The organism is Micromonospora rubida (assembly GCF_009908295.1).
Taxonomy (GTDB): domain Bacteria; phylum Actinomycetota; class Actinomycetes; order Mycobacteriales; family Micromonosporaceae; genus Micromonospora; species Micromonospora rubida.
Window position 1 is genome coordinate 1 of record NZ_JAAALO010000001.1, and the last position, 56,596, is coordinate 56,596.

At 72.2% G+C, this 56,596-nt stretch carries 54 protein-coding genes and 2 riboswitches (1 of these 56 cut by a window edge); of the genes, 26 read left to right on the forward strand and 28 right to left on the reverse strand.

Annotation, left to right across the window (positions count from 1 at the left end; all coding sequences use genetic code 11):
- Positions 1-10: 10 nt before the first annotated feature.
- Together GVV04_RS00005 and GVV04_RS00010 are read right to left on the reverse strand one after the other, a co-directional pair.
- Complete coding sequence (locus tag GVV04_RS00005) at positions 11-757, reverse strand: metallophosphoesterase (RefSeq protein WP_161683650.1); 747 nt, start codon at positions 755-757, stop codon at positions 11-13.
- Positions 758-853: 96 nt separating this feature from the next.
- The gene (locus GVV04_RS00010; protein ID WP_161683651.1) at positions 854-1,711 is read right to left on the reverse strand and encodes a TIGR04222 domain-containing membrane protein; all 858 of its coding nucleotides are present in this window, start codon (positions 1,709-1,711) and stop codon (positions 854-856) included.
- Between the two features lie 132 nt (positions 1,712-1,843).
- Here GVV04_RS00010 and GVV04_RS00015 point away from each other — a divergent pair, with 132 nt between their 5' ends.
- Positions 1,844-2,845: a tyrosine-type recombinase/integrase gene (locus GVV04_RS00015; RefSeq protein WP_161683652.1), complete on the forward strand. Its 1,002-nt coding sequence runs from the start codon at positions 1,844-1,846 to the stop codon at positions 2,843-2,845.
- 95 nt (positions 2,846-2,940) lie between these two features.
- Here GVV04_RS00015 and GVV04_RS00020 read toward each other — a convergent pair whose 3' ends face one another.
- Positions 2,941-6,312, reverse strand: coding sequence for an AfsR/SARP family transcriptional regulator (locus tag GVV04_RS00020; RefSeq protein ID WP_161683653.1), 3,372 nt, complete (start codon positions 6,310-6,312; stop codon positions 2,941-2,943).
- Between the two features lie 168 nt (positions 6,313-6,480).
- On the opposite strand from GVV04_RS00020, the gene GVV04_RS00025 reads away from it, so the two are divergent.
- Positions 6,481-7,359: an alpha/beta fold hydrolase gene (locus GVV04_RS00025; RefSeq protein WP_161683654.1), complete on the forward strand. Its 879-nt coding sequence runs from the start codon at positions 6,481-6,483 to the stop codon at positions 7,357-7,359.
- Positions 7,360-7,362: 3 nt separating this feature from the next.
- Here GVV04_RS00025 and GVV04_RS00030 read toward each other — a convergent pair whose 3' ends face one another.
- Complete coding sequence (locus GVV04_RS00030) at positions 7,363-9,069, reverse strand: acyl-CoA dehydrogenase family protein (RefSeq protein ID WP_161683655.1); 1,707 nt, start codon at positions 9,067-9,069, stop codon at positions 7,363-7,365.
- 149 nt (positions 9,070-9,218) lie between these two features.
- On the opposite strand from GVV04_RS00030, the gene GVV04_RS00035 reads away from it, so the two are divergent.
- Positions 9,219-9,677, forward strand: a complete 459-nt coding sequence (locus tag GVV04_RS00035) for an Rv0361 family membrane protein (protein WP_161684540.1) — start codon at positions 9,219-9,221, stop codon at positions 9,675-9,677.
- Positions 9,678-9,695: 18 nt separating this feature from the next.
- On the opposite strand, the gene GVV04_RS00040 is transcribed toward GVV04_RS00035, so the two are convergent.
- From GVV04_RS00040 to GVV04_RS00050, 3 genes are all read right to left on the reverse strand, one after another.
- On the reverse strand, positions 9,696-10,406 hold the full coding sequence (locus GVV04_RS00040; RefSeq protein ID WP_161683656.1) for a thymidine kinase: 711 nt from the start codon (positions 10,404-10,406) through the stop codon (positions 9,696-9,698).
- An 87-nt stretch (positions 10,407-10,493) separates the two neighbouring features.
- Entirely contained in the window at positions 10,494-11,885 is a 1,392-nt protein-coding gene (locus GVV04_RS00045; protein WP_161683657.1) for an MFS transporter, read from the reverse strand.
- A 22-nt stretch (positions 11,886-11,907) separates the two neighbouring features.
- A complete protein-coding gene (locus GVV04_RS00050) occupies positions 11,908-12,675 on the reverse strand; it encodes a glycerophosphodiester phosphodiesterase (protein ID WP_328822130.1) in 768 nt (255 codons plus the stop codon).
- Between the two features lie 304 nt (positions 12,676-12,979).
- On the opposite strand from GVV04_RS00050, the gene GVV04_RS00055 reads away from it, so the two are divergent.
- Positions 12,980-13,393 (forward strand): nitroreductase/quinone reductase family protein, encoded by a 414-nt coding sequence (locus GVV04_RS00055; RefSeq protein ID WP_161683659.1) that lies wholly within the window; start codon positions 12,980-12,982, stop codon positions 13,391-13,393.
- 67 nt (positions 13,394-13,460) lie between these two features.
- On the opposite strand, the gene GVV04_RS00060 is transcribed toward GVV04_RS00055, so the two are convergent.
- Positions 13,461-14,237 carry a lysophospholipid acyltransferase family protein gene (locus GVV04_RS00060; protein ID WP_161683660.1) on the reverse strand — a complete coding sequence of 259 codons (777 nt, stop codon included), beginning with the start codon at positions 14,235-14,237 and terminating at the stop codon, positions 13,461-13,463.
- A gap of 188 nt (positions 14,238-14,425) precedes the next feature.
- Between GVV04_RS00060 and GVV04_RS00065 the strand changes: the two genes are divergently transcribed.
- From GVV04_RS00065 to GVV04_RS00075, 3 genes are all read left to right on the forward strand, one after another.
- Positions 14,426-15,841, forward strand: coding sequence for a cytochrome ubiquinol oxidase subunit I (locus GVV04_RS00065; protein WP_161683661.1), 1,416 nt, complete (start codon positions 14,426-14,428; stop codon positions 15,839-15,841).
- A 13-nt stretch (positions 15,842-15,854) separates the two neighbouring features.
- Positions 15,855-16,853 (forward strand): cytochrome d ubiquinol oxidase subunit II, encoded by a 999-nt coding sequence (gene cydB / locus GVV04_RS00070; protein WP_161683662.1) that lies wholly within the window; start codon positions 15,855-15,857, stop codon positions 16,851-16,853.
- A gap of 119 nt (positions 16,854-16,972) precedes the next feature.
- A complete protein-coding gene (locus tag GVV04_RS00075) occupies positions 16,973-18,148 on the forward strand; it encodes a GNAT family N-acetyltransferase (protein ID WP_161684542.1) in 1,176 nt (391 codons plus the stop codon).
- Between the two features lie 69 nt (positions 18,149-18,217).
- On the opposite strand, the gene GVV04_RS00080 is transcribed toward GVV04_RS00075, so the two are convergent.
- Both GVV04_RS00080 and GVV04_RS00085 read right to left on the reverse strand, forming a co-directional pair.
- Positions 18,218-18,910, reverse strand: coding sequence for a hypothetical protein (locus GVV04_RS00080; RefSeq protein ID WP_161683663.1), 693 nt, complete (start codon positions 18,908-18,910; stop codon positions 18,218-18,220).
- Positions 18,911-18,981: 71 nt separating this feature from the next.
- Positions 18,982-19,443: a peroxiredoxin gene (locus tag GVV04_RS00085; RefSeq protein ID WP_407938738.1), complete on the reverse strand. Its 462-nt coding sequence runs from the start codon at positions 19,441-19,443 to the stop codon at positions 18,982-18,984.
- Between the two features lie 89 nt (positions 19,444-19,532).
- On the opposite strand from GVV04_RS00085, the gene GVV04_RS00090 reads away from it, so the two are divergent.
- The 9 genes from GVV04_RS00090 to GVV04_RS33785 all read left to right on the forward strand — a co-directional run bounded on the left by GVV04_RS00090 (position 19,533) and on the right by GVV04_RS33785 (position 30,000).
- Complete coding sequence (locus tag GVV04_RS00090; RefSeq protein ID WP_161683664.1) at positions 19,533-20,120, forward strand: helix-turn-helix domain-containing protein; 588 nt, start codon at positions 19,533-19,535, stop codon at positions 20,118-20,120.
- Positions 20,120-20,485 (forward strand): hypothetical protein, encoded by a 366-nt coding sequence (locus GVV04_RS00095; protein ID WP_161683665.1) that lies wholly within the window; start codon positions 20,120-20,122, stop codon positions 20,483-20,485. The genes GVV04_RS00090 and GVV04_RS00095 overlap by 1 nt, the downstream gene beginning before the upstream one ends.
- A gap of 79 nt (positions 20,486-20,564) precedes the next feature.
- Positions 20,565-21,293 (forward strand): SDR family oxidoreductase, encoded by a 729-nt coding sequence (locus GVV04_RS00100; RefSeq protein WP_161683666.1) that lies wholly within the window; start codon positions 20,565-20,567, stop codon positions 21,291-21,293.
- 376 nt (positions 21,294-21,669) lie between these two features.
- Positions 21,670-24,051, forward strand: coding sequence for an ATP-binding cassette domain-containing protein (locus tag GVV04_RS00110; protein ID WP_161683667.1), 2,382 nt, complete (start codon positions 21,670-21,672; stop codon positions 24,049-24,051).
- A 682-nt stretch (positions 24,052-24,733) separates the two neighbouring features.
- On the forward strand, positions 24,734-25,744 hold the full coding sequence (locus GVV04_RS00115; RefSeq protein WP_161683669.1) for a tyrosine-type recombinase/integrase: 1,011 nt from the start codon (positions 24,734-24,736) through the stop codon (positions 25,742-25,744).
- Between the two features lie 28 nt (positions 25,745-25,772).
- A riboswitch (ZMP/ZTP riboswitch) is annotated at positions 25,773-25,856 on the forward strand.
- A 14-nt stretch (positions 25,857-25,870) separates the two neighbouring features.
- Positions 25,871-26,773, forward strand: coding sequence for a bifunctional 5,10-methylenetetrahydrofolate dehydrogenase/5,10-methenyltetrahydrofolate cyclohydrolase (locus GVV04_RS00120; RefSeq protein WP_161683671.1), 903 nt, complete (start codon positions 25,871-25,873; stop codon positions 26,771-26,773).
- Between the two features lie 165 nt (positions 26,774-26,938).
- The gene (locus tag GVV04_RS32570) at positions 26,939-28,621 is read left to right on the forward strand and encodes a DUF4158 domain-containing protein (protein ID WP_235965573.1); all 1,683 of its coding nucleotides are present in this window, start codon (positions 26,939-26,941) and stop codon (positions 28,619-28,621) included.
- Positions 28,587-29,621 (forward strand): Tn3 family transposase, encoded by a 1,035-nt coding sequence (locus GVV04_RS00130; protein WP_161683674.1) that lies wholly within the window; start codon positions 28,587-28,589, stop codon positions 29,619-29,621. Before GVV04_RS32570 ends, GVV04_RS00130 begins: the two co-directional genes overlap by 35 nt.
- Positions 29,622-29,634: 13 nt before the next feature.
- Positions 29,635-30,000, forward strand: coding sequence for a Tn3 family transposase (locus GVV04_RS33785; protein WP_328822197.1), 366 nt, complete (start codon positions 29,635-29,637; stop codon positions 29,998-30,000).
- Between the two features lie 195 nt (positions 30,001-30,195).
- On the opposite strand, the gene GVV04_RS00140 is transcribed toward GVV04_RS33785, so the two are convergent.
- Positions 30,196-31,761 carry a DHA2 family efflux MFS transporter permease subunit gene (locus GVV04_RS00140; protein ID WP_161683675.1) on the reverse strand — a complete coding sequence of 522 codons (1,566 nt, stop codon included), beginning with the start codon at positions 31,759-31,761 and terminating at the stop codon, positions 30,196-30,198.
- Positions 31,762-31,841: 80 nt separating this feature from the next.
- Between GVV04_RS00140 and GVV04_RS00145 the strand changes: the two genes are divergently transcribed.
- The 4 genes from GVV04_RS00145 (at position 31,842) to GVV04_RS00160 (ending at position 35,153) form a co-directional block, all read left to right on the forward strand.
- Positions 31,842-32,390, forward strand: a complete 549-nt coding sequence (locus GVV04_RS00145; RefSeq protein WP_161683676.1) for a MarR family winged helix-turn-helix transcriptional regulator — start codon at positions 31,842-31,844, stop codon at positions 32,388-32,390.
- On the forward strand, positions 32,380-32,964 hold the full coding sequence (locus GVV04_RS00150; protein ID WP_161683677.1) for an NADPH-dependent FMN reductase: 585 nt from the start codon (positions 32,380-32,382) through the stop codon (positions 32,962-32,964). The genes GVV04_RS00145 and GVV04_RS00150 overlap by 11 nt, the downstream gene beginning before the upstream one ends.
- A gap of 25 nt (positions 32,965-32,989) precedes the next feature.
- Positions 32,990-33,901, forward strand: a complete 912-nt coding sequence (locus tag GVV04_RS00155) for an NADP-dependent oxidoreductase (protein ID WP_161683679.1) — start codon at positions 32,990-32,992, stop codon at positions 33,899-33,901.
- Positions 33,902-34,286: 385 nt separating this feature from the next.
- Positions 34,287-35,153 carry a tyrosine-type recombinase/integrase gene (locus GVV04_RS00160; RefSeq protein ID WP_161683680.1) on the forward strand — a complete coding sequence of 289 codons (867 nt, stop codon included), beginning with the start codon at positions 34,287-34,289 and terminating at the stop codon, positions 35,151-35,153.
- A 108-nt stretch (positions 35,154-35,261) separates the two neighbouring features.
- Here GVV04_RS00160 and GVV04_RS00165 read toward each other — a convergent pair whose 3' ends face one another.
- Together GVV04_RS00165 and GVV04_RS00170 are read right to left on the reverse strand one after the other, a co-directional pair.
- Complete coding sequence (locus tag GVV04_RS00165) at positions 35,262-36,434, reverse strand: hypothetical protein (protein ID WP_161683682.1); 1,173 nt, start codon at positions 36,432-36,434, stop codon at positions 35,262-35,264.
- Between the two features lie 497 nt (positions 36,435-36,931).
- On the reverse strand, positions 36,932-37,711 hold the full coding sequence (locus GVV04_RS00170) for an endonuclease/exonuclease/phosphatase family protein (protein ID WP_161683684.1): 780 nt from the start codon (positions 37,709-37,711) through the stop codon (positions 36,932-36,934).
- Positions 37,712-37,907: 196 nt separating this feature from the next.
- Between GVV04_RS00170 and GVV04_RS00175 the strand changes: the two genes are divergently transcribed.
- The gene (locus tag GVV04_RS00175; protein ID WP_328822132.1) at positions 37,908-38,681 is read left to right on the forward strand and encodes a sulfite exporter TauE/SafE family protein; all 774 of its coding nucleotides are present in this window, start codon (positions 37,908-37,910) and stop codon (positions 38,679-38,681) included.
- A 43-nt stretch (positions 38,682-38,724) separates the two neighbouring features.
- Here the strand turns inward: GVV04_RS00175 and GVV04_RS00180 are convergent, their stop codons facing one another.
- Positions 38,725-39,339: a malonic semialdehyde reductase gene (locus GVV04_RS00180; RefSeq protein ID WP_161683685.1), complete on the reverse strand. Its 615-nt coding sequence runs from the start codon at positions 39,337-39,339 to the stop codon at positions 38,725-38,727.
- Positions 39,340-39,440: 101 nt separating this feature from the next.
- Between GVV04_RS00180 and GVV04_RS00185 the strand changes: the two genes are divergently transcribed.
- Genes GVV04_RS00185 through GVV04_RS00195 form a run of 3 tightly spaced genes read left to right on the forward strand, consistent with a single transcriptional unit; the run spans position 39,441 to position 41,696 of the window.
- A complete protein-coding gene (locus GVV04_RS00185) occupies positions 39,441-39,797 on the forward strand; it encodes a winged helix-turn-helix transcriptional regulator (RefSeq protein WP_161683686.1) in 357 nt (118 codons plus the stop codon).
- Between the two features lie 37 nt (positions 39,798-39,834).
- The gene (locus GVV04_RS00190; RefSeq protein ID WP_161683687.1) at positions 39,835-40,617 is read left to right on the forward strand and encodes a GNAT family N-acetyltransferase; all 783 of its coding nucleotides are present in this window, start codon (positions 39,835-39,837) and stop codon (positions 40,615-40,617) included.
- Positions 40,599-41,696 carry a lysylphosphatidylglycerol synthase transmembrane domain-containing protein gene (locus GVV04_RS00195; protein WP_328822133.1) on the forward strand — a complete coding sequence of 366 codons (1,098 nt, stop codon included), beginning with the start codon at positions 40,599-40,601 and terminating at the stop codon, positions 41,694-41,696. Before GVV04_RS00190 ends, GVV04_RS00195 begins: the two co-directional genes overlap by 19 nt.
- 72 nt (positions 41,697-41,768) lie before the next feature.
- Here GVV04_RS00195 and def read toward each other — a convergent pair whose 3' ends face one another.
- Positions 41,769-42,278, reverse strand: coding sequence for a peptide deformylase (def, locus tag GVV04_RS00200; protein WP_161683688.1), 510 nt, complete (start codon positions 42,276-42,278; stop codon positions 41,769-41,771).
- Positions 42,275-43,459: a chorismate-binding protein gene (locus GVV04_RS00205; protein WP_201752828.1), complete on the reverse strand. Its 1,185-nt coding sequence runs from the start codon at positions 43,457-43,459 to the stop codon at positions 42,275-42,277. Before GVV04_RS00205 ends, def begins: the two co-directional genes overlap by 4 nt.
- A gap of 162 nt (positions 43,460-43,621) precedes the next feature.
- Between GVV04_RS00205 and GVV04_RS00210 the strand changes: the two genes are divergently transcribed.
- Positions 43,622-43,822 (forward strand): DUF5999 family protein, encoded by a 201-nt coding sequence (locus tag GVV04_RS00210; RefSeq protein ID WP_036371784.1) that lies wholly within the window; start codon positions 43,622-43,624, stop codon positions 43,820-43,822.
- A gap of 127 nt (positions 43,823-43,949) precedes the next feature.
- Here the strand turns inward: GVV04_RS00210 and gcvP are convergent, their stop codons facing one another.
- Both gcvP and GVV04_RS00220 read right to left on the reverse strand, forming a co-directional pair.
- Complete coding sequence (gcvP, locus tag GVV04_RS00215; protein ID WP_161683690.1) at positions 43,950-46,772, reverse strand: aminomethyl-transferring glycine dehydrogenase; 2,823 nt, start codon at positions 46,770-46,772, stop codon at positions 43,950-43,952.
- A gap of 79 nt (positions 46,773-46,851) precedes the next feature.
- Positions 46,852-46,952: riboswitch (glycine riboswitch) on the reverse strand.
- A 78-nt stretch (positions 46,953-47,030) separates the two neighbouring features.
- Positions 47,031-47,921 carry an NAD-dependent protein deacetylase gene (locus tag GVV04_RS00220; protein WP_161683691.1) on the reverse strand — a complete coding sequence of 297 codons (891 nt, stop codon included), beginning with the start codon at positions 47,919-47,921 and terminating at the stop codon, positions 47,031-47,033.
- Positions 47,922-48,017: 96 nt separating this feature from the next.
- Here GVV04_RS00220 and GVV04_RS00225 point away from each other — a divergent pair, with 96 nt between their 5' ends.
- Positions 48,018-48,677, forward strand: coding sequence for an NAD(P)H-binding protein (locus GVV04_RS00225; RefSeq protein ID WP_161683692.1), 660 nt, complete (start codon positions 48,018-48,020; stop codon positions 48,675-48,677).
- 84 nt (positions 48,678-48,761) lie between these two features.
- Here GVV04_RS00225 and GVV04_RS00230 read toward each other — a convergent pair whose 3' ends face one another.
- The 10 genes from GVV04_RS00230 to GVV04_RS00275 form a co-directional block, all read right to left on the reverse strand.
- Positions 48,762-49,391, reverse strand: coding sequence for a DivIVA domain-containing protein (locus GVV04_RS00230; protein ID WP_235965521.1), 630 nt, complete (start codon positions 49,389-49,391; stop codon positions 48,762-48,764).
- Positions 49,388-50,605, reverse strand: a complete 1,218-nt coding sequence (locus GVV04_RS00235; RefSeq protein ID WP_161683693.1) for a globin domain-containing protein — start codon at positions 50,603-50,605, stop codon at positions 49,388-49,390. Before GVV04_RS00235 ends, GVV04_RS00230 begins: the two co-directional genes overlap by 4 nt.
- Positions 50,606-50,608: 3 nt before the next feature.
- Positions 50,609-51,751 carry a nitric oxide synthase oxygenase gene (locus GVV04_RS00240; protein WP_201752830.1) on the reverse strand — a complete coding sequence of 381 codons (1,143 nt, stop codon included), beginning with the start codon at positions 51,749-51,751 and terminating at the stop codon, positions 50,609-50,611.
- A 483-nt stretch (positions 51,752-52,234) separates the two neighbouring features.
- Positions 52,235-52,819, reverse strand: a complete 585-nt coding sequence (locus GVV04_RS00245) for a MerR family transcriptional regulator (RefSeq protein WP_161683694.1) — start codon at positions 52,817-52,819, stop codon at positions 52,235-52,237.
- A 207-nt stretch (positions 52,820-53,026) separates the two neighbouring features.
- On the reverse strand, positions 53,027-53,491 hold the full coding sequence (locus tag GVV04_RS00250) for a bifunctional nuclease family protein (RefSeq protein WP_161683695.1): 465 nt from the start codon (positions 53,489-53,491) through the stop codon (positions 53,027-53,029).
- 224 nt (positions 53,492-53,715) lie between these two features.
- Complete coding sequence (gene ftsR / locus GVV04_RS00255) at positions 53,716-54,420, reverse strand: transcriptional regulator FtsR (RefSeq protein ID WP_201752765.1); 705 nt, start codon at positions 54,418-54,420, stop codon at positions 53,716-53,718.
- A 50-nt stretch (positions 54,421-54,470) separates the two neighbouring features.
- Positions 54,471-54,923 carry an oxoglutarate dehydrogenase inhibitor Odhl gene (gene odhI / locus GVV04_RS00260; RefSeq protein ID WP_007071101.1) on the reverse strand — a complete coding sequence of 151 codons (453 nt, stop codon included), beginning with the start codon at positions 54,921-54,923 and terminating at the stop codon, positions 54,471-54,473.
- A gap of 214 nt (positions 54,924-55,137) precedes the next feature.
- Complete coding sequence (gene gcvH / locus GVV04_RS00265) at positions 55,138-55,518, reverse strand: glycine cleavage system protein GcvH (protein ID WP_161683697.1); 381 nt, start codon at positions 55,516-55,518, stop codon at positions 55,138-55,140.
- A 62-nt stretch (positions 55,519-55,580) separates the two neighbouring features.
- Complete coding sequence (locus GVV04_RS00270; protein ID WP_201752766.1) at positions 55,581-56,501, reverse strand: DUF881 domain-containing protein; 921 nt, start codon at positions 56,499-56,501, stop codon at positions 55,581-55,583.
- Between the two features lie 10 nt (positions 56,502-56,511).
- Positions 56,512-56,596 carry the 3' portion of a small basic family protein gene (locus GVV04_RS00275; protein WP_161683699.1) on the reverse strand. Its footprint extends 248 nt past the window's final position, so 85 of the gene's 333 nt are visible here — the last part of the coding sequence; its start codon lies beyond the right edge, outside the window — the gene reads right to left on this strand; the stop codon is at positions 56,512-56,514.

Sequence of the window (56,596 nt, forward strand, 5' to 3'; positions counted from 1 at the left end):
CCCTGCATCCTCAGACCACCACCCGGTAGTGGGTGGTCAGCAGCCCCGCATCGTCGTAGACGTGGAACGCCACCCCGGGCGGCTGCCGCAGGTCGACCAGCGGCCCGTCACCCTCCCAGGGCAGCCGGAGCGTGGAGACGACGCCGGGCGCGATCCGCAGTGGCCGACCGGCGAAGGTGCTCGCGGCGGCGGTGTGGAAGTGCCCGGTGAGTACCGCGACGACCTGCGGATGAGCGGTCAGCAGTTTGGCCAGCGGCTCGGCGGGGAGCAGTCGGATCGAATCGATGACGGGGTGATGAAGCTCCACCGGCGGGTGATGGAAGGAGACGAAGACCGGTGCCCCGGCGGGCACCGAGGCGAGCTGGTCGGCGAGCCAGTCCATGGTCTCCGCGTCGAGGTGCCCGTCGTCCTCGCCCGGAACCGACGAGTCGGCGAGCAGGAAGACCGCGCCGGCGACGTCGTGCCGGGTGTTGATCGGGCCGTCGCCGCCGACCTCGTCGCCGAGCAGACCCCTGCGGTACGCGTCGCGGACGTCGTGGTTGCCGGGACAGAGCATGACAGGCAGCGGGGACGCGAAGAGCTTCGCGGCGGTCCGGTACTCGGCCACCTCGCCGTGGTCGGCGATGTCCCCGCTGATCAGGATCGCGTCAACCGGTCGCGGCAGGGCGTGCAGGTAGTCCATCACCCGGGCGGTCCGTTCAGCCGACCGGGGATGGCTGTCGAGGTGCGTGTCACTGAGATGCGCGATGACGAGCAAGACGTCCCCTAATGGTTGTTCGTACCCTGAGCCGCCGAACCCGGGCCGACTCCTCGGCATGCCACCTGATCCGGTGCCGGTCGATGGGGCCCCGGATCACCTTCGTTGAGAACCCACACCGCCGACGCCGCGCCGCTCGTGCCGCGCGGCCTGCCGTGGCGTCGGCGGTCGGGGCTGTTCGTCGGGAACCCCGACCAGGTCGGCGAAGCGCGGGTCGGCGGCGAGCAACGGGCGCGCCCCGAACAGTGCCATCGCCGTCAGCAGCTCGTCGGTGCCGCGTTCGCTCCACGCCGGCCGTCGCTGCGGGTCCAGGTCGGCGTGCGCGCGCCGGGCCCGGCGCAGCAGCCGGCGGGCGGCGGCCCCGATCTCGGGCACCTCGCACAGCCACCATCCGCCGAGCAGGGTCACCCCGCAGCCCAGCAGCAGACCGACCACGGAGGCGGGGCCGCCGGCGTCGCGGGACTGCACCGCGCTCTCCACCAGGCGCAGGATTCCGACGGCGGCGACGGCGAACAGCGGCACCGCGCCGAGAGCGATGCGCCGGCGCTGCCACCTGGTCAGCAGCCACCCGTCGCGCAGCAGGCCGGCGACCAGCCGGCGTAGCGCCCGGTTGACCCCGGGGTCGGCGAGGACGGCCGCCCAGGTCTGCGGCCGCCGCACCGCAGCGTGCACCGCCCGGACCAGGGGCGCCGCCCGGGCCGGAGGCGGGGCGACGGCGACCATGGTGGCCAGTTCCGCCGGCTGGACGGCGTCCGCGCGGCGCAGCGAGGCCGCGGCGACCTGGCAGGCCAGCGCCGCCCGGTCGGTCAGGTACGCCAGCTCGATCAGCCCCGGCTCGCCGCCCCGGGTGCGCCGGCCGGTCAACCGGCGCACCACCAGCGCAACGGCGAGCGCGGCGACGACCGCCACCGCGTAGTCCAACAGAAAGCGCGGACCATCGACACCCCAGAGCACGTGATCAAGTATGCGGGTGGAGCCGTTGGCGGGGTGTCCCGCCTTCCCACAAGCAGTCCACCGGGCCGGGGCGGGAAACCGGCCGGGCGCGCCTCACCGCCGATCCGACCGAGGGCTGAGAGTCTTTCTCGCATGTCGCGTCCCGAGCTTCCGGTGCCCTCGCGTGGTGCGGCCCGCCCGGCCCTGCGAGGGGCCGGGCCGGGTGACTTCACCGAGGCGTGGCTGCGTAACCGGCGGCTGTCCGAGCACACCCGCGACGCGTACCGGCGGGACGTGGCCGGCTGGTTGGCCTGGTGCGCCGTGCGCGAGCTGGACCCGCTGCGGGCGAACTTCCTCGACGTCAACACCTACGGCCGGGAGTTGGAGAGCGCCCCGGCGGCGCGCACGGGCCGGCCGCTGACCCCGGCCACGGTGGCCCGCAAACTGTCGGCCCTGTCCAGCTGGTACGACTTCCTGGTCAAGCTGCGCGCCGTAGAGGCGAACCCGGTCTCCGGTGCCGACCGGCCCCGCGTCGACCGGGACCACTCGGCGACGGTGGGTCTCACCCCCGAGGAGGTGGACGCGCTGCTGGCCGCCGCGGAGGCCGAGGCCGGGCCGACCGCGGCGCGTACCCGGGCGGCCGTGGCGCTGCTGGCTGACCTGGGGCTGCGGGTGGGGGAGTTGGTCTCGCTGGACCTGGCCGATCTGGGCGCGGAGCGGGGGCACCGCAGCGTCCGGTTCGTCGGCAAGGGAGGCAAGCCGCGCCGGCGGGCGCTGACCCCGTCGACCACGTACGCGGTCGACGCCTATCTGGCCGAGCGGGCGGCGGAGGCCCGGGTGACGGTGCCCGAGTTGACCGGGCCGCTGCTGGTGACCGCGACCGGTGGCCGGCTGGACCGGCACTCGGTGTTCCGCTTGGTCCGCCGGTTGGCCCGGACGGCCGGCATCCCGGCGTGGGCGAAGCTGTCCCCCCACTCGCTGCGGCACGCGTTCGCCACCACCGCCCGCGCCGAGGGGGTGCCGCTGGAGGACGTGCAGGACGCCATGGGACACGCCGACCCGCGCACCACCCGCCGCTACGACCGGGACCGGCACAACCTCGACCGCGACCCGGCGTACGTGATCTGGGCGGCGCGGGCCCGGCGCCGGGGCTGAAACCCGCTGCGGAGTGGCTTTCGCTCCGCGACGGTGCCCTGCCAGCATGCCCGCCGTCTGACCTCAAGCTGGTGGTTCCCCCGCGTGCTCGGCGCTCAGCCCTCGCCGGGGCGGCCCAGCGCCGCATCGAGGTCGGCGAGGTGGCCGGCCACGGGGCCGAGGGTGAGCACCCCGCTGCCCGCGCCAGCCAGCTCACCGGCGGCGGGCAGCAACTCGGCGTGGACGCGTCGCATGGTGGCCCGGTCGCCCAGGGCCAGCGCCGCGCGGCCGGCGAGGCAGAGCCGGGCCTCCCACAGCAGGTCGTGGGGCGAGTCGGGCAGGGCCCGCAGCGCGGTGGCAGCTTCGTCGCGGTGGCCGGCGGACAGCAGGAGCAGGGGGCGCACCCAGGGCTCGTACGGGCCCCAGTCCCAGTCGTCCCACCCGTCCGACAGGTCCGCGACGCCCGTGCCGGGGTGCCGCGCCAGGCGCAGCGACAGCAGAGCCAGGGGAAGCATGCCCCGCTCCATGCCGGGCATGCCGCTGCCGGCGAGGCGAGCGTGCGCGACCCGGTACGCGGCCTCCGCGTCGGCCAGCCGCCCGGCTATTGCCAGGCGCAGGGCGGCGTACCAGCGGGTGAAGACGCCGACCAGCGGCAGGTCGTACCAGTCGGCGAGGTGTTCGGCGGCGCGGGCGTCGACGTCGGCGGCGTCGAGGTCGGCGAGCGCGCAGTGGGCCTGCAGCAGGACGAGGTGGCCGAGGACCTCGAAGGTCACCAGGTCGTGCCGGGCGGCTACGTCGACCAACTCGGCGCCGATGCGGGCCCGCTGCGGGGCCCGCCCGGGCCGGTCGAAGGCGTGCATGAAGCGGGCGTTGAGGGCGAACGCCAGCAGGGCCGGGTTGTCCGCCGCCCGGGCGATCGCCTCCGCTTCGCCGGACGCCCGACGGCCCCGGTCCGTGGTGGTGCCGCGTAGTTCCAGGGCGAGGGTGCTCAGCAGCCGGCTGCGCTGCGTGTCGCCGCCGCCGGGGGCGGCCAGCGCCCGTTCGGCGGCCCCGACGATGCGGCGGGACAGCGGCTCGTCGTCGTTGCGGGTCCAGACGGCGGGCACCTCGAACGCGGTCAGCACGGCCACGGTCAGGTCGGGGTCGTCGATCCGCCGCGCCGTGTCGATCGCCTCGGCCCGGTGCCGGCGGGCCTGCTCCAGGTGGCCGGTCACGGCAAGGGCGCGGCCCAGCCCGAGCAGCACGGCGAGCCGCTCCCGGGTGTCCCCGTGGCCGGCCCGGTCGTGGGCGGCGACGGCCTGCTGCCACAGGCGGGCCGCCTCGTGCGGGTGGCAGCGGCGTTCGGCCTGTTCCGCCGCGGTGCGGGCGTACCGGGCGGCACGGCCGGCGGCGGCGGGTCCAGGGGCGAGGGCGAGGTGGTGGGCGAGCGTGGCGGCGTCGTGCGGGCGCAGCCGTTCGACCGCGTCGCCTGCGGCGGCGTGCCAGCGGGCCCGGCGCAGCGCCGACAGGTCGCTGTACAGGGTGTCGCGCACCAGGATGTGGGTGAACCGTAGCCGCCGGTGCGGGCCGTGCTCGGTGAGGAAGCCTGCCTGCACGGCGCGGTCCAGGGCGTCGAGGGTGACCACGTCGTCGCCGGTGAGCGCGGTCAGCACGTCCGGGTCGATCTCGCGGCCGAGCACCGCCGCCCGCCGCAGCACGGACTGCGCCGGGTCGGGGAGCTGCGCCAGGCGGTGCCGGATGACGTCGCGCACCCCGGTCGGGACGGTGTCCAGCGCGGCGTCGCCCTCCTCGGCGAGCAGCCGGGCCAGTTCCCGGACGAAGAACGGGTTGCCGCCGGTGCGCCGGTGGATCAGCCGCGCGGTGGCGGCGTCGAGGTCCCGCCGCGCGACGGCGCGGGCGAGTTCACCGGTCGCCGGCTCGGGCAGGCCACCCAGGTAGACCCGCAGCGGTTCGAGGCGGGCACAGCGGGCCAGCGCCGCGGTCAGCTCGGGGCTGATCTCGGTGGCGCGGAACGTGCCGACGACCAGCACCGGGCCAACGACCGGCTGCGCAGGGGTGAGCAGCGCGGTCAGCAGGTCCAGGGTGTCGCCGTCGGCGCGGTGCAGGTCGTCGAGGACCAGCAGCACCGGGCCCCGGCGGGCCGCCGCCGTGACCAGCGCCGTTACGGCGCGGTGCAGGCGGAACCGGGCCACGGCGGGGTCCTCCGCCCCGCCGGCCGTGTCCCCACCACCGACCGCACCGGCCAGCTTGCCGCCGTCGGCCGCACCGGCGATGTCCCCACCCGCGCCGGCCACCGTCCGGCTGTCGGGTGCGCCGAAGGTGTCCCAGTCGTCCGGCTCGGGAGCGATGTCGGGCGAGGCCGCCGCCAGGCCGTCCGGGCTGGCCCGGGTCAGCGCGTCGGTGATCTGCGTCCACGGCCAGGCCACCGGGGCCCCGTCGTACTCGGGGCTGCGGCCCCACGCCACCGTCCAGCCATCCCCGGTCAGCCGCCGGGTCAGGGCACCCACCAGCGCCGTCTTGCCCGCACCCGGGTCACCGGAGACCAGGGCCATCGCCGGCCGGCCCCGCCGGGCGACGTCCCCGGCCGCAGCCAGCAGCCGGGCCTGCTCCTCGCCGCGCCCGACGAACGACGTGCCCGCCTCCGGCGGCGGGGCGGGGCGCACGACGACGGGCGCGCGCGGGAGGTCCGAGATGCCGGCCAGGCTCAGGTGCGGGGCCTGGGCGAGCACGTCGGCCTCCATCTGCCGCAGGCCGGGGCCGGGGTCGACGCCGAGTTCGGCCGCCAGTGTCGCCCGGGCGCGGCGCAGTGCGGCGAGGGCGTCGCCCTGGCGGCCCGCCCGGTACAGGGCCAGCGCGAACAGCCGCCAGGCGTCCTCGCGTAGCGGGTGGCCGTCGGCGTGAGCCCGCAGGTCGGTGGCGGCCTCAGCGGCCCGGCCGAGCGCCAGCAGCGCCTCGGCCCGCCGCTGCACGGCCAGCAGCTGCAGCTCGTCCAGCCGGTCGATCTCCGCCCGGGCCCACCCGTCGGTAGCGTGTTCGGCGTACGCGGGGCCGCGCCACAGGGCCAGCGCGTCCCGCAGGCACGCAAAAGCCCGGTTGGCCTGACCGGCCGCCAGCAGCCGCCCCGCCTCGTCGACCACCGCCTCGAACCGCCACGCGTCGACCGCGTCCGGCTCGGGGTGCAGCGCGTAGCCGGGCGCCGCGGTCACCAGCAGCCGGGCCGGCTGGCGGGGCGGCCGGTCGGGCTCCAGAGCGCGGCGCAGGTCCGCGACGAACGTGCGGATCGCCGCCACCGGGGCGTGCGGGGGTGTCGCCCAAAGGTCGTCGGCGAGCCGGTCGACCGGCACGACCCGACCCCGGGCGACCAGCAGCCGGGCCAGCACCGCGCGGTGGCGGGGGCCCCTGAGCGCGACCGGACCGAGGTGGTTGCCGGCGACCACCGGGCCGAGCACCCCGAAGGTCACCGCCGGTGCCGTGGTCCGCCCGTTCATCATCCCCACTGTAGGCAGGCCACCGGCCGTGACGTCGGCCGGTTCGGCGTGCTCATCCGATGCTGATCGGCCGCTGATCGGCACCGGGCAGGCTCGGTAACGCACACCACCGGTGCCGGGCACGGCCCGCGTACCGGTTCCCCGTCACCCGTACTGGAAGGCTCACCCGTGGAACCAAGGATCAGTGGATTCGACTACCAGCGCGTCACCGTCGCCGACGGCGTGGCCCTGCACACGGCCGTCGGCGGTTCCGGCAGCCCGGTCGTGCTGCTGCACGGCTTCCCTCAGACTCACCTGATGTGGCGGCACGTCGCTGCGGACCTCGCCGCCGACCACACGGTCATCTGCCCGGACCTGCGCGGCTACGGCGACAGCGACAAGCCCGCCGATGTCGACGGCGCCCGCTACGCCAAGCGGACCATGGCCGCCGACGTGGTGGCCCTGGCCCGGGCGCTCGGCCACGAGCGGTTCGCCCTGGCCGGACACGACCGGGGCGCCCTGGTCGCGGTCCGCGCGGGCCTGGACCACCCCCGCGCGGTCACCCACCTGGCCGTGCTGGACGTGCTGCCGACCCTGGACATGTGGGACGTGCTGCACGGCGTCGACGCCGCCGTCGCGTTCCACCTGTATCTGATGGCGCAGCCGCCGGGCCTGCCGGAGCGGCTGATCGGCGCCGCGCCGGACGCGTTCTTCGGTCACTTCCTCGACGCCTGGGGCGGCGACCCGCAGGCCCAGCCGGCCGACGTGCGGGCCGCGTACCTGCGGGCGTCCCGGGAGGCGGTCACCTCGATCGTCGCCGACTACCGGGCGTCGGCCGGCGTCGACGTCACCGACGACGCGGCCGACCGGGCGGCCGGCAACCGGCTGGCCATGCCGGTTGCCGTGCTCCAGCAGGACTGGGGCGCAGCCCTCGGCTACGACGCGGCCGGCCTGTGGGGGGCGTGGGCGGCCGACCTGGAGCACCGCACCGTGACATCTGGGCACTTCATGGCCGAGGAGGCGCCCGCCGAGGTGGTCGCGGCGCTGCGGGCGCTGCTGGCCCGCTAGCGTTCAGCAGAGCAGGTCGAGGTGCTGGTGGGCGTCGCCGGAGATGTCCTCGTGGCGCAGCCGCCGCCGGGCCCACAGCCGGGCGGCCACCTCGGCCTGCTCGTCGCCCCACGCGGCGTGCTCGACGAGCAGGGCGCAGGCCAGCGCCGCCGCGAGGCGCAACGCCAGCCCGCGCGACCCGGCGACCACGTCGGCGGCCCCCGGGTCGGCGGTGACGTCGGCGAGGGCGCCGGTCAGCTCGCCGGTGACCGCGGCGAGGGTGTCGGCCAGGGCGGGGGAGAGCGGCCGGGCCAGGTCCACGGCGGCGGCCAGCCGACGCAGCAGGGGCACGCCGGCGTCCTCCCGGGTGACGGCGCGCAGCACGTCCAGGGCGAGCACGTTGGTGGTGCCCTCCCAGATCGGCAGGACCTGCGCGTCGCGCAGCAGCCGGGGCACGCCGGTGTCCTCGACGTACCCGGCGCCGCCGAAGCACTCCACGTACTCGCTGGCGGAGCCGACGGCGAGCCGGCCGGTGGCGAGTTTGGCCAGCGGGGCGACCACCCGCAGCTCGGCGGCGGCGTCCGGGTCGGCGCCCACCTCCACCCGGCCGAGCAGCGCGAACGCGTGCCCGGCCAGCGCGAACGCGGCGGCGGCGTCGACGGCGAGGGCACCGAGGGTGGCCCGGTGCAGCGGGTTGTCGGCCAGCCGCCCGCCCGCCGCGGTGCGGGCGTCGGCGTACGCGCGGGCGTAGGCCAGGCCGCGGCGCATCCCGCCGGCCGCGGCGCAGGCGTTGTGCACCCGGGTCACCACCACCAGGGTCATCGCCCGGACCAGGCCGGGCACGGCCGGGTCGCCCAGGGGCAGCGCGTACGCGTCGCGCAGCCCGATCTCGGCCGTCGGCAGCGCCCGGGTGCCCAGCTTGTCCTTGAGTCGGTGCACGGTCACCCCGGGCGCCGGCGCGTCGGCGGCGGCGGTGGCGCCGGCCAGCGGCGAGTCGGCGGCGTAGCGGGGCACCAGGAACGGGGCGAGGACCCGGCTGCCCCGGCCGGCGCCCTCGGGCCGGGCGAGCGCCACCGCGATCGGCGCGTCGACGGCGGAGCAGAACCACTTCTCCCCGGTAAGCCGCCACGACCCGTCGGCGGCGGGCCGCCCGGTGGTGGTGGAGCGGGACAGGTCGGAGCCGCCCTGCGACTCGGTCATCCACTGCCCGCTGACGATCGCCGTGTCCGGGTCGGTGGAAGTCAGCCGGGGCAGCCACGCGTCGCGGACGCCCGCGTCGACCTCGGGGAGGCTGAGCAGCGCCGCAGCGCCGTCGGCCATCGCCACCGGGCAGGAGAAGGTGGCCGACTCCGGCCCGTACAGGTGCAGCAGGGCGTGCTGGACGACGCGGGTGGCCGCGCCCCACGTGCCGCGCGCCGACTCCAGGTAGGGCAGGGCGGCCACGGCGTGCCGGGCGGCGGCGGCGCGTTGGGCCTGCCAGCCGGCGGAGGTGTCGACGCGGTCGACGCGGCCGCCCCACGGGTCGTAGCGGACCAGGGTCGGCGGGTGGGCCTCGGCGTCGGCGTGCGCGGCGCGCAGCGGCCCGGTCACGTCGGCGGCCAGGTCGGTCAGCCGGCCCTGCGCGGCGGCGTGTCCGTCCGGGCCGAGCTGCCGTCGCAGCCAGGACCGCAGCAGGCGGTCCCCGGTGTACGGGTCCTCGGGGGTGGGCACCGGCTGCACGTAACGGGTCATCGTCTCGCCTCCGGGGGCGCTCGCGTTCGGGTGTGCGCTGACGTTAGACGATGCGTGCCCCGGAGGCGACCGGGGGCGAGTTGCTGCCCCGGGAGGCGACCGGGGCGAGTTGCTGCGGGCCGGCGGCCGGCCGCCTACGGTCGGAGGTGATGGGCGGTGAGCGGTCGTGGAGCCGGCCGGCCCGGCGGCGCCGGCCGGTGCGCATCGGGCTGCTGGGCGCCGGCGCGGGGCTGGGGTTGTGCCTGGTCGGGGTGGCCGGTCTGGGTGCGTGGAACGTGCAGGTGGTGACCGGGTCCAGCGGCCCGGTGCGGGAGACCGCCGACGGGTTCCTGCGGGAGGTGGCCGCCGGCGACGCCGACCGGGCGTACGGACGGTTGTGCGCCGACGCGCGCAGCCGGTGGAGCGCGGCGGGCTTCGCCGCGTGGCTGCGGACCCCGCCGCAGGTCACCGGGTACGAGATCACCGATGTGGCGGTCGCCACCCTCGGTGGTCGTCCCCGGGGCACGGTGGCGGTGCGGCTGACCCGCGACGGCGGCGGCAGCGAGCAGCGGGAGCTGCCGGTGGTGCGGGAGGCCGACGGCTGGCGGGTGTGCGGGGACCCGTACTGACCCGCCGGAGAGGGGCTGTTACCGGCCGCCGAGGTCCCCGGCGCGGTAGTGCCGCCGGCACAGCACCTGGTAGCGCACCTGCGCGGTGTCCACGGTGTCGCCGATGACGACCTGTTCGCCCTCGCGGACGACCCGACCGCCGACGACGCGGGCGTTGAGCAGCCCCTCCCGGCCGCACCAGCACAGCACTTCCACCTGGATCCGGGCGACGGAGTCGGCCAGCTCGAACAGCCGCCGGGCGGCGGGGAACAGGCAGGACCGGAAGTCGGTGGCCAGGCCGAAGGCGTACACGTCGACGTCGTAGTTGTCGACCAGCTCGGCCATCTGCTCGATGTGTTCGAGGTCGTAGAACGACGCCTCGTCGCAGATGAGGTAGTCCACCCGGACGCCCTCGGCCCAGGCGTCGCGGACCAGGTCCCGCAGGTCGAGACCGTCGGTGACCTCGATCGCGGAGTGGGCCAGGCCGATGCGGGTGGTGACCTGCGGGCCCAGCGACCGGTCGATGCGGGTGGTGACCAGGCCACGGCGGCCCTGCCGGGCGTGGTTGTAGTTCATCTGCAGCGCCATCGTGGACTTGCCGCAGTCCATCGGCCCCCAGAAGAACTTCAGCGCGGCGGCGTGCAGCGGCCGGCCGTTGACGCCCCGGGCTGCGGCGCAGCCCGCGCGGATGTCGTCCGGGCCGGGCAGGGGCCGGGCCAGGCAGATCGGGGCGGCGGCGTCGTCGGTCACGTCGGGGCAGCCTAGCCCATCGACGACGGACGATCGGCCCGGTGTGTGGGCCCCCGGGCCCGGGGGCCCACACACCGGGCCGGCGCCCTACAGCACCCGCGGCGGGGTGTTGCCGGCGGCGACGATGGCGCGGCGGATCGGCACGGCGGCCAGCAGCGCGAACCCGACCACGAAGAAGATCAGCAGGGAGACCAGGCCCACCCGGTAGGAGGAGGTCAGCTGGAACACCAGCCCGAACGCGAGGGGCCCGAGCCAACTGGTGCCCTTGTCGCTGATCTCGTAGAAGCCGTAGTACTCGCCCTCCTTGCCGGCGGGGATGAGCTGGCTGAACAGCGACCGGCTCAGCGCCTGGCTGCCGCCGAGGACCAGGCCGATCGCCCCGCCGAGGATCATGAACGGCAGTGGGGCCTTCTCGGGCAGCCGGAACGCGGCGATGATCACACCGGTCCACAGCACGAGGCTGAGCAGCACCGTCTTCCACGCCCCGATCCGCCGGGCGAGGGCGCCGAGGCCGAGGGCGCCGCCGAAGGCGAGGAACTGCACCAGCAGGATCGTCACGATCAGGGTGCCCTGCTCCAGGTGCAGCTCCTCGGTGCCGTACTGGCTGGCCAGGGTGATCACGGTCTGGATGCCGTCGTTGTAGACCAGGAACGCCAGCAGGAAGTACAGGGTCAGCGGGTACGCCCTGATCTCCCGCAGGGTGCGGCCCAGCTGCCGGAACCCGTCACTGAGCACGTTGCCGCCGCCGCGCAGCGCCGCGGCGGTGGGGTGTTCACGCAGCCAGCGCAGCGGCACCAGGGTGAACACCGCCCACCACACACCGGCGGACACGATCGACCAGCGGGCCAGGTCCAGGGTGCGCTGCGGGTTGCCGTCCTCGCTGAACATCGTGACGGCGACCAGGTTCAGCGCCAGGAGCACCCCGCCGCCGAGGTAGCCGATGGCCCAGCCCCGGCTGGAGATGCCGTCGCGTTCGTCGGGGCCACCGAGCTGCGGCAGGAACGAGTTGTAGACGACCACGGCGGCGCCGAAGGAGATGTTCGCGACGAGGAACAGCGCCCCGCCGAGCAGGTACCGCTCGCCGGTGACGAGGGCCATCGCGACGGTCGCCCCGGCGCCGGTGAACGCCGCCGCGCCGAGCAGCCGCTTCTTGTGCGCCGACCGGTCGGCGACCGCGCCGATCACGGGCAGCACGAACACCGTCAGCAACACCGACAGGGAGATCAGGTACGGGTAGTACGAGCCGGCGGCGACCCGGATGCCCAGCGGGTACACGTAGCCGTCGCAGCTGTCCGCGCCGAGCTCGCAGCCGGCGGCCAGCTCGGTGACGGTGGTCAGGAACGGGCCGAGGAACACGGTGATGACGGTGGTCTGGAAGGCCGAGTTGGCCCAGTCGTAGAGGTACCAGCCGCGCCGCTCGCGGGCGGTGCTCGCCGGCGGTGGGGGGTTGTCCACCGTCGGGGTGACGGTCTCGGCCATGGGGATCTTCCTCCGCCGGTTCTCAGGCGGCCCAGTGGCCGCGGCTGCGGTAGACGTCGCGCAGCACGCCGACGTGATCGGTCATGATGCCATCCACCCCAAGATCAAGTAACTCGTGCATCTCGGCAGGTTCATCGATCGTCCAGACGTGCACATGCAGTCCGAGCCGGTGGGCGTAGGCGATCAACCGGCGGTCCACGACCGGGATCCGGCCGTAGCGGGGCGGGACCTGGGCGGCGACCACCGACGGGGGCAGCCGCAGCGGCCGGCCGTGCAGGGACGCCACCCGCAACCGGGCCACCCCGCGCATGCCGAGGCCGGTGGCGATCCGCCCGCGGGTCAACGCCCGCAGCCGGGCCAGCCGGGCGTCGCTGAACGAGGCCAGCAGCACCCGGTCGCCGGCGCCGGCCCGCCCGAGCGCCGCGACGGTGGCCTCGACGCCCCCGTCGGCCTTGACGTCGATGTTGAACCTCACGTCCGGCCAGGCACCGAGGACGTCGTCGAGGCGGGGAACCACGGCGGCGCCGCCGACGCGCACCGAGGCCAGGTCGGCCCAGCGCAGGTCGGCGATGCGCCCCGGCTCGCCGGTGACCCGGCGCAGGGTGGCGTCGTGGAAGACCACGGCGACCCCGTCGGCGGTGCCGTGCACGTCGGTCTCGACGTACCGGTAGCCCAGGTCGACGGCTCGGGCGAACGCGGCGGCGGTGTTCTCGTCGCCGTCGGCCGCGCCGCCGCGGTGGGCGAACGCCAGTGGCGCGGGCGCGTCGAGGTAGCCGGAGCGGGGCTGCACGGTGGGCAGTATGCCCGGCCGCGGTGGCCGGCGGGGGCGTTGCCGGCGACCCGGGGGTGCCACTAAGTTGGACGTCGTGACTGCCGGGTCGGCCATGGGCCGCGAGCGGACAGGGCACCCGGCCGGGACGTGAGGGCCGGGCGGGCCCGCAGCCCGCCGTGCGTGAGTGACGCCCATCGGCTTCCGCCCCGCGTGGGCGGCCCATCTTCCACCCACGTCACCCTGTGCAGCGCCCTCGCCGGGCGCGCTTCCTCCTGTCGCCCGCCCTGCGCGGCGACCACCCGGTCTGGAGAACGGACACCGCATGCCCAACGACTTCAATCAGCAGATCATCGACGAGTTCCGCGCCAACAGCGGTCGGGTCGGGGGGTGGTTCGAGGGTGCCCAGCTGCTGCTGTTGACCACCGTCGGGGCGCGCACCGGCACCCCGCACACCACCCCGGTGGGGCGGGTGACCGGCGAGGACGGCCGGGTCCTGGTCATCGCCTCGGCCGGGGGAGCGCCCCGGGACCCGCAGTGGTTCCGCAACCTGACGGCCGATCCGCTGGTCACCGTCGAGGAAGGGACGTCGACCTGGCGGGCCCGGGCGGTCGTGCTGGCCGGCGACGAGCGGGGCCGCGCCTTCGCCCGCGCGGCGCAGGCCGACCAGGGCTGGGCCGACTACCAGGCCCGGGCGGGCCGGGTGATCCCGGTGGTGGCGTTGGAGCCGGTCGCCTGACCTGCCGGACCCGGTCGCGTCGGGCGCTGACGCGACCGGGTCCGGGCCGAAGGTCGACGCGACCGGGTCACGGCCGAGGGCCGCGCCGGTGGGAGCGGCTGGTGTCGCTGGGGCGGCCCGGGTCGACGTGCCGGGGCCGGTCGGGTTCGTCGGGGCGCAGCGGGACCAGGCCGTCGGTGATCGCGTCGATGATCCGGTCGGTGGCCCGGGTGGCCGCGCCCGGGGCCGCCGGGTCGATGCCGGTCAGGTCCACGGGCGCCCCGAAGTGCACCCTGAGCACCGGCCGGCGGCGCACCGCCCGGGCGACGGCGCGCAGCATGCCCCTCGGGGCGCGGTAGGGCACCACCTCGTGGGAGCCCCACTGCGCGACGGGCACCACGGGGGCGCCGCAGGCGAAGGCGAGCCGGGCGGTCCCGGTCTTGCCGCGTTCCGGCCACAGGCCGGGGTCCAGGCCGATGCGGCCCTCCGGGTAGACCAGGATCACCGACCCGTCGGCCACGGCCCTGGCCGCGTCGTCAAGGGCCTGGCGCACGGCGGTGGTGCCCCGGTCCACGCGCAGGTGCCCGGCGTGGCGCATGGCGGCGCCGACGACCGGGGCGCGGAACAGGCCGCCGGTGGCCATGATCCGGGGGGCGACGCCGCGGGTGCGGCAGGCGGCGGCGAGGACCACCGGGTCGAACGGGCTGAGGTGGTTGGCGGCCAGGATCAGGGGGCCGTGGCGCAGCCGGTCGGGCACGTCGCCGGTGACCTCGAGGCGGGCCAGGGCGCCGACGAGGGCGCGGGCGAACAGTTGGGCGCCACGCCAGAGCAGGGGCGGCCGCCAGGGGCCGGTCGGGGTGTCCATCAGCGATCGATGGTCGCACGTCGCCGCCACGGCCGTGGGCCCGCCGCCCGGCCGCGGTGGGCCGGGCGGCAGTGGTGATCAAGGTCGTTGGTCCCGGACCGGCTCGGGACCTCCGCCCCTGCCGCCTTCCCTACGACGCGCAGTAGTATCTACTACGTCTCGTAGTATGAAAGGCTGGGGGTTATCAGGTGGACGCGTTGGACGTCGCCCGCTGGCAGTTCGGTGTCACCACCGTCTACCACTTCCTGTTCGTGCCGCTGACCATCGGCCTGTCCGTGCTCGTCGCCATCCTGCAGACCCTGTGGCACCGCACCGGCAACGAGCGCTATCTCAAACTCACCAAGTTCTACGGCAAGCTCTTCCTGATCAACTTCGCGATGGGCGTGGTCACCGGCATCGTGCAGGAATTCCAGTTCGGCATGAACTGGAGCGACTACTCCCGCTTCGTCGGCGACATCTTCGGCGCACCCCTGGCCATCGAGGCCCTCGTCGCCTTCTTCCTCGAATCCACCTTCATCGGCCTGTGGATCTTCGGCTGGGACCGGCTGACAAAACGCCTGCACCTGGCCACCATCTGGGCCGCCGCCATCGGCACCAACCTCAGCGCCTACTTCATCCTCGCCGCGAACTCGTTCATGCAGAACCCCGTCGGCTACCGCCTCAACCCCGAGACCGGCCGGGCCGAGCTGACCGACTTCCTCGCCGTGCTCACCAACAAGGTCGCCCTGGTCACCTTCCCGCACACCCTCGCCGGCGCCTTCCTCGTCGCCGGGTCCCTCGTCGTCGCCGTCGGCCTGTACCACGTCATCCGCAACCGCGACAGCGCCGACTCCAGCGCCTACCGCTTCGCCACGAAGTTCGGCTCCTGGGTCGTCCTCGTCTCCTCGGCGCTCGTACTCATCACCGGCGACATCCAGGGCAAGATCATGACCCAGGTGCAGCCGATGAAGATGGCCGCCGCCGAGGGCCTCTACACCACCGAGAGCCCCGCCTCGTTCTCCGTGCTCACCATCGGCAGCCTCGACGGCAGCCGCGAGGTCTTCGCCCTCAAGATCCCCTACCTGCTGTCCTACCTCGGCACCGGCGACCCCAACGGCACCGTCCACGGCATCGACGACCTGCAGGCCCAGTACGCCAGCCAGTACGGCGCCGGCAGCTACACCCCGATCATCCCCGTCACCTACTGGAGCTTCCGCTTCATGATCGCCTTCGGCCTCGCCGCCGCCGCGATCGCCCTGCTCGTCCTCTGGACCCACCGCAAGGGCCGCACCCCCACCAGCAAGTGGCTCCTGCGCGCCGGCCTGATCATGCCGCTGCTGCCCCTCGCCGCGAACTCCTTCGGCTGGATCTTCACCGAAATGGGCCGCCAACCCTGGATCGTCTTCGGCGAGATGCTCACCCGAGACGGCGTGTCCCGCACCGTCTCCCTCACCGAGGTCCTCACCTCCTTCACCGCCTTCACCCTCATCTACGCCATCCTCGCCGTCATCGAGGTCAAACTCCTGCTCCGCTACGCCAAGTCCGGCGTACCCGACCTCACCGACCTCACCGACCCCACCGACGACAGCGACGACGCCGAGCGCCCGCTCGCCTTCGCCTACTGACCCGGAGCCCACCGTGGAACTGACGACCGTCTGGTTTCTCCTCGTAGCCGTGCTGTTCACCGGCTACTTCATCCTCGAAGGCTTCGACTTCGGCGTCGGCATGCTGCTACCCGTGCTCGGCCGCGACGACCGGGAACGCCGCGTCCTGATCAACACCATCGGCCCCGTCTGGGACGGCAACGAGGTCTGGCTCATCACCGCCGGCGGCGCCATGTTCGCCGCCTTCCCCGAGTGGTACGCCACCCTGTTCTCCGGCTTCTACCTGCCGCTGCTGCTCATCCTGCTCGCCCTGATCATCCGCGGCGTCGCCTTCGAGTACCGCCACAAGCGTCCCGAGGCGTCCTGGAAGCGTCGCTGGGACACAGCGATCTTCGTCGGCTCGCTGGTGCCGGCGGTGCTGTGGGGCGTGGCGTTCGCCAACATCCTGCGCGGCGTGCCGCTGGACGCCGAACACGAGTACGTCGGCGGCCTGATCGACCTGCTGAACCCGTACTCCCTGCTCGGCGGCGCGACCACCGCGGCGCTGTTCCTCACCCACGGCGCCGTGTTCATCGCGCTGAAGACCGTCGGTGACGTCCGCGAGCGCGCCGGCGCGCTCGCGGTGCGCCTGGGCGTGGTCACCGCCGTGCTCGCGGTCGCGTTCCTGAGCTGGACGCTGACCATCCGTTCCAGCACGGCGGCCGTCGTGTTCGCCGTCGGCGCGGCGCTGGCCCTGCTCGGCGGCCTCGCCGCCGCCCGGGTACGCCGTGAGGGCTGGGCGTTCGCCGGCACCGCCGTGGCGATCGCGCTGGCCGTGGCGACGCTCTTCGCCGCGCTGTTCCCGAACGTGATGCCCTCCACCCTCGACGCGGCCGGGACGCTGACGGCCACCAACGCCGCCTCCACCCCCTACACCCTGAAGATCATGACCTGGGTGGCGGTGGTGTTCACCCCGATCGTGCTGGCCTACCAGGGCTGGACCTACTGGGTGTTCCGCAAGCGCATCGGCGTCGCCCACATCCCGCACCACTGACGACCCCGACACCACAACAGGGGCCGGCGCGGCAACCCGCGTCGGCCCCGCAACACACCCCGACCCGAAAACCCAGGCAGGCACACCACACCCACCGCTACCGTCACCCGGTGCCCACCATCGACGTCCGAGAACTCACCCCCGACGACCTCCCCGCAGCCTGGACCCTCGGCCGCCACGCCTTCGGATCCGCCCCCACCCCACCGCCCCACGCCACCACCACCCCACCCGGCCTCACCCGCTACGGCGCCTTCGACCCCACCGGCCAACTCCTCGGCAAAGCCGTCGACCTGCACCACGACCAGTGGTGGAACGGCCGCCCCGTGACCGCCGCCGACGTAGCCGGCGTCGCCGTCACCCCCGCAGCCCGCGGCCGAGGCGTCGCCCGCGCCCTGCTCACCGGCCTCCTGCGCGGCGCCCATGACCGCGGCGCCGCCGTCAGCGCACTGTTCCCCACCACCTCCGCCCCCTACCGCGCCTGCGGCTGGGAGGTCGCCGGCGCCCTGCGCACCCTCGACCTGCCCACCGCCGCGCTGCCCCGACACCCACCCGCACCCCACCTCACCGTCCGCGACGGCGGCCCCGCCGACCTGCCCGCCGTCACCGACCTGTACGAAACCGTCACCCGCCACCGCCGTGGCCTACTCACCCGCCGCGGCCCCCTGCACGACCACCCCACCGACACCCTGCCCACCGACGGCCTCACGCTCGTCGAACACGACGGCCACCTCGTCGGCTACGCCACCTGGGACCGCGGCCGAGGCTACGGCCCCGACGCCGTCCTCACCGTCGACAACGCCCTCGCCACCACCGCCGACGCCGCCCGCGAACTCATCCGCACCCTCGCCACCTGGGCCAGCGTCACCCCCACCCTGCGACTCAGCGTCCTCGACGGCGACGCCCTCACCGCCCACCTGCCCCTCGAAGCCTTCCGTGAACACCACCGCGACACCTGGATGCACCGACCCGTCGACATCACCCGCGCCGTCACCCAACGCGGCTGGCCCACCCACGCCCACGGCACCGTCACCTTCACCCTCCACGACCAGCTCGCCGACTGGAACACCGGCACCTGGCGCCTCGACGTCGCCGCCGGCGCCGCCGAACTGCACCGCACCACCACCGACACCCCCCTGCACCTGACCGTCCGAGGCTTCGCCCAGCTCTACACCGGCACCACCGACGCCGAAACCCTCCGACACGCCGGCCAACTGCACACCACCGCCTCAGCCGACCCCCGCCCCCTCGACCTGCTCGCCGCCGGCGGCCCCGCCCACCTGCACGACTACTTCTGAACCCCGACACGCCCCCGCCCCCCGCCGCACACGGCGACGAGGGGCGGGGGACAGGCACACCGGACGCGATCAGCCCGCCTCGCGCAACTCCGCCAGCCGGGCCTCGATCTCCGCCAACTCCGCGCGCAGCCTCTCCGCCTGCTGCTCCGCCTCGGCCCGCTCGGCGCCCATGATCTGCTCCACCGCCTCGTGGACCCCCGGCACGTCCACCAACGCCACCATCCGCAGCGCCTCCGCCGGCTTCACCACGTACGGCTTCGCGAGGGACTTGCTGCCCTGCTGCGCCGCCACCGTCCACTCACCGTCGGCGTACGCCAGCGTGACCGTCAGCCCCGACGGGCCCTTCGCCTTCACCGCCTTGACCGGCCGCCGCGCGGGCGCCGGCGTCGGCTTCGCGTCCGGCGTCTCCACCTTCGTCTCCACCTTCGGCGCCGGCTCCCGCGACCGGTCCAACACGAACTCCGGCTCCGCCGGCTTTGCCTGCACCTGCGGCTCCGGCTGCGGCTCTGCCACCTTGCGCCCGGCGCCCCGCGGCGCCACCGCCACGTCGGCGGGGGAGAAGGGCAACTCGTCGCGACCGAAACGGACCACCACGAACTCGTCCGAGACCGCCGGGTCGGTCAACTCCACCACCTGACCGACCTGGCCGGCGATCTGACCCGCCGAGGCGGTGAACACCACCTTCGGCTTGCGCCCCGCCGCCAGCGCCTCCCGGATGTTCTGCACCTCGTCAGTGGACAAACCCTGGCCAGCGACATCCATCAGCAACCTCTTCCCTCGTACACCTGTTCAGACGCCTGCCTTGATACCAGCTCGGCCCGACAACCGGAAGATCAACCCCCCAGTGCCCGCAATGCCGCGTCCGCGTGCTCGCTCATGTTCAGCTCACTGTGGACCACTTCGAGCACCCGTCGATCGGCGCCGATCACGAAGGTCATCCGCCGGGTGCTCAGCGCGCCCAACGGCAGCCGCCGCCGCACCCCGAACAGATCCGCCACCGCCCCGTCGGCATCCGACAGCAACGGATAGTCGAACCCGTGCTGCCGGGAGAACTCCGCCTGCTTCGCCACCGGGTCCCGGCTGATCCCCACCCGCTGCGCGCCCAACGCCGCGAACTCCGCCGCCAGATCCCGGAAGTGGCAGCTCTCCGCCGTGCACCCCCGGGTCATCGCCGCCGGATAGAAGAACAACACCACCGGCCCGGCGGCCAGGAACTCCGACAACCGCCGCGGCGTACCCGTCTCGTCGGGCAACTCGAAGTCCCCGACCACATCCCCGACACCCACACCAGCCACTTTTGCGCCTCCGCCGTCGACCAACAGTGCGCCGAAGCGTATGCGACCCACCCCACGCTCTCACTATCGATAATGATAATGTCTCGGCCGTGGACACCCCGCCTCGCCAATGGTCCGACCTGGCCCTGCACCCGGTACGGATCCGGATCCTGCGCGCAGTCGCCGGCACCCACCACACCACCCGCGACCTCGCCACCGCCCTACCCGACATCCCCCAGGCCACCCTCTACCGACACCTGACCACCCTCGTACGGGCCGGCCTGATCAAAATCGCCGACGAACGCCGGGTCGGCGGCGCCACCGAACGAATCTACGCACTGCCCAGCGGGGGAGTCACACCCGACGCCACCACCCTCGCCACCGCCACCCACGAGGACCACGCCCGCTGGTTCACCGCCTTCGCGTCGAGCCTGCTGTCGGAATTCACCCGCTACCTCAACCGCGAACACATCGACTACACCGCCGACGGCGTCGGCTACCAACAACTCGTACTACACCTCAGCGACGCCGAACTCGCCCGATTCGCCCAGGACCTCAACGCACTACTACTCCCACTCGTCGCACACGAACCAACCGCCGACCGGACTCCCCGGCTGCTCGCCACCGTCCTACTGCCAGCCGACCCACCCGACACCGGCCCCACCCACAAACCGGACACCACGAAAGGACACACCTGATGGCCACCACCACCCTCACACCCGGCCACCTCCACATCCGCTTCACCGCCGGCGAACGGATGTGGACCAGACAACAGCAACTGACCGTGCCGCTGACCGCCGTACGGGACGCCACCGCCGTCGCCGAGCCGCTGCGCCTGGCCCGCGGCGCCCGCAGCGGCCTCACCATCTCCGGCTTCGTCAAAATCGGCGTCTGGGGTGTTCTCGGTGGCCCCCGACAACTCGTATCCGCCCGCGCCGGCCAACCCGGCCTGCACCTCACCCTCGACCGCACCGCCACCGGCTACGACGAGATCCTGCTGTCCGACCCCACCACACCCACCGTCGTCGACGCCATCCGCCACACCACCCGAAACCCACCGTGACCGGCGAACGCCTCCCCAGCGAGGTGCCCCACCCGGCCACACACATCGCGCCCAGCAGCCACCGCAGGAGAACACACCAATGACACCGGTCACCATCATCACCGGCGGCAGCCGCGGCATCGGCGCCGCCACCGCCCGCCGCCTCGCCCACGCCGGACACCACGTCGCCTTCAGCTACCGCCGCGACCACACCGCCGCCACCGCCGTGCTCGCCGACATCGAAGCCACCGGAGTACGCGGCCTCGCCGTGCCCGCCGACACCCGCGACCCCGACCACGTCACGGCCCTCTTCGACGCCGCCGCCGACCTCGGCCCGATCACCGGCCTGGTCAACAACGCCGGCGTCACCAGCCCCATCGGCGCCTTCGTCGACCTCGACCCCACCGACCTACGCAACGTCGTCGACGTCAACCTCATCGGCTACGTCCTCTGCGCCCAGCAGGCCGCACGCCGCATGGGCACCGACGCCGCCATCGTCAACGTCTCCTCAGCCGCGGCCACCCTCGGCAGCCCGGGGGAGTACATCCACTACGCCGCCGTCAAGGCCGCCACCGACGCCCTCACCATCGGCCTCGCCAAGGAACTCGCCCCCCGCGGCATCCGCGTCAACGCCGTCGCCCCCGGCATCATCCGCACCGACATCCACGCCCTCTCCGGCCAACCCGACCGACCCGACCAGGCCGCCACCCGCATCCCGCTGGGCCGCGCCGGCCACCCCGACGAGGTTGCCAGCGCCATCGCCTGGCTGCTCGGCCCCGACGCCACCTACACCACCGGCACCGTCCTGCGCGTCGCCGGCGGCCTCTGACGCAGGGAAACACCGGAATGCCGTCCCGCGTGGCGAAACAGGTCACCAGACCGATCAGGAATCGAGAAGCACCCGCCCCCACGCCTCACCTAGCGTGACTGCCATGCACATCACCATGAACCGACCGCACAGCCGTACGGGGGCCGTGACCGTGCCGTCCGCGATCCCGCCGGCAACATGATCCGCGTCCAGGAGCTGCGCCCAGCCGCCCGCTGACCGCATCCCACGACACGAACGCCTTCGTTCGCGGCACCCGCGCCCGACGCGGCGAACGCGCCGACGAAGTAGCAGCCAGACGCACCGCTCGACGCCGGTGAGATCGAGCCAGCCGACGCCGACGCCAGACCGCAAGGGCGGCCCGACAGATGGAGACAGGATGAGCACGACCAGGAGAACCCAGCCGCCCGCACCGCACGTCGCCGACAGCCACGACCTGATCCGCGTCCAGGGGGCGCGTGGCAACAACCTCAAGAACATCAGCGTCGAACTGCCGAAACGCCGCCTCACCGTGTTCACCGGTGTGTCCGGCTCCGGCAAGAGCTCACTGGTGTTCGGCACCATCGCCGCCGAATCACAGCGGATGATCAACGAAACGTACAGCGCCTTCGTCCAGGGCTTCATGCCGACGCCGGCCCGACCGGACGTCGACGTGCTCGACGGGCTGACGACCGCGATCATCGTCGACCAGGAACGGATGGGCGCCAACGTCCGCTCCACCGTCGGCACCGTCACCGACGCCAACGCGATGCTACGTATCCTCTTCAGCCGACTCGGGCAACCCCACGCCGGATCACCCCAGGCATACTCCTTCAACGTCGCCTCGGCCCACGGCACCGGAGCCGTCACCGTCGAGCGCGGCGCCCAGAAGGCCGCCCGACAGAGCTTCTCCGTCATCGGCGGCATGTGCCCACGCTGCGACGGCACGGGCCGGGTCACCGACGTCGACCTCGCCGCGCTCTACGACGACAGCAAGTCACTCAACGAGGGCGCCCTCACGATCCCGGGCTACAGCGTCGACGGATGGTACGGCCGCATCTTCAGCGGATGCGGATTCTTCGACCCGGACAAGCCGATCCGCGACTTCACCAAGAAGGAACTGCGCGACCTGCTCCACAAGGAACCAACCAAGATCAAGGTCGACAACGTCAACCTCACGTACGAGGGCCTGATCCCGAGGATCCAGAAGTCTTTCCTGGCCAAGGACCGGGAGGCGATGCAGCCACACATCCGCGCGTTCGTGGACCGCGCCGTCACCTTCACCACCTGCCCCGACTGCGCAGGCACCCGCCTCAACGAAGCCGCCCGATCCTCCAAGATCAAAGACATCAGCATCGCCGACGCCTGTGCGATGCAGATCAGTGACCTCGCCATCTGGGTCCGAGCCCTGTCCGAGCCCTCGGTCGCGCCGCTGCTGGCAGCGCTGGGGGAGACCCTGGACTCGTTCGTCGAGATCGGCCTGGGCTACCTCAGCCTCGACCGGCCCTCAGGCACCCTCTCCGGCGGCGAAGCCCAGCGCACCAAGATGATCCGCCACCTCGGGTCCTCACTCACCGACGTCACGTACGTCTTCGACGAGCCCACCATCGGCCTGCACCCACACGACATACAGCGGATGAACGAACTGCTGCTACGACTGCGCGACAAGGGCAACACCGTGCTCGTCGTGGAACACAAACCGGAGACCATCGCGATCGCCGACCACGTCGTCGACCTCGGCCCCGGCGCAGGCACGGCGGGCGGCAACGTCTGCTTCGAAGGCACCCTGGAAGGGCTACGCGCCAGCGGCACCCTCACCGGCCGCCACCTCGACGACCGGGCCACCCTCAAGAAAACGGTCCGGACGCCCACCGGCACGCTGGCCATCCGCGACGCGGCGGCACACAACCTGCGCGACGTCGACGTCGACATCCCACTCGGGGTGCTCGTCGTCGTCACCGGCGTCGCCGGCTCCGGCAAGACCTCGCTCGTACACGGGTCCATCCCCGCCGGCAAGGGTGTGGTGTCGATCGACCAGGGCGCGATCCGCGGCTCGCGCCGCAGCAACCCGGCCACGTACACCGGACTGCTCGACCCGATCCGCAAGGCGTTCGCGAAGGCCAACGGCGTGAAGCCGGCACTGTTCAGCGCCAACTCCGAGGGCGCCTGCCCCAACTGCAACGGCGCCGGCGTCATCTACACCGACCTGGCGATGATGGCCGGCGTCGCCACCACCTGCGAGGAGTGCGAGGGGAAGCGGTACCAGGCGGCGGTGCTGAACCACCACCTCGGCGGCCGCGACATCAGTGAGGTGCTCGCCATGTCGGTGACCGAGGCCGAGGAGTTCTTCAGCGCCGGCGAGGCGCGCACCCCGGCCGCCCACGCCATCCTCGACCGGCTCGCCGACGTCGGGCTCGGCTACCTCAGCCTCGGCCAGCCGCTCACCACGCTGTCCGGCGGCGAGCGGCAGCGACTCAAGCTGGCCACCCACATGGCCGACAAGGGCGGCGTCTACGTCCTCGACGAGCCGACCACCGGCCTGCACCTCGCCGACGTCGAGCAGCTGCTCGGCCTGCTCGACCGGCTCGTCGACTCCGGCAAGTCGGTCATCGTCGTCGAGCACCACCAGGCGGTCATGGCGCACGCCGACTGGATCATCGACCTCGGCCCCGGCGCCGGCCACGACGGCGGCCGGATCGTCTTCGAGGGCACCCCCGCCGACCTCGTCGCCGCCCGCTCCACCCTCACCGGCGAGCACCTCGCGGCCTACGTCGGCATCTGACGAAGCCCGCGCGGACACTGTGAGACGAGCGTCGATGTGGAGGCCAGGGGAGACCGACGGAAGATCGGCTGCGCGGCGGTCGGGGCGTGACCCGGCTTGCAGACAGCTCGCGCCACGACCCGTCGAATGGGCCTGGCAACGCGATCTCGATCGCGCCGACGTGGACGGCGCCGAACGCTTCGACGACCGTGGCGGCGTTCCAGGCGAGCCCGACGACGATCTGCGGGCGATGCCGGCCACAGCGCAGCCTCATGGAGCTGCGAAAACCGCACCACCGGAGCTCCCGTAGTCGATTCGATAATGCACATTATGTCAAGTAACCACCTCCGACCCTGCTCTCCTCCGCGCGGGGCGACGCCTCTCCGGCCCCGCGCCACCGCCTCGCCCCCGATGCGGAGCCCACCCCGCCAGGCAGCTCCGCCCCGCGACCAGCACCCGCCTCCGAGAGCCGGCCCGCCCGACCCGACCGCGCGCCCACCACCCCGCCGGCGGTGATCAAGAGGTTGACGTCAAGCCCGGCCGCCCGACGCAAACCTGTTGATCACCGCCGGAGTTGGGGCCGGGCTGGGGCTGGGATGCGGCCGGAGTTGGGTGGTTCCGGGGTGGGCGGGTCCAGGTGTCAGGTTTTCCACTCCCCTGTCGTGGGTCGCCCGTAACCCGAGAATCATGCATAATATCCCTTATGCATGACAAACAGGGCGAATCGGTGCGGTCGTTGATCGAGGAGTTCCTGACCGCTCGGGCCACGCGCAAGCCCTCCCCCCACACCCTGGAGGCGTACCGGCGGGATCTGTGCGCGGTGGCGGCCCTGGCCGGCGAGACTCTCGTCCCTCCCCTGTCGGCGGACGCGCTTCCGGTCACCGACCTCTCCCCCAGGGTCATGCGGGCGGCATTCGCCCGGTTCGCCGCCCCCCGCGCCGTGGCCTCGGTGCACCGCGCCTGGTCGACGTGGAACAGCTTCTTCTCGTTCCTGGTCGCCGAGGGTGTGGTGGCAGGCAACCCGATGCCGGCGGTGGACCGACCCCGGGCCCCGCTCCCCCAGCCCAAGCCGCTGCGCGGTGAGGACACCCCGGAGCAACTGCTCGCCGCGGTGTCCCGGGAGGACGGCCGGCAGCGCGATCCGTGGCCGGAGCGGGACGTGGCGGTGTTGGCGTTGGCGCTGTGTGCGGGGCTGCGCCTGTCGGAGCTGCTGGCGCTGCGGGTGGCGTCGTTGGCGGGGCGATCCGGTGAGCGGCGGGTCGACGTGGTCGGCAAGGGCGGCCGGCCGAGGGTGGTGCCGATCGAGCCGGAGCTGGACCGGGTGGTGGTGGCGTACCTGGACAGTCGGGCTCGGCGGTTCGGGTCGCGGTCGGTGCGGCCGGATTCGCCGCTGCTGCTGGACCGGCGGGGTGAGGCGCTGCGCCGGGGCGGCCTGCAGTATCTGGTGGAGTCCTGTTACCGGCGGGCCGGGGTGGTCGATCGGGTGCCGCGTGGGGCGCAGTTGCACGCGCTGCGGCACACGTTCGCGACGCGGCTGGCGGAGGACGGGGCGAGCGCGGCGGAGATCATGCGGTTGCTGGGTCATGCGTCGTTGGCGTCGTCGCAGACGTACATCGAGGTGACGGCGGGTCAGCAGCGGGCTGCGGTGCGGTCGAACCGCACGAACCGGGCGTTGGTGGGGTTGGTGCGGTCGCAGGAGGGCGCGGTGGGGTGACCGGCGGGGCGTGGGGTGTGGCAGGGTGGGATGGGTACGCGACTGGCGGCATCGGGGATGGGATCGACCATCGGGGAGCTCGCCGTGGGGGTCGTCCGCCTGGGCTCCTGCGGGCGAGGTGGTGTCATGTCTTCTTCTGCGGTTTCCTCGGGTGCGGTTTCCTCGGGTACGGCGCGGTTGTTGCCGGGTGGGCCGGTGGCGCAGCAGGTGCTGGGTGAGGTGGCGGCGGAGGTCGCGGCGTTGCGGGCGGTGGGGGTGACGCCGTCGTTGGCGACGGTGCTGGTGGGCGACGACGACGCGAGTGCCGGGTATATCCGGATCAAGCAGCGGCAGGCGGCGGAGTTGGGGTTCGCGTCGCCGCATGTGCATCTGTCGGCGTCGGCGTCGCAGGCGGATCTGCACCGGGTGATCGAGGAGTTCAATTCCGACGCGGGTGTGCACGGGGTGTTGGTGCAGCATCCGATTCCGGGGCATCTGGACTACGACCGGGCGTTGCAGGTGTTGGATCCGGACAAGGACGTCGACGGGATGCATCCGGTGAACATGGGCCGGTTGGCGTTGGGGTTGCCGGGTCCGTTGCCGTGTACTCCGGCGGGGATCGAGGCGTTGTTGGCGTTTCATGGGGTGCCGGTGGCGGGTCGTGAGGTGGTGGTGCTGGGCCGGGGTGCGACGTTGGGGCGGCCGTTGGCGATGTTGTTGGCGCAGAAGCGGCCGACGGCGAATGCGGCGGTGACGGTGGTGCACACGGGGGTGGCGGACTGGCCGCGGTATACGCGGCGGGCGGAGATCCTGGTGGCGGCGGCGGGGGTGCCGGGGATCGTGCGGCCGGAGCACGTGCGGCCGGGCGCGGTGGTGGTTGGTGGTGGGGTGCGGTATGAGGGCCGGCGGTTGTTGCCGGATGTGGACGAGTCGTGTGCAGGGGTGGCGGGGGCGATCACGCCGCGGGTCGGTGGGGTGGGGCCGACGACGGTGGCGATGTTGTTCCGTAATGCGGTGGTGGCGGCGGCGCGGGCGGCCGGGTTGCGATGAGGGTGTTGGGGGGGCGACCGGAGTACGTCGGAAACCGGCAAGAGGCCGATCAGTGCAGGCGAGCGTGGGGTGCCCCCACAGCTTCTGCCCGGTTAGGTAGAGTCGCGCCCGGCGCGGGGGCCTTGTCCTGTTGTGGTCGGGCTGGTGGGTGGACCCGTGGCGTTGATGGAACGGACCGCGTATCCGCAGTTCAAGCGGGTCGTGTCTGCCCGTGAGCTGCGGGAGACGTTTACGCCGACAATCGACGAGATTCGCTGGGCTAGGGAGAAGACCCGTTCAGAACAGCATCTGCTTGCCCTGGTCGTGTTGTTGAAGGCGGTTGCCCGGCTGGGGCATTTCCCCGTTCTGTTCGAGGTGCCGATCGCGATCGTGGAGCATGTACGCATCGCGTTGGAGCTCAAGCCGGACATCGAGCCAGGACATGACTCGGACCGGACCCTGCGGTTTCACAAGTCGCTGGTCCGCGAGCGGCTGGGTATCACCTCTGACCCAGAGCGGGCTAGGGCGGTGGCCGAGGCGGCGATCCGGGAGGCGGCCAGGACGAAGGACAATCCTCCGGACCTGATCAATGTGGCGTTGGAGGAACTGGTCCGGGCCCGGCTGGAATTACCTGGTTACACCACGTTGGATGAGATGGTCGGGACGATCCGTACGCAGGTCAACACCGCCGTGTTCGCGGGGATCGCCGCTCGGATGAGCGGTCCGGCCGCCGATGAGGTGGATGCGTTGCTGAAGGTGGACCCGATCCGGCGGCGTAGCCAGTTCGATCAGGTCAAGACGGTGGCCGGCGCGCCGACCGTGGGCAACGTCAAGGACCACGTGAAGCATCTGGCCTGGCTGGACGCGCTCGGCCCGACCGAGGAGTGGCTGGAAGGGGTACCTCCGGCGAAGGTGGCTCATTTCGCCGGCGAAGCCAGCCAGACCGATGTCGCTGACTTGGGCAAGTACGGCACCGCCCGCAGACAGGCGCTGATCGTCTGCTTGGTCCACACGGCCCGGGTGCGGACCCGCGATGAGGTCGCGGCCATGTTCTGCAAGCGGATAGCCGCTATTCACAAGAGAGCCAAGGAGCCTCTCGAATCGATCCGTGAGGCGTCTCGGGCGGAGTCCGAGCGGCTGCTGGACACGTTCGGGGAGGTCCTGGCAGTGGTCCGGGAGGCGTTGGGAGTGTCCGCCGAGGACCAGGTCGTCGGGGAGACTAACGTCCCGGACTCGGTGTGTGTACAGACGGGGCGCATGGTGCTGGGCGCCCTCGCCCAGGCCGGTGGCGTGACCGCGTTGACCAGCACGCACGAAGAGGTGTCGGCGCACCACGGCAACAACTACCTGCCGTTCGTGGAGAAGTATTACCGGGGCAGCCGGGCAGCGCTGTTCCAGGTGCTCGACGTGCTCGACTTCCAGCCCACCAGCTCCGACCACAGCTTGTTCAAGGCGCTGGAATTTCTACGCGCCAACCGTTCCCGCAGCGGGGAGCACCTGTCGACGAAAGTCGGCGAGAAGCACGGCAAGGACATCCATCTGGACCTGTCGTTCACCTCGGAGAACTGGCGGAAGATCCTTCTTGATGGGCGGCGGCCCGGACGGATCGTGCGCCGGCATTTCGAGGCGTGCGTGTTCTCGTACCTGGCTTCCGAGCTGCGTAGCGGCGACATGGCCGTGGTCGGGTCGGAGTCATACGCCAATTTCACTGATCAACTGCTGTCGCCGGCCGAGTGTGAGCCGTTGATGGCCGAGTACTGCCGGGAGGCGGGATTGCCACCCGATGCCGCCAGCGCGACCGCCGAGTTGCGGGGCCCGACTGGAGCAGACGGCGGTGAGGGTCGACGAGGGGTACCCGGGCAACGCTGATCTGGTCTTGTCCGAGGGCCGCCCGGTCCTCAAACGCCGTAAAGGCAGAGAGCGACGCCAATCGGCGTTGAATCTGGAGGCGGCGATCCTGGACCGGCTGCCTGACCGAGGCATCCTGGACGTGCTGACCCGCACCGCGTACCTGACCGGGTGGACCCGCCATTTCGGGCCGCCGTCTGGCAACGATCCGAAGATCAGGGATGCGCTGGGCCGGTACGTGCTGCTGACGTTCACCTACGGGGCGAACCTCGGTCCGGCGCAGGTGGCCCGGCACATGGCTGGCAAGGAGAAGGTGTCGGTGCACGAGCTGTCCACCGCGAACAAGCACGCCAACGCCAGGAAGATCCACTCTGCGTCGGTTGATGTCATCAACGCTCACGCCGCGTTGGACATGACCCTGCTGTGGGGTGACGGGACCAGGGTCGGGGCGGACGGCACGCAGATGGATACCTGGTCGGACAACCTCCTCGCGGAATCGCACATCCGCTATGGCGGGTACGGCGGGATCGCCTACCGGCACATCTCCGACAACTACATCGCCCTGTTCTCCCATTTCATCCCGTGTGGCGTGTGGGAGGCGGTCTACATCCTGCAAGGGCTGCTGGAGAACAAGAGCGACGTGCGGCCCACCGAGATCCACGCCGACACCCAGGGCCAGTCGCTGCCGGTCTTCGGACTGGCTCACCTGCTGGGGTTCGAGCTGCTGCCGCGTATCCGAAACTGGCAGGATCTGACCCTGTACCGGCCCGGCCGCGACACTCGCTACGAGCACATCGATTCCCTTTTCGGCGCGGACGCGGTGGACTGGAAGCTCATCGAAACCCACTGGGACGACCTGATGCGCGTGGTCGTGTCAATCCGCGCCGGGAAGATTTCCTCAGCGACGCTGCTGCGCCGGCTGGGCACCGAGTCGCACCGCAACCGCACCTACCGGGCGTTACGCGAGGTCGGCCGCGCGGTGCGCACCATCCGTCCTGCTGCGCTACCTGTCCGAGCCTGAGCTGCGCGAGGGCATCACCGCGGTCACCAACCGGGTCGAGGCGTTCCACGGGTTCGCCAAATGGCTCTCGTTCGGTCACGACGGCATCCTGGCCGACAACGACCCAGACCAGCAGGAGAAGGTCGTCAAGTTCAACGAGCTCCTCGCGAACTGCGCGATCTACTCCACTACCCTCGATATCACCACCGCCGCCAACGAGCTGATCGCGGCCGGCTGGCAGGTGGATTCCGGGGACCTGGCCACCATCACCCCGTACGTCACCAGCAAGATCCGCCGATTCGGTGATTGGAAACTTGACCTCACCCCACCACTGGCGACCCTGCCCGTGGCGCTCGACCTCGCCCCGGTGGAGCCGATCCGGATCCGTGCGGGCTCGTGACATCTGTCCCGGCCAGCGCCACGTGCTGCGCCGGCCGGGCTTCATGCCCAACCCGGTGGACGCCGCCCGGGCCCAGTGCTTGGGTACGGGACCCCTGCCGCAAAGTAACCCTGAGTAACTTTGGTTGACGCTGCCATGTCGCCACTCCTGCGGTGTCGAGCTTGCCGACATGTCGGGAGATCGCGTCTTTCCTATTCATGGCGCCATTGTGCGGGTCGTGGCCGTGCCGACGGCGTGTTCTGGGTGCCGGCTGACGGGTGCCGGTGTGGTCGCAGCCGGCCCCGGATGCGCTCTACCGGTTTTTCTTCGAGGCAGGAACATGGCGAGTGGGAGGAGAAGGACCGCGAACCCGACCGTCCACCAGAAGGTTTTCGCGAACGCGTGAGTGAGGATCTCCGGGGATGCGCCGCCGCTGGCCTGGTCATTGATCTGCTGTTGAAGGATCACAGCGACCAGCGCGGTGCCGAAGGACGCGCCGACACGCTGGATCACGTTGGTGGCGCTGGTCGCACGAGGGATCGCGGAATGTGGTAGCTGGTGATACGCCGCTGCCATCGTCGGGATCCCCACCGCACCCAGGCCGATGCCGCGCAGCACCAGAGACGCGGTCAGGAGAACGTCGTTTGGGTCGGACGGTAGCTGGGTGTAGGCGAGTGTGCCGGCGGTGGTGATCAGCGCTCCGACAGCTACCAGCGGTCTGGCGCCGATCCGATCGGCCAGTGGGCCGACGACGGCCAGGGCGAGGGCCGTGCCGACGCCTTGAGGGGCGAGCGTGAGGCCCGTGGCGAGCGCGTCGAACCCGCGGGCCTGTTGGTAGTAGAGGGGCAGCAGGAACATTGGACCGTAGAGCGCCGCGCCGGATAGGAACATCAGCGCGGCTGACGCGCTGAACGAGCGGTGCCGGAACAGTCGTAGGTCGATGATTGGAGTCTTGGAGGTGCGTAGGGCGTGCATGACGAACACCACGAGGAGGGCGAGACCGATCGCGATGGGCACGAGCACATCGATAGCAGCGAAGCTGGATTCCGCGCCCGCTTTGGACAGACCGTAGACCATCGCCACTACGGCCGGTGAGAGCACGGCGAGGCCAAGCACATCAAGCGGGGGGCGGCTTTGGGGCGGGTCGGCGGGCAGTTTCCACCAGGCCAGCACGAAGGCGAGTACGCAGACGGGCACGTTGATCAGGAAGATCCAGCGCCACGGCAGGGCGTTGAGCATGAGACCGCCGAGCACTGGTCCGACGATGGGGACGAGGTTTCCGGGGATGGCGACCAGCGCCATGACCCGGCCGAAGCGGCGTGAGCCGGCTGCCTGCGCGAGGATGACTTGGGTCAGCGGCAAGATCATTCCGGCGCCGAGTCCCTGCACCACCCGGACGGCGATCAGGCTTTCCGCCGACCAGGCAGCTGCGCACAGCACTGAGCCGGCGAGAAACAGCGCCAGCGTGCACAGCCATGTCGCTTTGGCGCCGAAGCGATCGACACACCACCCGGTGAGCGGGATGACCAGCGCCATCGCGAGCAGGTACGCCGTGGACACCCACTGCACGGTGGAGACGGGCACTGCGAACGCCTGGCTGAGCTGATCCAGCGCGACGCTGATGATGGTGGTGTCCAGCAGCGCGGCCATCGCACCAAAGAGCACGATCCCGGCGAGCCTGAGCAGCGCCGGATCCAGTCGATCCGTCGTCGGCGCGCCTGCCAGGTACTCCTCTCTCGTCTCCCGCTCGGTCACGCCTGTCCCGCCCACGCCCTGACTCATGTGATCCCACCCCACTTTGTTGGCATGCCAACACTATGGCAAGATTGGTGGCATGCCAACAAAATCGTTAGCGTAAGATCATGACCACCGAGACTGGCCCGGGTGGCGCACGCGCGCCGCACGTGGGGATAAGCGTCGCCGAGGCGCCGTTGAGCTCGCTGCTACTGCAGGCCGTCCGCGCGCACGCTGCGGTCGCGACCGCGATGTTGCAACGCATTGATCTGGTCGCCCCGCAGGAACTGGTGCTGCTGTTCCTGCAGGAGAACGGGCGGTCTCCACAGTCGGAGATCGTTCATTTCCTCGGGCGTGACCGGTCGACCGTCACCAACACCCTGCAGGCGATGGAGCGTGCCGACCTCATCACGCGCGCACCGTCTAGCACCGACAAGAGAACGATGATCGTCGCTCTGTCGGGCAAAGGTCGGCGGTTGTGTCCCAAGGTCCGCGAGATCTGGTCCGAGCTTGAACGGCTCACCTTCGGTGGGCTGACCGATCAGCAGCGCGTGGGCCTCGCCCAGACGCTCGCCGAGGTCCGTCGTGGCCTGCCGGACCCGACGGCCCGTATCCGACGGAACCCGGCCGACGTAAGGCACGAGCCACCCAGGGAAGGACAGCACGATGAGCGCTGAGTACCACGGGATTGACGGGCCGCTGCGGATCGCGGTCATCATCGCGAGCACCCGGACAGGACGCTTCGGCGAGACGGTGGGCCGCTGGTTCGTCACCCGGGCCGAGCAACACGACGATCTGAAACTCGACGTTATCGACCTGTATGACATCCCGCTACCGGACAACCTGGAGCAGACAGCGCAGGTGACGGCGTTCACCGCCCGCGTCGGCGCCGCCGACGCTTTCGTCCTCGTCACCCCCGAGTACAACCACGGCTACCCCGCCGCGCTGAAACGCGCGATCGACGCCGTCCGTTCCGAGTGGCAGGCCAAACCGGTGGGTTTCGTCTCCTACGGCGGACTGGCCGGCGGCCTGCGCGCGGTCGAACAGCTACGACAGGTCTTCGCCGAGGTGCACGCCGTCGGTATCCGCGAGACCGTCAGCTTCCATATGGCACACGACCAGTTCAACCCCCACGGGGAACTCAGCAACCCGCACATCGCCAACACCGCCGCCGCCACGCTCCTGCGGCACCTCACCTGGTGGGCCCAAGCGCTGCGCGCCGCCCGCGCCGCCCAGCCGTACCCCGCCTGATCACCCATTCCAAAGGAACAGCCCCATGGTTACAGCGATCGCGTTCACCGCCTACGGCGGCCCCGATGTGCTACACCCGGTCGAGATCGATCTACCAACGCCCGCCGCAGGCCAGATCCGCGTCCGGGTCAAGGCCGCAGGCGTCAATCCCGTCGACGCCAAACTGCGGCGCGGCGACTTCGCCACAACCATGGCAGCCAACTTTCCGCAACGCCTCGGCAACGAGTACGCCGGCATCGTTGACCACGTCGGCGACGACGTAGTCGGCCTCGTGATAGGAGACGAGGCTCTCGGCTCGGCCAGCGCCCAGAGCTACTGCGAGTACGTCGTCGTCGATGCCGCCGACGCGGTGCGCAAGCCAGCCGCCATGCCCTGGACGGTCGCCGCCGGTCTACCCGCGGCCGGCCAAGCCGCCCACACCGCACTGCGCCAGATCGCCGTCAACCCCGGCGACACCGTCCTCATCCACGCTGCCGCCGGCGGCGTAGGCACCATCGCCGTACAGCTCGCCCGCCACTGGGGCGCCACCGTCATCGGCACCGCCAGCGAACACAACCACGACTACCTCCGCTCGCTCGGCGCGACCCCGGTCGCCTACGGAGACGGCCTCGTCGGCCGAATCCGCGCACTCGCACCCGAAGGCGTCGACGCCGCGCTCGACGCCATCGGCGGCGCCGCGATCACCGCCTCCCTCGCGCTCGTGCGTGACCGGCACCGCATCGGCACCCTGGTCGACACCGAAGCCGCGAAGACGTTCGGGATACTTCGCGTCGGCGCCCGCTCGACCGCCGCGCTGACGGAACTCGTCGCACTGTACGAAGAAGGCAGGCTACAGCTACCCATCCACGCGACGTTCCCACTCACGCAAGCCAGCCGCGCGCACCACGAGGTGCAGACCGGCCACGTCCGCGGCAAGGTCGTCCTGACGGTGGACTGACCCGGACGGCTACGGGAACTCATCGCCGCCGTCCGCCATGAGCTGGCCTCCGACCAGCGAGACCATTTCGATGCGCTGTTCGCCAACCTGCTCGATAACCCGGTCGCGAGGGGCGGCTGTTCGATGAAGGTGATGGTGCTTGACCGCGACGGCGCAGCGGTCAGCTGACGCTTCACCAACGGGCTCGAAACGCCGATCGCCTACTTCAGATAACACTGATTATCTGAAGTAGGCTCCCGGCATGACTTCAGATAAAGCGTTGGCAGAGGATCATCAACCCCCAGAATCGACTTCAGATAAAACGAACCCGGTCCTCGACCCCCCGCGCCGCGGACGCCAACCCGAACCACTACCGCTCCGGTTCGCCGGCACCCACGCCACCTACGTGGCCGCCCTGGACAAGGCGACCATGCTCGACGACGACACCCACCGCGCCTACGCCTCCCGCGTACGCGGCTACCTGATCTGGCTCGACGGTGCCGACATCGACGGCGATCCCCTCACTCAGGCCCACGCCAGCGACGCTGCAGCGCGCGACTACCGCACCTATCTGCAGACGGTGGCCAAACGCAAACCCTCCACTATCAACACCGTCCTGGCTGCGATCGGCGACTTCTACATCCGCCGAGGCATGAGAGCGCCGGATGTCCGCCGCCTGGACCTGCCGCAGGCGGCCCCACGAGCGCTGTCCGACAAGGACGTCACCCGCTGGCTGCGCACCGTGGAGCGCTGGGTTCACCCCCGCGACCGGGTACTCGCGCTGATCCCGTTCTACGCTGGGCTGCGCTTGGGCGAGGTCGTCGCACTGAACCTGGACGACATCCGCCTGTCCGCACGCAAAGGGTTGATCATCGTCCGGTCCGGCAAGGGCAACAAGTACCGCGAGGTCCCCGTGCACGAGCACGCGCAGCTGCGCACCGACCTTAAACTGTGGATCGATGACGAGCGACCCGACTGGACGGGCGCCGCCAACAGCGAAGCGCTGCTACTCAACCATCGCGGCGGCAGAATATCCGCCCGCGGCGCCCACGATATCCTCGGCGCCATCGCCGACGAGGCCCGCATCGATGACGAGTTCACCAGCCACGCCCTACGCCACACCTTCGGAACCAGACTCGTCCGCGACGGCCACGACCTCGTGCTCGTCGCCGAACTCATGGGCCACTCCCGCCTAGATCAAACCCGGCGCTACAGCTTGCCCAACCAAGCCGACCGTGAGCGCGCCATCAACAGCCTCCCAGTGGACCGCTGACCAGCAATCTCACACCTCTATTGCCGGTTTCCGACGTACTCCGGTCGGCCCCCTTGGGGGGTGATCGTCGGGCCGGTCGGGGGAACCTGACCGGCCCGACGTCTACGGTCAGCGGCGCTTTCCGCGCAGTGGGGTGACTTGGGCGAACGGGACCGGGGTGCCGCCGGTCCACTGGTGCAGCGATGCGGTCCCGGTCTGTTGGGTGGTTTCGTTGACGGTGGTGGTGCCGGACGCTACGACGTAGATCCGTCCGTCGCCGAGTGTTTCGAGGCCGACGCTGCCGGGGGCGGTCCAGCCGCGGATGCCGGTGGCCGGGTCCGTGGTGCCGGCGGGGGCGAGCGGCACGGTCCGGCCGGTCGTGCCTGCCGGTTGGCCGGCGAGTGGGCGGGTCTGCGGTGCCACGTCGGCGGAGACCGCGAACAGCGTCCAGTTCGGGAACTGGGGTTTGGTGCCCTGGTAGGCGGCCATCAGCCACAGGCGGTTGTGTCGGTCGTACTCGAGGCTCTGCACGCCCCACGTGGTGTTGCCGGTGTGGATGAACACCTTGTCGGCGGGGTGGGGTGGGCCCGAGAGGTGTGGGGCGGTCTGGGTGAGGGGGCGGGCGTACGCGTCCCAGCCGCGGATGTCGTAGGTGAGCAGCACCTGGTGGTCGTTGTCGGTGCGGGTGGCGTCCGGGGTGATGCCGTACGCGACGATCAGCATGTTGCGCTGGGCGGTGCCGGTGGTGCCGAGCCGCGGGCCGAAGCTGATTCCGTCGATGCCGCTGGTGCCGTAGCGGCCGGTGGTGTAGTCGGCGGCTACCTCGGGCAGGTACACGGTGGTCATCACGCCGTCGGTTTCGGCGTTCATTCCGGTGCGGGTGATGCGGGTGCCGTCGAAGACCGCGATGTAGAAGGCCTGCCGGGTCTTGTATTCGAGCGATCCGTAGATCAGGCCGTTGTCGGGGTTGATGTCGAGGTCGCCGAGGTGGCCGGTGAGGCCGGTGACGGTGCCGACGACCTGCCCGGTCTGGATGTTGGTTTTGACCAGTAGGTTCGTGAAGGACCAGTAGGCGTAGCCGCCGACCCAGTCTACGGCGAGGCCCTGCACGTGTCCGGAGGACCAGGTGCTGCCGGATAGGGCGGTGGGCATGGCTGGTGGTGCCACGGTGGGGCGGGTGGGGCGGTACGCCGGGCCGCTGCGTGGGGGTGGGGGGTCGGCTTGGGCGGGCGCCGGTACGGCGGTGACGGCGCCGGTGCCGGCGAGGACGGCCAGGGCGGCGGCGGTGAGGGTCTTTCGCACGCGGCGAGGGTAGCGGTGTGGGTGGTCGGAGGATTTTTTGCGGGGCGGGAAACGCGGCGGCTGTCGGGGGTTTCGGTGGTAGGTGGCCGGGGCGTTCCGGTTTCGACGGTCACCGGGGTGGGCTGCTGCGGGGTTCGGTGTGCCGGTGTCGGGGTCGGTTGAGGTCGGTTTGGCGGTGGCGTTCCACCGGTGGTGCGACGCTGGCGCGGCCAGCCCGGCGCCGGCGGTGTTGAGGAGTACGTCGTCTCGACCGCGAGACCTATCCGGCTGCTTCTGCCTGGCGGTTGTCCCAGCCGGTCGCTGCCGGGGCGTGGGCGTCGGCCTGTCCAATGTTCGCGTCGGTGCCTACGGCGTCCACATGCGAGTAGTCAGGCTGGGTTGAGGTGTCCAGCACGGCCGGCCGGCGGCGTGGACTGTTGCGCTACCTCTACCTCAGGGTGATGTTTCGGCGGCGGGACGCTGGTCGGGGGCGGGGGTGCTTGCCGCGGACGGGCGGGTCAGCCGAGGTCGACGACGAGGGGGCGGTGGTCGGAGATGGTGGTGGCGGGGGTGGTGACGGCGGTGACGGGTGGTAGGTGGTGTCGGTGGTGGGGGTCGGCGAGGATGTGGTCGAGTTGGACGCGGGGTCGGGTGGCGGGGTAGGTGGGGCGGCGGCCGAGGGGGGTCCAGCCGGAGATGAGTCGGGCGGGGCCGGCGGGGAGGTTGAGGTCGCCGAGGAGGATGCGGGGGGCGGGTAGGGCGCGTAGGGCGCGGACGGTCTGGCGGAGTTGGTGGGCGTTCCAGCCGGGGACGAAGGACAGGTGGGTGGCGGCGACGGTGATGTCGCCGTGGGGGGTGTCGAGGACGGCGGCGAGGACGACGCGGGGTTCGTCTTGGAGGAGGATGAGGCCGGGGCCGGGGCCTGGTACGTAGACGGGTGTGCGGACGGGGGCGGGTTTGAGGCGGGTGACCTGCCAGGTGCGGACGGGGTGGCGGGTGACCAGGCCGATGCCGTAGCAGGGTTCGCCGTGTCCGTCGTCGTCGTGGCGGAGCGGGCGGAACTGTTCGCCGGGGGTGCCGACGACGGCGGCGGCGAAGCGGTGTTCGGGGGCGTCGAGGGCGCGGGCGGCGATGGCGGTGAGGTCGTGGTTGCCGCTGCGGGTCTGGTCGCGGTCGACTTCTTGGAGGGCGAGGACGTCGGCGTCGAGTGCGGTGACGGCGGCGGTGAGCCGGTCGGGGTCGACGAGCCCGTCGGTGAGGGATCGGCCGTGGAGCAGGTTGAAGGTGGCCAGGCGCACTCTTTGCACCCTACGTGGGTGGTGGGAGGGTTGGCGGATGTTGAAGGTGTTGGTGTGTTCGATGGTGGTGTTCGTGGCGGTGGGTTTGGTGGGGGTGTGGTTGCGGCGTCGGCGTGGGCGGTGACGCGTCGGTCGGGTGTGGGGGGTGGTGAGGCGGGACACGCGGGTTGTGGGCGGGTGGGCAGAATGGCCGGCCGTGGATGCTGTGTCGTTGACTGCCCTGCTCGCTGTGGCTGCGTTGGCCGGTTGGGTCGATGCGGTGGTGGGTGGTGGTGGGTTGTTGTTGTTGCCGGCGTTGTTGGTGGTGGCGCCGGGGATGCCGGTGGCGACGGCGTTGGGGACGAACAAGTTGGCGGCGATCGCGGGGACGGCGACGGCGGCGGTGACGTATGCGCGGCGGACGAAGCTGGATTGGTGGGTGGCGGGTCCGGCGGCGGGTCTGGCGGTGGTGACGGCGGGGTTGGGTGCGGCGTTGGCGGGGGTGGTGCCTGGGTCGGCGTATCGGCCGGTGGTGTTGGGGGTGTTGGTGGTGGTGGCGGTGTTCGTGGTGGCGCGGCCGCGGTTGGGGGTGGTGGCGGTGCCGCTGCGGCGGACGCGGGGGCGGGTGGTGGCGGCGGTCGTGGTGGCGGGGGTGGGTGTCGCGGCGTACGACGGGTTGATCGGCCCGGGGACGGGGACGTTCCTGGTGGTGGCGTTCACGGTGTTGGTGGGGGCGGACTTCGTGGGTGGGTCGGCGATGGCGAAGGTGGCGAACGTGGGTACGAATTTGGGGGCGTTGGTGGTGTTCGCGGGGACCGGTCACGTGTGGTGGTTGTTGGGTGCGGCGATGGCGGTGTGCAATGTGGCGGGGGCGGCGTTGGGGGCGCGGATGGCGTTGCGGCGGGGGGCGGGGTTCGTGCGGGGGGTGTTGTTGGTGGTGGTGTTGGCGTTGGTGGTGAAGTTGGGTCACGACCAGTGGTTGGGGTGGTGAGGTGCCGGCCGGTGCGGGTCGCGCGCCGGCCGGCCGGTGCGGGTCAGGCGTGGCGGACGATGTCGTCGTAGTCGAGGCGGGGCAGGCGGGGGAACCAGGCGTCGGGGCCGGGCTTGCCGAGGTTGACCACGAGCAGGGAGCGCCAGGTGCTGTCGGCGAACAGGTCGCGGTCGACGGCGGCGGCGTCGAAGCCGGCCATGGGGCCCGCGGCGAGGCCGGCGGCGCGGACGGCGAGCAGCCAGTAGCCGATCTGGAGGGTGGCGTTGAAGCGGGCCATGCCTTCGCGGGCGGCGGCGTCGGCGGCGAGTCCGTCGCGCATCTCGGGGCGGATGGGGAAGACGCGGGGGATGAATTCGTGGAAGTCGGTGTCGGCGGCGAGGACGGCTACGACGGGGGCGGTGGCGGTCTTGGCGCGGTTGCCTTCGGACATGTGGGTGAGCAGTCGGTCGCGGGTTTCGCCGGGGCGGGTGTAGAGCACTCGCAGGGGCTGGGTGTTGGCGGCGGTGGGTGGGTACTTGGCGAGATCGAAGATGGCGTGCAGTTGGGCGTCGGTGACGGGTTCGTCGGTGAAGGTGTTGGCGGTGCGGGCGTCGGTGAACAGTTGTGCTTGGGCGGCGGCGTCGAGGGTGATCAGGTTGGGCGTGACGGTGTCGGTCATGTGGGGTTTCCTTCGGGCCGGGGGGCATTAACTTCTCAGAGGCTAGCAGCTAGCTTTTTCGAAGTTGCTTGGTCGTGGGTAGGGCCACGTATCGTGGGGGCATGACGCTCCGATCCTCCACCGGTGAGGTCCCCCGGTCCTGCGACGGGGGGTTGACGCGGGCGTTCGCGTTCCTCGGCAAGCGGTGGAACGGCGTGCTGCTGGGCACCCTGGCGCTCGGGCCGGCGGGGTTCGCCGAGCTGACCCGCGCGCTGCCGGGGATCAGCGAGTCGGTGCTGTCCGACCGGCTCGGTGAGCTGGCCCGGGTGGGGTTGGTGCGCCGCACGGTGCGGCAGGGTCCGCCGCTGGGGGTGAGCTACGAGCTGACCGAGCGGGGCGCGGCGGTGCTGCCGGCGTTGGACGCTCTGGCCCGGTGGGCGCACGAGAATCTGCCCGCCGAGGAGTGCGGCCGGGCGTGAGTGGGTGATCGCGCCGGGGGCATGTGATCATCGTCGGATGCCGTTGCGCGCCGAACATGACCGGGTGCTGCTGGGGCGGTTGCTGGGCCGCGATCCGGCGCTGCACGCGTACCAGTTGGGTGACCTGGACGACTTTTTCTGGCCGTACACGTCGTGGTTCCGCCGGGGCGAGCAGGTCGCGCTGCTGTATCACGCGGTGGCGCCGCCGACGTTGCTGGCGTTCGCCGACGCCGCCGGCCGGGAGGAGCTCACGGCGCTGCTGACCGACCTGGCGCCGGTGTTGCCGGCACGCCTGCACGCGCACCTGTCCCCCGGCCTGGCGCCGGTGCTGGCGGGCTGGTTCCACGTCGCCGACGGCGGCGAGCACCGGAAGATGGCGCTGACCGACCGGGCGCGGCTGGCTGCGGTCCCCGGCGAGGGGCAGCCGCTGGGCGCCGCCGACCTGCCGGAGCTGACGCGGCTGTACGCGGCGGCGTACCCGGGCAACTGGTTCGATCCGAGGATGCTCGACACGGGCCGGTATGTGGGGGTGCGCCGCGACGGGCGGCTGGTGGCGGTGGCCGGGGTGCACGTGTACTCCCCGGTGTGGCGGGTGGCGGCGTTGGGCAACGTCACCACCCTTCCCGGGTATCGGGGGCGGGGCCTGGCCGCCGCGGCGGTGTCCACGCTGTGCCGGCGGCTGGCCGCCGACGTCGACCACATCACGTTGAACGTGAGGGTGGACAACGTGGCGGCGCTGCGGCTGTACGACCGGCTCGGGTTCACCCCGGTGGCCGGGTACGGCGAGTACACCCTCACCGCGTGTGCGGGACCGCGGTGACGGCCCCGCCGAGCGCCGAGCCGCCGGACGGCCGGGGCCTCGTGCGCGCCGAGCCGCCCGGGAGTCGCGTCGGGGGGCTGTGGCGGCGCCGGTGGGTGCGGCTGCTCGCCGTCGCCGTGGGGGTCGTCGGCGCGGCCGTGGTGGGTCTGCGGGGGCGGCTGCCCGACCCGCGGGAGTTCCTCACCGCGTTGACCGGCGCCGGCTACGGGTGGGTGGTGCTGGCGGTACTGCTGCAGGTCGTCTCGCTGGCGGCGTTCGCGTTGCAGCAGCGGCGGCTGCTCGACGCCCTGGGGGTGCGCCTGCGGCGGGGCCGGGTGGTGGCGATCAGCCTGGCCGGCACGGCGTTGTCGATCTCGTTGCCGGCGGGGGCGGCGGTGTCCACCGGGTACGTCATCCGGGAGTACGAGCGCGCCGGCGCGTCCCGTGAGGTCGCGGCGGCCTCGGCGGTGGTGTCGGGGTTGGCGTCCATCGGCGGGCTGGCCCTGCTCTATGTGGGTGGGGGTGCGGTGGTGCTCACCCGCGCTCCGGGCGGGTGGGACTGGCGTGCGTTGGCCGTTGTGGCGGTGCTCGGTGGGCTGATCGCGCTGGCTGCGCTGCTCGGGCGTCGGCAGCCGCGTGGGCGTCCGGCCGGGCCCGTACCCGGTCCCGACGTGTCGGGTGGTGGGGTGCGTCGGCGTGTGCGGGCGTTGTTGCTCTCGGCCCGTCAGGCGTGGTGGGCGGGGGCGGCGCTGCGGGCGCGGGACTGGGCGGGGGCGGTGGGCTACGCGGCGGTGAAGTGGGCGGCCGACCTGCTGTGCCTGGCCGCCGCCGCTGAGGCGTTGCGCCTGCCGGTGGGGGTGACGGCCCTGGCGGGCATCTACCTCGGTGTGCAGATCGTGCGGCAGGTGCCGCTGACCCCGGGTGGGGTGGGTGTCATCGACACCGCTCTGGTCGCCGGGCTCACCGCCTCGGGCGCGACCGCGGTCAGTGCCGCCGCCGCGGTGCTGGTCTACCGGATGTTGTCCTGCTGGCTGCTCATCCCGGTCGGCGGGGTCGCCGGGCTGACGCTGCGCGGTGAGCGGGCCGGCAGCCGGGTCTGAGCGTCGGGGCGGTCCGGTGACGTCGGCGGGGCCGGGTGGGGTCGCGTCCCGCCGCCCGGGGTTGGGGGTGGGTCAGCGGTGGCGGGTGGGTGAGTCGAAGCGGCCGGCGCGGATCTCCCGCAGTGCCCGCCGGCGGGCGTCCCCGCGCAGGGTGTCGACGTAGAGGCGCCCGGCGAGGTGGTCGGTCTCGTGTTGCAGGGCGCGGGCGAGGAATCCGCTGCCGGAGATGGTCAGCGGTTCGCCGTGCTGGTCGAAGCCGTGGGCGGTGGCGTGCAGGGCGCGGGGCGTCGGGAAGTACAGCCCGGGGATGGACAGGCAGCCCTCGTCGTCGTCCTGGAGTTCGTCGGACAGCTCCACCGTCGGGTTGATCAGGTGGCCGCGGTGGCCGGCGGCGTCGTAGACGAACACCTGGGCGGACACGCCGATCTGCGGGGCGGCGACGCCGGCGCGGCCGGGTTCGCCGAGCAGGGTGTCCATCAGGTCGCCGACCAGGGCGCGCAGGTCGGCGTCGAAGCTGGTCACCGGCTCGCAGGCGGTGCGCAGCACCGGGTCGCCGATGATCCGGATGGGCCGCATCGTCATGGCAGCAGGCTATCGGCCCGTGACCCGGGTGTGGTGGTCAGGGCGGCGCGGACGGGTCGGGCCTTGGCGGCGGCCTCGGCGACCTCGGCGTCGGGGTCGCTGTCCCAGGTGATGCCGCCGCCGGCCCAGCCGTGCAGCAGGTGCCCGTCGGCGGCGGCGGTGCGGATGGTCAGGCCCAGGTCGACCCGGCCGGCGCCCACCCAGCCCAGCGCGCCCATGCTCGCGCCCCGGCCCACGGGTTCGCAGGCGGCGACGACGTCGAGGGCGGCCAGTTTGGGTGCGCCGGTGACCGACCCGCCGGGGCAGACCGCGCGCAGCAGGTCCGCCAGGCCCAGGCCGTCGGCGGGGGCCGCCGACACCGTCGACTCGGCCTGCCACAGGTCGCACCAGCGGCGTACGGCGAACAGCTCGTCGACGGTGACGGTGCCGGTGGCCGCGACGCGGGCCAGGTCGTTGCGTTCCAGGTCGACGATCATGATGTGTTCGGCGCGTTCCTTGGCGGAGGCGAGCAGTTCGGCGCGGCCGGCGGCGGTGGCGGGGCGGGTGCCCTTGATCGGGCGGGTGACCAGCCGGCCGCTCTCGACGGCGATCAGGGTCTCCGGGGAGGCGCAGCCGATCGCCCAGCCGGGGCCGTGCAGGGTGCCGCCGTAGCGGGCGCCGGGCAGTCCGCCCAGCCGGGCCAGGGCGGGGCGGGGGTCGCCGGTGTACGGGGCGGCGGCGTGACCGACGAGGTTGACCTGGTAGACGTCGCCGCGGCCGATCGCGGCGCGTACGGCGGTCACGGCGTCGGCGTGCTGGCGGGTGCTCCAGCTCGGGGTCCAGTCGCCGACGTGCCAGGGGCCGGCGTTCGGGGCCGGCCCGGCGGTGGGGGTGGGGGTGTGCGCGTAGACGACCACGGCGAGGTCGGGCAGGGCGGGGGCGGGGCTGGGCGCGCCGGGCGCCCCGGCGGCCATCACGGCCCCGGCGGCGGCCGAGACGTACACGGCGGCCCCGCACACCCCGCCCGGGTCGTGGGTGGCGGGGCGGGTCAGGTCGTCGACGCCGAGGCCGTGGGCGGTGAGGAACTCCTCGACGAGGCGGGCCGGGTCGCCGCCGTCGCGCACGCGCCAGTGCAGGCGGTCACGTTCGGTGAGGTTGTGGCGGCAGTCGGTGGGGGCGGCGGGCACGTCCACCCGCGTCAGTGAAAACGCTTCCACGCCGTCCGGCCCAATCTGCCTCGTCCGTTCAGTGGATTTCCCCCCGACATGGTGTGAACCCGCTCGATGCGGATCGCGTTCGCTTGGTACTGTGCGTCACTGGTCATGTGAACCATGACACAGTGCCCCCACAGTCCGGAGAACCCGATGTGCCAGCACCAACCCACCTGCCCCTCCGCCGAAGCGACCGACAGGGAGGCAGCCCGGGTCCTCGCCTGCTTCCCTGAGCAGGGCTGGAGCCTGCTCTGCAACGGTGTCATCGTTTTCGAGGACACCGGCGAGCTCCTCCCCGACGGCAGCACCATCGCCCCCCACCGCGGTCCCGCCCGCCACGCCCTCGTCGCCTGACCGTTCACCCAGCGTCAACCTGCCGCGCCCCGTCGACCGCAGGCCGTCCCCGGCCCCGCGACCAGCCCGCCCCGGGTCGACGCACCCGCCGGGGCGGCGCGAACCACCGCCCCGGCGAGCCCCGACGTCACAGCTCGAACGCCTCCGCCGGTGGACACGAGCACATCAGGTTCCGGTCGCCGTACGCGCCGTCGATCCGCCGCACCGGCGGCCAGTACTTCCCGGCCCGGTCCGTCCCCGCCGGGTACGCCCCCACCGACCGCGGGTACGGGTGCGGCCACTCGTCGCCGGCCACCATGGCCGCCGTGTGCGGGGCGTTCGCCAGCGGATTGTCGCCCGCCGGCCACTCACCCGAGCCCACCTTGTCGATCTCCGCCCGGATCGCGATCATCGCGGCGCAGAACCGGTCCAGCTCGGCCAGGTCCTCGCTTTCCGTCGGCTCCACCATCAACGTCCCCGCCACCGGGAACGACATCGTCGGCGCGTGGAACCCGTAGTCGATCAGCCGCTTCGCCACGTCGTCGACCGTGACCCCGGTCGCCTTCGTCACCGGCCGCAGGTCCAGGATGCACTCGTGCGCCACCAGGCCCTTGTTGCCCGCGTACAACACCGGGAAGTGTTCCCGCAGCCGCACCGCCACGTAGTTCGCGGCCAGCACCGCCACCCCCGTCGCCCGGGTCAGGCCCGCCGCGCCCATCATCCGCAGGTACGCCCACGGGATCGGCAGGATCCCCGCCGACCCGTACCGGGCCGCCGAGATCGCCGGCCGGCCCGACTCCGGCTCCCCCACCGGGTCGCCGGGCAGGAACGCCGCCAGGTGCGCCCGCACCGCCACCGGGCCCACCCCCGGGCCGCCCCCGCCGTGCGGGATGCAGAACGTCTTGTGCAGGTTCAGGTGTGACACGTCCGCCCCGAACCGGCCCGGCTTGGCGAACCCGACCAGGGCGTTGAGGTTCGCCCCGTCGACGTACACCTGACCGCCCGCGTCGTGGACCCTCGCACACAACTGGGCGATGCCCGTCTCGTACACCCCGTGCGTCGACGGGTACGTCACCATGATCGCCGCGAGCGCGTCCCGATGCTTGTCGATCTTCGCGTCGAGGTCGGCCAGGTCGACGTTGCCGTCGCCGTCGCAGCCCACCACGACCACCCGCATTCCCGCCATCACCGCGGACGCCGCGTTCGTGCCGTGCGCCGACGACGGGATCAGGCACACGTCCCGGTGCCCCTCGCCCCGGTCCCGGTGGTACGCGCGGATCGCCAGCAGCCCCGCCAGCTCCCCCTGCGACCCGGCGTTGGGCTGCACGCTGACCGCGTCGTAGCCGGTCACCTCCGCCAGCCACCCCTCCAGCTGGGCGATCATCTCCCGGTACCCGGCCGTCTGCCCGGCCGGCGCGAACGGGTGCACGTGGGCGAATTCCGCCCAGCTCACCGGCTCCATCTCCGTGGTCGCGTTCAGCTTCATCGTGCACGACCCCAGCGGGATCATCCCCCGGTCCAGGGCGTAGTCGAAGTCCGCCAGCCGCCGCACGTACCGCAGCATCGCCGTCTCCGAGTGGTGGCTGCGGAACACCGGATGGGTGAGGAAGTCCGAGGTGCGCGCCAACGCCGCCGGCAGAGCCGCGTCCACGTCCCCGTCGACCCCGGCCACCCCGAACGCCGCCCACACCGCCGACAGGTGCGCCGCCGTGGTCGTCTCGTCGCAGGAGATCCCCACCCGGTCGGCGTCGACCAGGCGCAGGTTCACCCCCTGACCGGCCGCGGCGGCCACCACCTGCGCGGCCCGGCCCGGCACGCGCGCGGTGACCGTGTCGAAGAACGCGACGTCCGCCACCGCCACCCCGCCGGCGCGCAGCCCGGCCGCGAGCCGCGCCGCCATGCCATGGGTGCGCTCCGCGATGCCCCGCAGCCCGTCCGGGCCGTGGTAGACGGCGTACATGCCGGCCATCACCGCCAGGAGCACCTGCGCGGTGCAGATGTTGCTGGTCGCCTTCTCCCGCCGGATGTGCTGCTCACGGGTCTGCAACGCCAACCGGTACGCCGGGTTGCCGTCGGCGTCGCGGGACACCCCGACCAGCCGGCCCGGCAGCATCCGCTCCAACCCCGAGCGCACCGCCAGGTACCCGGCGTGCGGGCCACCGAAGCCCATCGGCACCCCGAACCGCTGGGTGGTGCCGGCGGCCACGTCCACGCCGATCTCCCCCGGCGGGCGCAGCAACGTCAACGCCAGCAGGTCCGCCGCCACGCACACCAGCGCCCCCACCTCGTGCGCCGCCGCCACCAGCGCGGCGTGGTCCCGCACCGCCCCGGACGCCCCCGGGTACTGCAGGTGCAGGCCGAAGAACTCCGCCGGCAGTTCCTCGGCGTCGACGTCGAGCACCCGCACCTCGATGCCCAACGGCTCGGCCCGGCTGGTGATCACCGCGAGGGTCTGCGGCAACGTGTCGGCGTCGACGACGTACACGCTGCTGCGGCTCTTCGACGCGCGGCGGGCCAGGGTCATGGCCTCCGCCGCGGCGGTGCCCTCGTCGAGCATCGAGGCGTTCGCGGTGGCCAGCCCCGTCAGGTCGGTGACCATCGTCTGGAAGTTCAGCAGCGCCTCCAGCCGGCCCTGGCTGATCTCCGGCTGGTACGGGGTGTACGCCGTGTACCACGCCGGGCTCTCCAGCACGTTGCGGCGGATCACCGCCGGGGTGTGCGTGCCGTGGTAGCCCAACCCGATCATCGACACGGCGACGGTGTTGCGGGCGGCCAGGGCCCGCAGCTCGGCCAGGGCGTCGTGCTCGCTGGCCGGCTCCGGGAGGGCCAGGGTGCCGTGCCAGCGGATCACCTCGGGGATCGCGGCGTCCATCAGCTCGTCGACCGAGTCGTAGCCGACGGCCTCCAGCATGCGGCGCTCGTCGGCCGGGTCGGGGCCGATGTGACGGGCGGCGAACTGCTCTGCGGTCATGGCGGCGCTCCCGGGAAGGGGTGAGGTCGACAGGTCGGCCTCCCCCTGAGTCACACCCCGGGAAGGGTGCTCCACAGTGCCTGCCCACGAGGTCCTTTTGCCTGAGAGGTTCCGGGGAGGAAGCTGCCCCTTCGGCGCCGCCGGCAATGATCACCGAGCGGTCTCTCCCACGTGGGGTACCGGCGACACCCACGCTACCAGCGCGGCCGTTACGGGCGGAGGTCGTCCCCCCGAGGAGTGGATCACCGGGGTGGCGGGTCAGCCCGCGGCCGACGCCGCCCACCCACCGGCCGCGCCGGCGGCCGCCTCCAGGGTCGGGACGAGCCGGTCGGCCAGCGCCGGCAGCAGCGCGCCGAGCGGCGCGTCGGCCCGCACGGCGGCGTACCCGTCGCCCCGGGTCGCCCCCTGGTTGACGATCGCCACCGCGATGCCCCGTTTCGCCGCCCGGATCACGAACCGGCGCCCCGACATCACCGTCAACGACGACCCGAGCACCAGCAGCGACCGGGCCCCCTCGACCAGGTCGAAGCAGCGGGCCACCCGGGCGGCGGGAACCGTCTCCCCGAAGAACACCACGTCCGGTTTCAGCATCCCGGTGCGGCAGAAGCCGCAGTCCACCGTCCGGAACCCGGCCACCTCACGGTCGGCGAGATCCACGTCACCGTCGGGGTTGACGGTCGCGGCCACCGCGTCGAACCCCGGGTTGGCCTGCCGCAGCCGCCGGTCCAGCTCCTCGCGGGAGGTGTGGTTGCCGCAGTCCAGGCACACCACCTCGTCGAGGCCGCCGTGCAGCTGCACCACCGGCTCCGACCCGGCCGCGGTGTGCAGACCGTCGACGTTCTGGGTGATCACCGCGTCGACCAGCCCGCCACGCTGCAGGCGGGCCACCGCCCGGTGCCCGCCGTTCGGGGCGGCCCGGGCGATCGTGCGCCACCCCAGGTGGCTGCGCGCCCAGTACCGCCGCCGCGCCACCGGATCCCCGGTGAACGTCTGGTACGTCATCGGGGTGTGCCGACGGGCCACGCCGCTGGGCCCCCGATAGTCGGGAATGCCCGACTCGGTGGACAGGCCCGCCCCGCTCAACACCACGACACCGCCCTCGGCGAGCAGCCCCGCCAGCGCGTCGAACGTCTCCGTCACGGCATCCATGCTGCCTCAGCGACGCGCCGCCGGCGAGCACCGGCCCCGTGACCATCCTCGCCGCAGCGCCGGTGCACACGCGCCCCGGCGGCTACCGTGGCAGGTATGCGCGTCGTCATCGCCGGAGGACACGGCAAGATCGCCCAGCTGCTGCACCGGGAACTCGCCGGCCGCGGCGACACCGCCGTCGGACTGATCCGCAACCCCGGCCACGCCGCGGCGCTGCGCGCCACCGGCGCCCACCCCGTCGTCTGCGACCTGGAACACACCGACGCCGCCCAGGTCGCCGCCCACCTCGGCGGCGCCGACGCGGTGGTCTTCGCCGCCGGCGCCGGTCCCGGCAGCGGCGCCGCCCGCAAGGACACCGTCGACCGGGCCGCCGCCGGTCTGCTCGCCGACGCCGCCGAGCAGACCGGGGTGCGCCGCTACCTGCTGGTCTCCGCCATGGGCGTCGACACCGCCCCACCCGCCGGCACCGACGACGCGTTCGCCGCCTACCTGCGGGCCAAGAAGGCCGCCGAGGACGACCTCACCGCCCGCGACCTGGACTGGACGGTCCTGCGCCCCGGCCGGCTCACCGACGACCCGCCCACCGGCCGGATCACCCTGACCCGGCACGCCGACCCCGGGGCGGTCACCCGCGCCGACGTCGCCCGGGTCCTCGTCGCCCTGCTGTATCACCCGGGCAGCGCCGGCGCGGTCCTGGAACTGGTCGCCGGCAACACTCCGATCGCCGACGCCGTCGCCGAGGTCGTCCGCCCCTGACCGGCCCCGCGCCGCCGGCCGGGGTTTCGTTGGGTGAGGCCCGGCGTTCGGTGCCGGCCCGCCCGGCCCGACACCCGCGCGGGGTCAGCCGCCGACGGCCTGCCGTAGCTGCTGACTCGCCTCTCCCGCCGCCGCCGCATCGACCCACAGCTGCTCCGCCTGCGCCGACAGGTGCGCCTGCCACTGGTGCAGGTGCTGCTGCGCCGTCGCCACCGTCGCCAACAGCGCCGCGTGCCGCGCCTCCAACTCGCGGATCTGCCGCTGCGGGTCCTCCGACCGCGAATCCGGCCACGTCGGTGTCGCCCCGGCCCGCCGGTGCGCCTCCGCGAGGATCTCCTCGGCCTGCCGCCGCGCCTCGGCGATGATCTCCGCGCCCTCCTCGCTGGCCTCACCGATCACCCGGTTCGCCTCGTCCTGCGCCCGCACCGCCAACTCGACCACCATCGGGTCCAGGCCCTGCGGGGCGGTACTCGGCAAGGCGCCGTGCCGCAGCATCTCCACCTGCTGCACCAGGCTCTCGTTCTCCCGCCGCAACCGCTGCAACTCGCCGTCGAGCAACGCGATCCGCCCGTCGGCCGACCGGGCCACGTCCGTGACCTCGTCGACGGGCATCCACTCGCTGCCCCGGAACCGCCGCGCCTCCACCTCCCCCAACGCCCGGACCGTGTCCTCCCGCCGGAAACCGGCGGCCGCGTCGCCGTGCTCCACGCTCATCGCGCACCCGTCCCGGTGAAGTCCCGCGCCGGCGCGACCGCCGGGTCCGCGAGAGGCGGATAGAGCGAATGGTCGTAACTCTCGGCCAGGATCCGCTCCGCCGGCACACCCGTGGACACCAGGAGCCCGATCGTCTCCCGGGTCATCTCCGGGCTGCCACACACCAACACGTCGGTGTCCCGCCACGGGCCCAACCGGCCCGCCGTGTCCGCCGCCGTGCCCACCGCACCCGACCACTGCCACCCGACCTCCACCGTCGGCACGTACCGCAGCCACCCCCCGGCCCCACCGGAGGGCCACGTCGACGCCAACTCCCGCAACGCCCGATCGTCGTACAGGTCCTCCGCGGTCCGCCCGCCCACCACCAGCGTCGTCGCCCGCCCCGGCCCCTGCCGCAGCGCCTCCACCACCGCCCGCAGCGGCGCCAACCCCGTCCCCCCTGCCACCAGCAGCAACGGCAGGTGCGGCGACCGGTCGTACGACGACAACGCCGTGCCCACCGGGGTACCCAACAACACCTGGTCACCCGCCCGCAGCCGGCGCACCAGATGGGTGGAGAACCGGCCCGCCGCGCGGACGTGGAACTCGATCGTCCCGTCCAGGCGCGGCGCGTTGGCCGGCGACAGGTACCGCCACACCCGCAGCTGCGGCACCTGCACCGGCAGGGACTGCCCCGGCAGGTAGTCGCACAGATAGTTGGGCCGGACCGTGAACACGCACACGTCCGCGCGGCGCCGCTGCACCGACAGGACCTCCGCCTCCCAGTACGGCGGCGTCGACCGTTCCGCCTCCGTGGCCCCCGTCAGCATCAACCGCGACACCACCTCGTACGCCGAAGCCCACTGCGCCCGCAACTGCGGGGTCCACCGTGGCCCGAGGAACCGCTCCAACGTCGCCAGCAACGCCTGTCCCACCCACACGTAGTGCCACTCCCCCATCGGCACCTCCCGGCCCTGCCGGTCCGTGCCCCGGAACCGGCGGTGATCCGCCCCCAACCGGTGCGCGAACGCCGACAACTCCCGCTCGTCGTCGACGTGGGACACGATGTGCCCCAACGCCGCCAGCAGCTTGTCCTCCTGATAGCTCATGTTCGTCGGGAACATCGACCGCGCCTCCGGCGCGATCACGAACAGGGTGGCGTAGAAGTACTTCGCCGCCTCAGGACCTGCCGCGCAGAACTGCGCCCAACTCTGCCGCAACGCCAGGACGTCCACGCCTCAGTCCTCCCGCCTGCGGGCGGCGTCGTGCCGCTCCCGCAGGGTCAGCTCCGCCACACCGGCCGGCCCGTACGCGCGGTCCGCCGGCCACAGGTTCGGGTTCGGCACCCGCGTGTCGTAGTAACGGTGGTGCACCGGGTGCAACGCCGCCCACCCCACACTGCCGTTGAGCCACGACCAGTCACCGTGCACGGGCCGTCCGGCCCGTTCCTCCTGCGCGCAGAACTTCATGAACATTTCCGACTCGGTGTGCGGATCCGACACCCGCACCCCCGCCAGCCCGAACGAGTGCAGCACCGCCTGGTTGAGCACCAACACCGCGTGTTCCCGCCACAGCGTGTCCTCCCGCGAGGTGTCCAACCCCAGTCCCCGCGCGACCGGCAGCAACTGGTCGTACCGGTCCCGGTCGCCCATGTTGCGCGTTCCGATCTCGTCACTGAGGTAGTGCCCGTTGAACGGGGCGCAGCTGTAGTCCACCCCACCGAGGCGCAACCGCATGTTGCTGATCACCGGCAGGGCGTGCCACCGCAGCCGCAACTCCTCGAACCACGGGTACGCCGGATGCGTCAACGCGACCTCCCGTACCAGGTCCCGCGGCACCTGCATCAGCGTCGGATCCTCGTACGCCGTCTCGATCACCCACGGCAGCAGGTCGAACCGGCCCGGCACCGGCGGTGGGCTCCACCCCGACCGCAGCGCCGCGTCCGTCATCGCCACCTGCGCCGGATCACCCAGCACCGATCCGCCGTCGCCCCGGTGTCCGCAGTAGCGGATCAACTGGTCGTTCCAGATCCGCGCCCGCGGCCCCACCTGCGGCCGGTCCGGCGCGAACACCGTCATCACCGACTGGATCCGGCCGTTGTTGTCCGCCACCGCCAGGTGCTGCGCCAACTCCTGTGCGATCCCCGCCACCGTCATCACATCCCGGCGGTCCCGGACCCGCAGGCCGGCCCACCGCACCCGGCCCACGCAACGCGCCGACTGCCGCCACGCCACCTTCGCCCCGTACCCCAACTCCTCGCGGGTGTGCCGGTACGTGCCCGTCAGCGCGATCTCCTCCCGCACCTGCGCGATCCGCGCGGCCACCCCCGGCAGCCGCCGCTCCTCGTGGAACAGGTGCAGGAACTCCGTTGCCTCCGCCAGCACGTCCCCGACGGGCGGCGCCGCCACCCGGCCGGCGTGCGCGACCGGGCATTGTGCGGCGTCGGCGTCCCCGACACGCCCGCCGACGTCCACCAAGGTCACAGCGGCATGACTGTCAGTTTGCACTACGGTTCAAATCCGATCGTCGGGCAGGCGACCTCGCCGCTCCCTGCGTCGTCTCCGTCCGCCGACCCCACCATCCGTCACCGACAGTGAGAACCCCGAGGCGGGGGACGAACGCACCTAGGATTACCGGCAATGCCACGACTGTCAACAAGACGACGCAAACCCGGAATGTCCACATCGGATGCTCGTCCGCGCGGCCGGACGAACGCGCGTACCCCACGCCGGACCGCCGGCGTCACCGCAGTCGGGACGACAGCCCCGCCGACTCCGCAGGGGGCCACGCCGGCTGCGGGGACGACACCCGACCGCCCGGCCCGGCCCCCGCGCCACGGGCACCCACCGCGCCCGCCCGACGCCTCAACCGGCCCGCCGACGCGCCCGACGCGCCGCCAACTCGTCACTCACCGAATCAGCCGCGGGCTCCTCCACGAGCCCGCCCGCCGGCTCCGCCGGCAGATCCGACAGCGAGCCCTCGATCTCCTTGAACGCCCCGCCGATCGCGATGCCGAACACGCCCTGGCCGCCCTGCAACAGGTCGACCACCTCCTCAGGGGACCGGCACTCGTACACGGTCGTCCCGTCCGAGATCAACGTGATGCCCGCCAGGTCGGCCACCCCCCGCGACCGCAACGCCTCGATCGCCTTCCGGATGTTCTGCAACGACACCCCGGCGTCCAGCAACCGCTTCACGACCTTCAACACCACCAGGTCGCGGAACGAGTACAGCCGGGACGTCCCCGAACCCGACGCGTCCCGCACACTCGGCACCACCAGCGACGTCCGCGCCCAGTAGTCCAACTGCCGGTACGTGATACCTGCCGCATGACACGCCGTCACGCCCCGGTAGCCCACCGCGCCGTCAGCTTCAGACGCCGGCCCCGCCGGCCCCACACCCGCCCCGCGCTGTTGCGTACCAGGCTCGGGATCTCGCGGCTCGTGCATCCGGACAACCTCCCCGCCAGTGCGGTGACACGTCGCTTCCGGGACGTGAACCCCTCGACACGGCAACCCTATAGCGCGCTTGAGGAGTTACCGCGCAGGAACGGCCGCGACACGCCGCGCGGCCGCAGCAAAGATCCACGGCGGATCACCCACCGTGATGGGCCGGAACGGGAAGGAATGCGCGCGGGGTCCCACCCGCGCCGGGGATCAGCCCGCGAAGTCCTCCGGGCTCACCTGATCCAGGAACTCCCGGAACTTCTCCACCTCGTCCTCCTGCTCGTCCGGAATCACGATCCCCGCCTCACTGAGGACCTGCTCCGCACAACGAATCGGCGCACCGACCCGCAACGCCAGGGCGATCGAGTCACTCGGCCGCGCCGACACCCGCACCCCGTCACCGATCAACAGATCGGCGTAGAAGACGTTCTCCTTCAACTCGGTGATCTCCACCGCCCGCAACGGCGCCTGCAGCGCCGCCAACACGTCCCGCAAAAGATCATGCGTCAACGGCCGGGCCGGCTTGACCCCCTGCTGCTCGTAAGCGATCGCCGTCGCCTCCACCGCACCGATCCAGATCGGCAGATAGCGATCACCCTCGACCTCCCGCAGTAGGACGATCGGCTGGTTGCTGGGCAACTCCACCCGAACTCCGACCACGCTCAGCTCGCGCACCGCCGCCTCCGTGTCGTTGTCACCTACGCCCGCACCGCAACCTTCCCTGCACGGTACACGGACCGCGACACGCACATCCCATGCGCTACGTGCACCACGCTCCGCGCCGGAAGGGGTTACCCCGGCAAGCCTACGACACGCGCCCCGACCCAGATCTTTCCCACCGGCCCCCACAAACACCACGCGGCCCGGACCATCGCCCGGGCCGCGCAGCACACAACAGCTCACCGGCCCAACGTCGACCGCAACCCCACCCGCACCAGCGCCGCGTGCAACTGCTGCGACAACGCCACCAACTCGCGCGCCGTCTCCGCCGCCCGCGCCCGCGCCGCCGGATCACTCTGCCGCGCCAACGGGGCCACCAACTGCGCGAACAATCCCACCTCCCGATCCGCCGCCGTCCGGTAACCCCGCAGATGCCGAGGCTCCAACCCGTACGCCGCCAGACCAGCCACCGCCCGCGCGATGATCAACGCATCCCCGTCGTACCAGCCCGGCGGATCCGACACCAGGATTCCGAGCCGCTCCAACTCACCCAACGTCGACTCGTCGATCCCGCTCCGCGCGACCAGATCAACCCGACCCACCCGCACCTGCGCCGAATCCACCGGCGGATCGGCCGCCGGACGGCCCGGCACCTCACCACCCGGGCCCACCGCCACCAACGTCGGCCGAGACGGTGTCGGCCCGTCCGCCGACGCGTCCCACTGCGCCAACTGCTCACGGATCACCCGCAACGGCAGATACTGGTCCCGCTGCGCGGTCAGCACGAACCGCAACCGCGCCACATCGTCCCAGCTGTACTTCCGATACCCCGAAGCCGTCCGCTGCGGCTCCACCAGCCCCTCGGACTCCAGGAACCGCAACTTCGAGATCGTGACGTCAGGAAACTCCGCCCGAAGCTGACCCAGCACCTCGCCGATACTCATCAGCGGTTGGGCACGGGCCACCCCGGGAGGCGTCGAAGCCGCAGGCTCGTTCACCCCCGGCCGGCCTCCTCCTCCGGGCGCGGACCGGCGATGAACACCACCCGGAACTTGCCGATCTGCACCTCGTCACCATTGCTCAACGTGGCCGCCTCGACCCGCTCCCGGTTCACGTACGTGCCGTTCAGGCTCCCCACGTCCCGCACCGTGAACGTGCCGCCGTCCCGGTGGAACTCGGCATGCCTTCGCGACACCGTCACATCGTCCAGGAAAATGTCACTGTCCGGATGCCGGCCACTCGTCGTCACATCATGATCCAGCAAGAACCGGGCGCCCGCGTTCGGACCCCGACGAACCACCAGCAGCGCCATACCCGGCGGCAACGAACCGGACATCCGGCTCGGCACCACATCGGTGTCCGGCCCCTCCAGCACTTCGTCGAGCGAACCGAGGTTGAGCGTCGAAGTGACGTCGAGCGGGGGGAACTCGTCGTCTGGGCGCGTCATGGGACCACCTCACGGATCTGTTTCAGGTCGGCGTCGGGGTAATGGCGGGTCTGGCCGCCGGGCAGTTTACCCGGCGGCTGGCTCCCCGTGCCCGGAAAGGCAATTCCGCAACGCTCAACTCATTGGATTCTCGGTTGACTGGGCGAGCCTAGCCAGCGCCGAAATACAGGGCAACCGGACGCGCGGACACAACACCCGCACGCCCTACGGGCACTCAGCTCTCGGTGAGCTCGCGATACGCCCCGGCGGTCAGCAGCCCGTCCACCGCCACCGGATCGGCCGGCGTGATCTCCACCAACCAACCCGCACCGTACGGATCAGAGTTGATCACCTCCGGAGTGTCCGCCAACGCCTCGTTCCGCGCCGCTACGACCCCACTCAGCGGGGCGTAGATCTCGGACACGCTCTTGGTCGACTCGATCTCACCCAAGGAATCACCCGCGGCAACCTCCGCGCCCTCCTCCGGCAACTGGACGAACACGATGTCACCCAGCGAGTCCTGCGCGAAGTGCGTGATGCCGATCCGGACAGAGCCCGACCCGTCACCCGCCACCCACTCGTGCTCGGCGGTGTACCGCAGATCCTCAGGAATCACCAGACGTGTCCTTCATCGTCGAGCCGACATCGCTGCGCCGGCGGGCCGGCGCGCCGCGCCGGTCAGGAGACCGGACGGGCGTGTTCCAACTTCGCGGGCTCGTGCAGCGCCGAAACCTCGGCAACCTCACGATCCTCGACGATCACGTTACCGCCGTCACCGGCAACCGATGCGGCCACCCCGCCCGGAATCTTCAACGCCGTCGCCATCGTCGTCGGATCACCGATCACCGTGATCGTGAACGGACCCGTCAACGGACGCCCGTCCACCACCAGGGCGCCGTCCGCGCCGTCCAGGAAATACGTCGACGCGATGACCCGCACCGACGCCCCGTCCCCACCGGAGACCTGCATCGCCTCCGCCCCCGCACCCCGCAACTCCTGCACCGCGTCCAGGATTCGGTACGCCGAGATCGGCTTCGGCCCCGCCTCGAACCGCACACTGAGCCCCGGCCCTCGCGCCGGCAACGTCCCCGCCAGGATCCCCAACTCGTCCGCCCGCCGCGTCGCCTCCTCCAGCGCCGCCTGCCGCCCCTGCTCACCCGAACGCAACTGCCGCTGGCTCTCCTCCAACGACTCGATGTCCTGCCGCAGCCGCTTCTCCCGGGAATCCAGATCCGAGAAGATCCGCACCAGGTCCTCCTGCCGGGTCGCCGCCGACGTCGGATCCGTCGACGTCGTCCGCAACTGCACCACCAGGGTGAACCCCAACAATCCCAACAGCAACGCGATCATCGCCCCCGCGGAGGTGAACCGCCGCCCCAGCCCGAACACGGCCCGAACCCCGGAGGAGCCCTCCGGGGCCCCGGCACCAGAGGACCCCGCGTCCTCCGCCGGCGGCTCACCCTCCGGCGCCAACGGACTGATCTCGTCCGGATCCGGCGCCTTCGGACGCGGATCCGGCTCCCCCGCCGGCCCCTGCGGACGCGCCGGCCCCTGCGGACGCGGCCAACCGGTGCCCGTCTCGCTCTGCTCCTCGCTCATCACCACAAACCTACGCCCGGAACAGGTGCCGACGGATCGCCGCCACATTCCCGAAGATCCGCACCCCCAACACGACCACCACACCGGTGGACAAC

Coding starts and splice junctions, on each gene's coding strand:
- GVV04_RS00150 (WP_161683677.1), top strand. CDS start 32,380: ATGAGCGCTGAGTACCACGGGATTGACGGGCCGCTGCGGATCGCGGTC.
- GVV04_RS00190 (WP_161683687.1), top strand. CDS start 39,835: ATGCCGTTGCGCGCCGAACATGACCGGGTGCTGCTGGGGCGGTTGCTG.
- def (WP_161683688.1), bottom strand. CDS start 42,278: ATGACGATGCGGCCCATCCGGATCATCGGCGACCCGGTGCTGCGCACC.
- GVV04_RS00245 (WP_161683694.1), bottom strand. CDS start 52,819: ATGCACGAGCCGCGAGATCCCGAGCCTGGTACGCAACAGCGCGGGGCG.
- GVV04_RS00055 (WP_161683659.1), top strand. CDS start 12,980: ATGCCCAACGACTTCAATCAGCAGATCATCGACGAGTTCCGCGCCAAC.
- GVV04_RS00080 (WP_161683663.1), bottom strand. CDS start 18,910: ATGGATGTCGCTGGCCAGGGTTTGTCCACTGACGAGGTGCAGAACATC.
- gcvP (WP_161683690.1), bottom strand. CDS start 46,772: ATGACCGCAGAGCAGTTCGCCGCCCGTCACATCGGCCCCGACCCGGCC.
- ftsR (WP_201752765.1), bottom strand. CDS start 54,420: ATGAGTATCGGCGAGGTGCTGGGTCAGCTTCGGGCGGAGTTTCCTGAC.
- GVV04_RS00035 (WP_161684540.1), top strand. CDS start 9,219: ATGGGCGGTGAGCGGTCGTGGAGCCGGCCGGCCCGGCGGCGCCGGCCG.
- GVV04_RS00120 (WP_161683671.1), top strand. CDS start 25,871: ATGTCTTCTTCTGCGGTTTCCTCGGGTGCGGTTTCCTCGGGTACGGCG.
- GVV04_RS00185 (WP_161683686.1), top strand. CDS start 39,441: ATGACGCTCCGATCCTCCACCGGTGAGGTCCCCCGGTCCTGCGACGGG.
- GVV04_RS00110 (WP_161683667.1), top strand. CDS start 21,670: ATGAGCACGACCAGGAGAACCCAGCCGCCCGCACCGCACGTCGCCGAC.
- GVV04_RS00225 (WP_161683692.1), top strand. CDS start 48,018: ATGCGCGTCGTCATCGCCGGAGGACACGGCAAGATCGCCCAGCTGCTG.
- GVV04_RS00060 (WP_161683660.1), bottom strand. CDS start 14,237: ATGGACACCCCGACCGGCCCCTGGCGGCCGCCCCTGCTCTGGCGTGGC.
- GVV04_RS00115 (WP_161683669.1), top strand. CDS start 24,734: ATGCATGACAAACAGGGCGAATCGGTGCGGTCGTTGATCGAGGAGTTC.
- GVV04_RS00030 (WP_161683655.1), bottom strand. CDS start 9,069: ATGACCCGTTACGTGCAGCCGGTGCCCACCCCCGAGGACCCGTACACC.
- GVV04_RS00020 (WP_161683653.1), bottom strand. CDS start 6,312: ATGAACGGGCGGACCACGGCACCGGCGGTGACCTTCGGGGTGCTCGGC.
- GVV04_RS00015 (WP_161683652.1), top strand. CDS start 1,844: ATGTCGCGTCCCGAGCTTCCGGTGCCCTCGCGTGGTGCGGCCCGCCCG.
- GVV04_RS00145 (WP_161683676.1), top strand. CDS start 31,842: ATGACCACCGAGACTGGCCCGGGTGGCGCACGCGCGCCGCACGTGGGG.
- GVV04_RS00230 (WP_235965521.1), bottom strand. CDS start 49,391: ATGAGCGTGGAGCACGGCGACGCGGCCGCCGGTTTCCGGCGGGAGGAC.
- GVV04_RS00180 (WP_161683685.1), bottom strand. CDS start 39,339: ATGACCGACACCGTCACGCCCAACCTGATCACCCTCGACGCCGCCGCC.
- GVV04_RS00100 (WP_161683666.1), top strand. CDS start 20,565: ATGACACCGGTCACCATCATCACCGGCGGCAGCCGCGGCATCGGCGCC.
- GVV04_RS00045 (WP_161683657.1), bottom strand. CDS start 11,885: ATGGCCGAGACCGTCACCCCGACGGTGGACAACCCCCCACCGCCGGCG.
- GVV04_RS32570 (WP_235965573.1), top strand. CDS start 26,939: ATGGAACGGACCGCGTATCCGCAGTTCAAGCGGGTCGTGTCTGCCCGT.
- GVV04_RS00220 (WP_161683691.1), bottom strand. CDS start 47,921: ATGGATGCCGTGACGGAGACGTTCGACGCGCTGGCGGGGCTGCTCGCC.
- odhI (WP_007071101.1), bottom strand. CDS start 54,923: ATGACGCGCCCAGACGACGAGTTCCCCCCGCTCGACGTCACTTCGACG.
- GVV04_RS00210 (WP_036371784.1), top strand. CDS start 43,622: ATGTGCCAGCACCAACCCACCTGCCCCTCCGCCGAAGCGACCGACAGG.
- GVV04_RS00270 (WP_201752766.1), bottom strand. CDS start 56,501: ATGAGCGAGGAGCAGAGCGAGACGGGCACCGGTTGGCCGCGTCCGCAG.
- GVV04_RS00095 (WP_161683665.1), top strand. CDS start 20,120: ATGGCCACCACCACCCTCACACCCGGCCACCTCCACATCCGCTTCACC.
- GVV04_RS00140 (WP_161683675.1), bottom strand. CDS start 31,761: ATGAGTCAGGGCGTGGGCGGGACAGGCGTGACCGAGCGGGAGACGAGA.
- GVV04_RS00155 (WP_161683679.1), top strand. CDS start 32,990: ATGGTTACAGCGATCGCGTTCACCGCCTACGGCGGCCCCGATGTGCTA.